The sequence below is a fragment of the Kiritimatiellia bacterium genome, assembly GCA_026417735.1.
Taxonomy (GTDB): Bacteria; Verrucomicrobiota; Kiritimatiellia; order PWTM01; family PWTM01; genus CAACVY01.
On the sequence record JAOACR010000012.1, the window covers coordinates 1 to 55,991 of the forward strand.

Consider the following 55,991-nt stretch of genomic DNA (forward strand, 5'->3'; position numbering starts at 1 on the left):
GTAGCCGTCGGGCAGGGTGTTTGGTTCATGGCTCATCGCTCAACCTCTCTACCAGATGCGCAATCTGGCTTTGCAGTAGCGGCACCTCCTGCGTGGCTGTGACCCAGACGATGCGCCAATCAACGGCGAAGTACTCATGCACTGCGATGTTGCGGAAAGCCACGATGTCTGGCCACGGGATTTCGGGGTGTCTCTCGGTGAACGCCCTGGGTAAGCGCGCGGCCGCTTCACCGATGACGATGAGTTTCTGCAACACAGCGCTTTGCCGTAGTTCGTCCTGCATAAACTGCGCTTCGCTTACGCCGTGCAAGAAGCGAGCAATGGCATCAGCGGCCTCGAGGATATCGTTCAGGTACAGGCGCTCAGGCCGCATAGATCACCTTCTCTTCCTTCAGCACGGCTTCCCGAATCGCGGGTTTGAGGCCGCTGCGCGGCACGAGGTCCACCGCTCGCCCCAAGAGGGCAGAGAGTTCGCGTGCCATCCGGGCAAGCGTCAGGAACCCCACGGTGACATCAGGCTCGAACTCCACCAAGACGTCTACGTCGCTCTGCAGATTGAAATCCTCCCGAAGCACGGAGCCGAACAGGGAGAGTTGCCGCACCCGATAGCGGCGGCAAAAGTCTTTCAATTCTGCCTCCGGGAGAGCAATGGCAGGCTTCATTCTGCCTCCTCCGTCTTAAGCCCGAGTTGAAATAACACTTCCCGTAACGCGCGTTCAGCTTCGGCGCGTTCTTCTTCCGCTTCCTCCAGTCGCACGAGTGCTTCCTCCAACGGCAGCACTTCTTCGCTGCCGTTGATGCTCACATAGCGGCTGGGCGAGAGGTTGTAGTCATTGCGCGCCGCCTCCTCGCGGGTGATGATGGCGTGTAGGGGCGAATTGCGATTCGCCCCCGCGGGATCGCCCCACGCATGGTAGATGCTGGCAATGGTCTCGATGTGCTCATCCGTCAGGTAGTTCTTGGGTCTACCCTTGGCGAAGAGCTGGCTGGCGTTGATGAGCAAGATTTGGCCTGGGTGGCGCTTGCGGCGGTTGACGACGATGATCACGCCCGGCGCGGTAGTGTTGTAGAAGAGGTTCTCCGGGAGCAAGATGACCGCCTCGATGAGATCGGCTTCCACGAACGCTTTACGGATGTCGCGCTCGCGGTTGGAGCCCTGGTTGCCGCTGCCGCGCGAAACGGCACCCGTGTCGAGCACAACCGCCATGCGCCCGCGCTCATTGAGCGAGGCAAGCATGTGCTGCAACCAGCCCCAATCGGCAGACGAGCTGGGTGGGGCGCCGTAGCGGAAGCGCTCGTAGGGGTCGTTTTCGTAGAGCTCCTGCGGGAACTTCTGGTTCCACATCGGATTCGCCACCACCAGGTCGAAGGTTTGCAGGGCCCCGGCGCGGTCCTTGAAAGCGGGCTGGCGCATGGTGTCGCCGATGCGGATGTCCGCCTCAATGTCGTGGATGACGGCGTTCATGCGCGCCATGGCGAAGGTGGCCGGGTTGATCTCCTGCCCAAAGACGCGCAACGGGGCAACCGCAGTCGGCAGCTTCAGCCGACCGTTTTCCTGTTTCCCGTATCGCTCAAGGAGACGCAGATGGCACTTGATGAGCAAGCCACCTGACCCGCAAGCAGGGTCGTAAACCGTCATGCCGGGCTCTGGCTCCAATAGCCTCGCCATCAGCACGCCAACCTCGCGCGGGGTGTAGAACTCACCAGCGGATTGCCCCTGACCCTCGGCGAATTTGCGCAGCAGGTACTCGTAGGCACGGCCAAGCACGTCGGGTTCCACGTCCTTCAGTCCTAAGCGATGCCGCGAGAGCACCTGGATCAGCGCGGCGAGGTGTTCATCCGAAAAAATGCACTGACCAGCCGCGGTGGCGTTGAAATCCACCTGTCAATCACGCCGGCAAGCCGCGGATTTTCGCGTGCGACCGAGCGCACGACCTCGGTCAGGTATTGACCAAGGCCTGTGGTCTGACGGCGAATCGCATCCCAGCGGGCGTTTTGCGGAACGTAGAACCGCACCAACTGCACCTGGCCACGTGCCCGCTCTTGGTCCAGCAGCGAGCGCACGGTCTTCTCGTTGCCGAATTGCGCTGAAAGGCGGGCGATTTCGTCGTCGAATACGTCCGAGAGGCGCTTAAGGAAGATCAGCGGCAGGATGTAGTCCTTGAACTTGGGCGCATCCACCGGCCCGCGAATGGCGCAGGCTGCATTTCAAAGCCAGGATTCAAGAGTCGCGAGATCCATCATCCCAGTCCTGCTCCCTTCGTCGTGAGTGTGATTCGCCACCGCATCCTTCGTCAATCCCGCCGCCTCGGCGCTTCGATGTGCGAGGCCGTTGGGGACCGTGCCCGGCCGCCGACCGCTTGGCGGGCTCCAAACGGGGAACCGACCACGTTGCGGAGTGCGCCCAACTGTCAAAATCGCAGCGAAACCAAACACGACCTCTCCCCCGGGTGGGCGACCAGCGCCGACCTCTGCCACTGGCACGCGCGGTTTTCTCCGCACCTGAGGCCTGGCACGGAAGACGCATTCCGGCTTCGTCGGAGCGTTGCCGCCGAACGAGCGGAGGAAGGCGTCGCGGAAAAACGGGCTCAGCCGGCCGCCCCCTCTCCGCGGCATGCCATCCCCCCCTCGGGGCATGGTCCGCAGTCCGGCGGCCAGGTCGGACTCCGCCTCGTCCGCAAGCGAGCAACGTCAGGCCGGTTCGAAGGCGACGATCTCGTGAATGTCCACGCGGGGCACCACCACCTCCCACGCACCCCGCTCGCGCCGCGCCTCGAGCGGCCGGTCCGCCACCACCAAGTGCGCCCTCACGCGCTCCAACGGCAGCGCGACCCGCACGCGCACATCTCGCAGCGGTGACGGCGAATCGTGAAACTCAGGATGTGGCGGCGCCTTGCGGTCGGGCGACCAGTTGACGATGTGGACCATCCATCGCTCATCTCGGCCGTCGGCTGGGGCCTGACGGGTGACGGTGAACTCCGTGGCCAGTGGCGCATCGGTTTGGAGCAGTCGCTCCGGCCGAACCCGGCCCAGTACGTGCTCGAACAGTGCGCGGTAAATCCAGTAGCCGGTCCGATAGTAGGCGGCGCCGATGGGGAAGCCGATCAGCCCCACCCGCCCGGACACCGCCGCAACGCTGAACTCGGTGACGCGCTCGAACGGCGTCTGGCGATGGCTCGTGTACTTCGCCGCGCTGCGCTGAAACAGCGGCACCCCGAGATCCGCCAGCGACTCGGCCGGTGCCTCGACCCGCCACCGTCCCGCACCCTCGTACAGCGCGTACTCATAGACGGGCAGATCGCCCGCGAACGCCACGCGCGGCACCATGTAGGACGGTTTGAACTCGCTGGCACCCTCGAATCGCAGCCCCAGCGGAGCCAGCCAAGACTCCTGGCCGCCGGCCAGAACGCCCGCCTCGCCACACACCACCAGCGCACCTCCCCCCTCGACGTAGCGGCGCAGCCGCTCCACCAGCGCGGCGTCGGGCCGGAACGCATCGGGCAGCACCACCAGACCATATCGCTCCCATTCCTGCACCGGCTCGACCACATCGAACTGGCGCCTCGATTCCAACAGCAGCTTGGTGACGCCATAGAGGTAGTCGTCCCGCAGGCGATCGAAGGGAATCGCCGGGATCATCATCGCCGCCTCGGTCACCGGCGCCGCCCCCTCCAGCCATGGCTCCAACTTGCGGATGCGGCCGAACGAACGCCCGATCACATGGTAGACGGCCGGGTCCAACCGGCCGTTCGGCGACATCTGGTCGCCCACGTCGCAGCGCGCCGCGTTCGCAACGATCGAGGCCAGCTCCACGTCCAGCTGCGGCACCGTCTTCAGCCCGCCGAAGTCCGCCCAGCTAGTGACGAACCGGCCCGTCATGCCGTACACCGGCACGCCGAAGTTGCGCTGGTAGCGAATCTGCATCGGCGCATAGAAATAGCCCCACCCCCCCGTCGGCAGCGCCTCGATGTCAATGTTGTCCAGCAGCTCCGCCCGTGCCGCGACGCACGCCAAACCAATGTCGTTGAAGTCCACCTGGCAACCCGGGCGGATCGAGCGCACGAGGTCGCGGGCGTGCCGATGCCAGTCGAGGAACAGTCGATGTTTGTGCTCGCGCTGGGCGACCGCGTTGTTCGGATCCCCTCCCCCCTCACGGATCTGCCGCTGGCACTCCGCGCAGAAGCACTCCGGCGCAATCGGCGCGGCCACGTCGAACCACACGCCGTCGAGCTCGTAGCGCCCGACAAACTCGCGAATGTGGCGGTCCATCCACTCCCGAAACTCCGCGTTCGCGAAGCACAGCGCCGTCCAGCCGGGCGTTTCGCCGCGCTTGGGCATGTAGTCCGTGCCGTCCCGCTTGATCATCCGCCAGGCGGGCCGCGTTTTCGCCAGGTGATGATCCCATCCGGTGCAGTAGTACGCGTACACCGCAATGCCGCGTTTCCGACAGGCGCGCACCTGCGCGCCGAGCAGGTCAAACTTCAAACCCGGATGCACGGGTCCGGTCTCGCTCGGCCAGTAGCAGTAGCCGTGCATGTCCTTCGCGAACACCACGATGGAGTCCACGTTCGCCGCGACGAGCTGCTCGCCCCACGCGTCCTCGTCGAAGTCCGCGCCGATCCGCGGCACGTGTTCGGAGTTGTGAAAATCGAGGTGAATCTTCCTCCACGGGCGGCGCGGCATCGTGTGGAACCGGCCGTCATGCCACAATCGCAACCCAGACGGTCCCGACGCCACCGAGGACACTGCGGATGTCTGCGCACCGCCGGTACGGACGCGGGCCAGCACCGCCAGCATCCCCGCCGAGCGCAGCCAATCACGACGGTTGAGCCGCATGGTCATCGCGTGGGTTCCTCCTGTTTGTTCGGGTTCCCAGCTGGATCGCGAGCGCCGGCCATCGCGCCCCGCGGCGACACCTTGCACGCTCGTGACCCGTACGTGTGCGACGGGCAACCGCCGACGCTCCACCGCGGTGCTCGGCCGGTTTCAGCGCCGCAGATCATGTCGAACTCCCAGCGCGCGCAGAGTCAGCAGGAGATCCACCGCGTATTCGAGCTGCCTATCGCCCGCCACGCGTCGCCGCAGTTTTATGTCCTCCTCCTCCTCTGATGACGAACGCCGGCGTGGGTTCAAATTCGCCGATGGCAGGACCGGCGTCGCGCCGGCTCTGACCGCGGCGCCCACCTCGATGTCGGGCTTCAACGGCGCGTCAACCTCCACGCCGTCCAACCGCAACCGCCGAACAGGCAGCCAGACGAAGAAATCGCGGGCGAGCGGCACCAGATCGTACCGGCAGAGCGAGCCGGCGGTCGGCGCACCGATCCGGATCACCGGCGCCCCCCCATCCGCCAGCGCCGCCGCAAGCGCCTCGGCGGCGTCGCGCGTGTCGGGGCCAACCAGCAGCGCCAGCGGCACCGGGTGCGAAACCGGAGATTCCGCAGAGCCGACCACCGTGCACGCGCCGGTGGGCCATTGCGCCTCCAGCCGGAAAAGCTGCGGGCGTCCGGGCCGCGCCGCCGCCGCGATGCGCGCCGCCTCCGAGAGGTCAAACCCGCCAGCGCGCCGTAGATCGAGCACCACGCCGGGTGCTCCGGCCGTGGACGCTAGGTTCCATGCTCCCAGCACCCGCGCCGCAACGCCCTCGCGAAGCTCCCCAACCTGCACCAGGCCCACTCCGCGCGGCAGCAGCTCCACTCTGACCGCCTCCGGCGCAACCCAGCCCGGTTTCACCGCGAACGTCATCGGCTCCCGCTGCGGCGGTCGCATCACCACCACCTCGATCCCGCCGGTCGCTCGCGCAATCCACCCCGCCCATTCCGCCGCTGCCACGCCCGTCACAAAACGACCGGCCACACGGTCCAGCACATCGCCCGGTCGCAGACGACCGTCCGCCGGCCCTCCCGGCACCACCGCGACGACCACATGCTGGCCGTTCGATACCTCCGTCCGGATGCCAAGCCCCCATTCGTGGCCGCGCCGCTTCAGCAGAAATGACTCGCGTTCCGCTTCCCGCACCACCTCGGCAGCGGGATCCACCGCACGCGCCGCCTCGCGCAGCGCCCGTTCGAGCACCGCATTGCTCTCCGCCACCCGGCCGATCGCCGCCGCCACCTGCAGCAGGCGGTCCAACGGGTGCGGCAGCGTCTCTGCGCACTCGGGGGGGAGCGACGGCGGCAAGGCGGACTCCGCGTGCGCCCCGGCGCCGAGCAACGCGGCCGCGCACACACCGGACCACCATGGCCAGCGCCTTCGTCTCATCGTGCGGGATCCCCGGCGCACCACATTCACCGGTTCAGAACCTCGCTGCGGAGCGCCGGAACACTAGCCGGAAACACGGGTCGGCTCAACTCCCCACCCCGGTGGAGCTTGTCGACGAAGGGAAGTGGCGCGATAGTGCCCAGAGAACACGGAGGTGTGTGATGAACCTGTGGACGCGCCGCGAGATTTTGGCAGCGGCCGCGACGGGGTTCGCGCTCGCACGGCAGCTGATCGCCGCTCAAACCGGCGGCACCGGCGGTGTGCCCCGACGCAAGTTCGGCCGCCACAACGAAACGATCCCCATCCTCGCGCTCGGCGGCTGGGACATCGGCCGCGCCGACGACGCCACCGCGATCGCCATCATGCATGCCGCGATCGACGAGGGACTCACCTTCTTCGACAACTGTTGGGAGTACCACAACGGCCGCTCCGAGGAACTGATGGGCCGCGCGCTGGAGGGTGGCCGACGCGACCGCGTCTTTCTGATGACGAAGGTCTGCGGCCGCACGTACGAGGACGCGCGCGCGAACCTCGAAGACAGCCTGCGGCGGCTCCGCACCGACCGGATCGATCTGTGGATGTTTCACGGTATCCGGTGGGACGAGGATCCCGATTTGATCTTCGACGCGGAGCGCGGCGCGGTGCGGGCCGCGATCGAGGCCCGAACGGCCGGGCGCGTGCGGTACATCGGCTTCACCGGCCACAAGGATCCGAAGTTCCATCTCGCGATGCTCGAGCGCACCGCACGCGCCGGCGCCCCCTTCGAGTGGGACGCGGTGCTGATGCCGCTCAACCTGGTGGATCCCCAGCATCTCAGCTTCCAGACGGCGGTGCTGCCGGTGGTTGTCCGGCGCGGCATCGCGGCGCTCGGGATGAAAGCGCTCGGCGCGCAGAACGGCCGCTTCGTGCGCGAGCTGGGCGTGACCGCAGCGGAATGCCGGCGCTACTCGCTCTCGCTGCCGATCGCCTCGCTGGTGTGCGGGATTCAGACGATGGACCAGCTTCGGCAGGACCTGGCGATCGCCCGCGAGTTTCGGCCAATGACGGTCGAAGAGACCCGCGCGCTGCTGGCGCGCGTGGACGGTCGCAACGCGGACGCCCGGCTCGAAGCCTATAAAACCGGCGACTACGGCTGCAGCATCCACCGGCGCCGACAGGCGGCCGCCCGGGGCGGCGGGGCGGCATGAGCGGCCCGCGCACCATTCATCACGCGCTGGTGCTGAACCTGCACCAGCCAGCCGGCAACCTCGCCTCGATGCTCGCCACCGACCCCTGGGAGGTGCGCCAGATTCTCTGCGCCTACGACCGCATCCCGCGCTCGCTGTGGCGCTACGAGGACATCGCGAAGGTGCACCTGTCGCTGTCGGGCACACTGCTGGAAACACTCTCGGACCCGTCGTTCCAGTCTGAGGTCTACGGCATCGTCCGGCTCGGCGATCTGCTGTGGTATCTGCAGAACACCCGCATCATCGACATCCTGGGCACCGGTTACTACCACCCCGTGCTGCCGCTCATCCCGCCGCCTGACCGCGAGGAGCAGGTGCGACGATGGCAGGGCATCGGCCGACACCTCTTCTGGCGCGAGACCTTCTCGGGATTCTGGCCGCCCGAGCTCGGATTCTCGATGGAACTAATCCCGGTGCTGGCAGCCGCCGGCTACCGGTACTGCATCGTGGATTCCGAACACGTCGTTGCGAAGACCCCGATGAGCTGGCCGGCGCTCCGCTACCGCCCCCACATCGCCCGCCACGGGGGACGACAGATCATCGTGGTCGTCCGCGACCGCGATCTCTCCATTGCGCAGGAGTCCGGCATGGAGCCCTCCTGGTTCCTGCGCGAGGTGCGCGAACGGACCCGCCACTGCGATTTCGAGCCGCTCGTCATCACCGCGACTGACGGCGAAAACGGCGGCTGGTTCCGAAATCTTACGCCGGGCGAGACCTTCTGGGACCGCTGTCACGCACCGCTGATGGAAGGCATCCGGTCAGGCCAGATCGAAGATCTGCGCCCCGCCTTTATTCACGAGTACATCGAGCGGTTCGGCGTATACGGCGAGGTCATCGTCCGCGCCGGCGCGTGGAACACCGGCGAGCACAGCGGCATCGGCTTCGTACAGTGGACCGGCTCCGAAGCGCAGCAGGCCGCATGGCGACGGGTGCACGAGGTGTCCGCCCGCATCCGTCGCGCCGAGGAACGGCTCTCACCCACCGACGCCGCGCGCAGCCGGATCGAAGAGGCACGTTGGCGCCTACTGCGCGCCGAGACCAGCTGCAACTTTTTCTGGGGCGATGCCTGGCTCGGACGCTGTCACGCCGACCTGGACGCGGCACTCGAGCGCCTCGCAGGCCTGGAGTAGAGCGCCGCCCGCCTCAGCGCCCGCAGCCCGCCGCAGGCGGCAGAGGGTCTTGTCCGACCGCCAGCTCGCAGCTCGCCCGCAGACGGCATTCGACCCCGCAGTACCACGCGCGAAACTGGCGGGCCACCCGCTCGAAATGGTGTTTGAGAAAATCTTCCTTCGCGGCCGCCATCCCGACGTCCCGCCCCGCGCGCTCGCTCAAGTACCACTTGTTTTCCGCCAGCGCCTCGTCGAGCCGCCGACGCTGCGCGAGCAGGTACTCTCGAAAATTCTTGCAACCAAACGCGTCCATCGCCGCGATCACCAAATCAAATCTACACCCCTGCTGAACGCAAATCAAAGCCGGCCCTCTCGACCTCGCTGGCGGCATTACACGCCGTGCCGCCGGGGAGCCGCGAGCGCTCTCCACCCGCCGCCCTCGCGCGGATGCCGGCCCCACGGTCTCCGGCATCACGACCTAGCTTGGGCCGCCGCACACGATGACCTCTGGTCTCAAGGCACGCTCGCAACACCGCCGGCCGGCGCGCCAGCGACGCGTCATTTCCACGTGCCCACAATATGTCGGGCCATCCCCCGTCGTATGGCTGGTCGCGGTTTGCGCCACCCTTCCGGCTGGCAGTCCCGGAGACCGAATCCGGTGCGGGTCGGTGCGGGTGACTGTCCCTTTTGCGGAGGACCTGACGATGCGGGATATCAGTTCGGCCCGAAGGGCGATCTGCGTCGTGCTGGCATGGCTCGCCGTCCAAACGGCGGGCGCATTGCAGCCACCGAACTTCGTGCTGATCATCGCCGACGATCTCGGCTACGCAGACGTCGGCTTCCACGGTTGTCGCGACATCCCCACCCCCCATCTCGACCGGCTTGCGGCCTCCGGGGTGCGCTGTTCACAGGGTTATGTCTCCCACTCGTTCTGCTCCCCCACCCGCGCCGCGCTGATGACCGGCCGCTACCAGCAGCGGTTCGGTCACGAGATGAATCCGGCCTACCTGCCCGACGATCCAACCGTCGGCCTGCCGACCAACGAGGTCACCATCGCAGACGTTCTGCGGCCGCGCGGCTACGTGTGTGGGCTCGTCGGCAAGTGGCACCTGGGCGCCGCGCCGCCGTTCCATCCCCTCGTGCGTGGGTTCGACGAGATGTTCGGCTTTCTCGGCGGAGGCCATCACTACCTGCCCGAGAAATGGGTCGGCGCCACGGAGTACGCCTCGCGACTCCTGCGCAACCAAGAACCGGTGAAGGAAACCGACTACCTCACCCGCGCGCTCGGCCGCGAGGCCACCGCCTTCATCGAGCGCCATGCGGCGCGACCGTTTTTTCTCTACCTCGCCTTCAACGCTCCCCACACGCCACTGGAGGCGCCCCCCGACGTCGAGGCACGGTTCGCCTCCATCGCGGACCCCAAACGCCGCACCTACGCCGCAATGGTGTCGGTGATGGATGAGCAAATCGGTCGGGTGCTGGATGCGCTGCGCCGCACCGGAACCGAGTCGAACACGCTGGTGATGTTCCTTTCCGACAACGGCGGCCCGCCCCACGCCAACGCCTCCTCGAATGGCATCCTGCGCGGCGCGAAAGGCACGGTCTACGAGGGCGGAATCCGCGTTCCGTTCGTGCTCTCGTTCCCGGGACGTTTGCCCGCCGGCGCCGTCTACGAGGAACCTGTGATCTGTCTTGACCTCCCCGTCACGATGGCGGTGCTGGCGGGCGCGGCCATGCCGGCGGATCGGCCGATCGACGGCGTGAACCTGATGCCCTACCTCCTCGGGGAGCGGAAAGGACCCCCTCACGAGGCGTTGCTCTGGCGCCAAGGGGGCAGCCAACCGTGGGCCATTCGCTCGGGGCCCCTGAAGCTCCTGCTGGGGCAAGGCAAAGCCGCAGTGCCGGAACTCTACGACTTGGCGAGCGACCCCGGCGAAACGCGGAATCTTGCGGCGGAGAGGCCTGCGGATGTGGCCGCGCTGCGTGGCCGGTGGGAACGCTGGAACGCTGAACTGGTACCACCGCGATGGCCATCTCCGAAGGAAGCGCTGCCTCAGCGGCCGCGGCGCCGCGCGCCACGCCCCGCCAACTGAACGCAGGCGCCCCCCTCTGCCTTTCCAAGGATTGGACGCCCCCTCACCCCTCCCGTCCAACCGTTGGAGCACGTCCCTCCGCGAATGCGCCGCACCTCGCTTGCCGCCGGCCATGCCGCACGCAGATGATGGGGGCGATGGAACGAACCGCCGTACCAGAGAGGTCCGAGCCATGAACTCACGATCGCTTGCGTGCTTGCTCATCGTCTTCAGCACCCTCTGGGTGGCCCGCGCCGCACCGCCGGCCGTCGCGTGGCGTCACCTGAGCAGCCGGCGCGGCGAGCTGCCGCTACCCAACGGCGGGCCCGAGCAGACCGCCTGTGTGACGGCCGACTTCAATGGGGACGGCGCCGCCGACATCGTCATCGCCGAACGAACTCGCGCACCGTCGGTCATCGGTATCCGCTGGAATGGCAGCGGCTGGGATCGCTTCGTCATCGATGACACCGCTCGCCCCGTCGAGGCCGGTGGCGCGGCGGCCGACCTCGACGGCGACGCCGATCTCGACCTCGTGCTCGGCGGCGACTGGCGCAGCGATGAGGTCGTCTGGTACGAAAACCCCGGTGCGGGCGCTCCGCCGCAGCAGCGATGGGCACGAAGAATCCTCAAACGCGGCGGCGCAAAGGGACACCATGACCAGGTCGCCGCGGATCTGCTCGGCGCGGGACGGCCACAGGTCATTTTTTGGAACCAGGGCAGCCGTCGCCTCTTCCTCGCCGAACCGCCGCCCGATCCCCGCACCGCGGGGCCGTGGCCCCTGCGGGAGCTATTCGACGCCTCCACCACGCCATTGACCGTCAAACCCGAAGGGCTGGCCACCGCCGACGTTGACGGCGACGGCCGAATCGACCTGCTGGGCGGCGTCTGGTGGTTTCATGCGGACGGCGCCGGCCGGCTGCGACCGGTGCGGATCGCCGATCAGCCGGGTCGCATCCGGGCAGGTCGGTTCCGGCCGGGGCCCATTGCGCAGATCGTCGCTGCGCCCGGCGATGGAGACGGACCGCTCCTCTTCATCGAGTGTGACGGCGACCCGCTCGACCCCGCCTCCTGGCGCCGGCGCGCGCTGCTCGACGGCCGCACGGTGATCCACGGCCACACACTCGACATCGCAGACATCAACGGGGACGGTCATCTCGACATCCTCTGCGCCGAAATGGCGAAGTGGAACATCCGGCGCTCCGAGCCCGACCATCCCAACGCCACCGCATGGATCCTGTACGGCGACGGGCAGGGCGGTTTTTTCACCACCGTGTTGAGCAGCGGCATCGGCTTTCACGAGGGCCGCATCGCGGACGTCAACGGCGACGGCCGCCCCGACATCGTGAACAAGCCCTTCAACTTCGACACGCCGCGCCTCGACATTTGGCTGAACCTCGGCTCGCCACCCTCGCAACCACCACGATAGCGCTGCCGAACACGCCGAAACCGGGCCGACACTGTAAGGGGAACGAAACGCCGTCGGGCTGGAATCGCAGCGGGGACCGGTGCCGTCGGATCAGTCGGCGGTAACGAAACAGCCCCCTCACCCCGGCACCAGGGGCCCGAACGCGTCAGTAACCGTCGCCGCCTACGGCGCCGGACGGCCGCTCGATCGGTTCGCCCACCGCTTCGCGTCGGCGAAACTCGTCGAGCATTGCGGCGGTCGCAGTTGCGCCGCAGCGCGTCGCCCCAAGTTGTCGAACACGAATCAGCCCGTCCAGATCGCGAACACCGCCCGCCGCCTTCACCTGAACACGTTCGGAACAGGCCGCGCGCATCAGCCGCAGATCGTGCTCTGTGGCTCCGCGATAGCTGTAGGAACCGTCGGATTGTTTCACAAAGCCGTACCCCGTCGAGGTTTTCACCCAATCCGCCCCCGCCCGTTCCGCGATCTCGCACAGCCGCCGCTTCAGCCCGTCGCCGTCCAGACCCGCGCCACCCCCGTGCAGAAAGTCGGTCTCGAGGATCACTTTCACCTTTGCGCCGTGGCGATGCGCCTCGTCACACACCGCGCGGACATCGGCCTCGACATAGGCCCAGTCGCCGCTGAGCGCCTTCCCGATGTTGATGACCATGTCCACTTCTTCCGCGCCGTCGCGACAAGCGATCTCGGTTTCGTAACGCTTCACCTCCGTCGTGGAGCTTCCGTGCGGAAATCCCACCACGCATCCCACACGCACGCCGGTCCCGCGCAGCAGTTCCACACAGCGGCGCACCGCGTAGGGTTTCACACAGACCGACGCGACGCGATATCGCGCGGCCACTCGGCAGCCCTCCTCGATTTCACGGTCCGTCAGCGTGGGATGCAGCAGAGAGTGATCGATCATTTTCGCCAGCTCGTCGTAGTGGATCGTCATCGCTGGGCCTCCCCCTGCATTCGCGCGCACAACCCGCGCGCGCCGCCGGCCATCGCCAACGCAACACCTCCAAGCATTCCGGCACGTCCGCCGAGACGGCTGAGCTCGATCTGCACCGTATCCACCGGAAACATGCGCACCCGCCGCCGCACCTCATCGCGCAACGGTTCGAGCAGTTGCGCGCCCATCCCGGCCACTCCACCGCCGAGCACGACCAAGTCGGGATGCAACGCGGTGACGATGTTGGCGACGCCGATGCCAAGCCACCGCGCGGCGCGCTCAATCGCCCGCGCGACCAGCTCGTCGCCCTCCCTGGCGGCAGCGGCCATCGTTTCCGGCGTGATCCGGCCCACGTCGCCCCCCGTGATCTCCGCCAGCCGCGGCGCCAGACCCGACGCGACCAGCCGCACCCCCTCCGCGCGAATCGCCGGGCCGCTGGCCACCGTCTCCAGACAACCCCGACTGCCACATCCACACGGTGGACCGTCGGGCACCACCGTTTGGTGACCGAGCTCTCCCGCCGCACCCAGCGGGCCGAGCCGCAACACACCCTCCACCACCACCCCACCCCCGATACCGGTCCCAATCGCAAACATCGCCATCGTCGGACGATCGCGCCCCCGCCCCCAGCCGAACACCAGTTCGCCCAGCGTCGCGATGCGAACGTCGTTGAGCAGATGCACTGGGCAGCCGAGCCGCTCCGCCAGCCACGCCGACACCGGCAAATCCCGCCACTGAGTCGGCAAATTCGGCAGGAAACGCGTCACTCCGGCGTTCACGTCCGCCAGCCCCGGCACGCCCAGACCGAGCGCGACGGGGCGCACGCCCGCCTCGCGTACCGTCTGCTCCAGCAGGTCCGCAATTCGTTCCACCACGCGGCGCGGCCCCTCGTACGCGCAGGTCGGTGCGCACCTCTCCGCAAGCACCTCGCCCTCGGCGGTTGCGACCGCGACGCCAATCGTCGTGCCGCCGAGGTCCGCGCCCGCCCACACCTCCCGCATCGCCGCCTCAGCGCTGGATGAAATTGCGAAGATGCCGCGCCGCGGTCCGCAACGCCCGCTGTCGTCCCTCCAGCGACTTCCCGAACGCGTCGTCTTCCACCTCGATGCACACCGGCCCCTCGTAGCCGACCGACATCAGCTCGCCGACGAACCGTCCCCAGTCAATCTCCCCCAATCCCGGAATGCACGGCTCGTGGTACTGCAGCGGCGTCGCCAGGATGCCGACCTCGTTCAGCCGGTCGCGCCGGATCCGAACGTCCTTCGCGTGAATGTGGAACAACCGCTCACGAAACTCGCGCAGCGGCGCCAGCCAGTCCATGTGCTGCCAGACCAAATGGGAAGGATCGTAGTTCAGCCCGAAATGACGTGACGGGATCTCCTCGAACATCCGCCGCCAGATCGCCGGCGCGTGCGCAAGGTTTTTGCCGCCGGGCCACTCGTCGCGCGTGAACAACATCGGACAGTTTTCGATGCCGATCCGCACGCCGTGGTCCTCCGCGAACTGCACCAGCGGCTTCCACGTCTTGCGGAACGCGGCCCAGTTCTCGTCCACGCTCTTCGTCCAGTCGCGACCGATAAACGTGTTCATCTGCCGCACGCCGAGCAGCTCCGCGGCGAGGATCACCTTGCGGATATGCGCGACCGCCGCTTTCGCGACCTCGGGGTCCGGATCCAACGGGTTCGGATAATAGCCAAGACCGCTGATCGCCACGCCGTGCGCCTGCAGTGCGCCGTGAATGTCCTCCGCGCGCGCCTGCGTCAGCGTCGTCACATCCACGTGGGTGACGCCCGCATACTTCCGTTCCGCCCGGCCCACCGGCCAGCACATCAGTTCGACGCAATCGAACCCCTCCGCCGCCGCAAACTTCGCAACCGACTCGAGGTCGAGGTCGGGCAGAATCGCACTGACGAATCCGAGCTGGATCATCACCGTCTCCTTTCCTTTCCTTTAGCTCCGCCGGCGTTCCACCGGGAATTCATGCCGCCGCACCGCGACCCAACGGCGGACCGCGGCGCTGCGCCGGATCGCCTCACACACCGCCACCTCCTCGTGCCCGTCCCGGACGGTCGCATACAGCGGCTCGGCGGGCGGGCCGTCAAGGATGGCGCTGTAAATTGCCCGGAAGTTCATCTTGAACGTGTCCGGAAAACCCTCCACGTGTCCCGGCGGATGGTCCATGTATCCCGCCGCGCCGCGGCCAAAGGCGGGCGTCGCCCGCACCGCACTCGCGTTCGGCTCGTCCCGCCGCCCCAGATGGAGCATCTCGGGGTCCTCCGAGCACCACCAGACGGACTGCTTCGAACCGTAGATCTCCACTCGAAGGCAGTTCTTGCGGCCGGCCGCGACCTGGGACACCGCCAGATTCCCGCGCGCGCCATTCTCGAATTCGAGCAGCACGGACCCGCAGTCCTCGGTCTTCACCTGGTACGGCGCCGTCCGCACCCGGCCGGCCGCGCGCGCGAACGTCTGCACCTCGCCCAGCGGCCGACGACGCACGGAGTGAAACGTCAGCAGATCCGCCATCACCGCCCTCACGCGAGCGCCGATCACAAACGAGACCAGATCCAGCCAGTGCGTGCCGATGTCCGCGACCGCACGCAACGCCCCGCCTTCCGCCGGCAGCAACCGCCAGTTGTAATCGGTTTCCTTGAACAGCCAGTCCTGAAAGTAGGAACCGTTCACGTGAATCACCCGGCCGAGTTCGCCCGATCGCACCAGCTCGCGCATCTGCAGCACCGCCGGATAGAAACGACAGTTGTAGTTCACCGCGAAAATCTGCCTCGGCCGCGCCTCCACTTCGCGAACGAGCCTCGCGGTCTGGCGGGTCGTCATCGCGAGCGGTTTTTCGCAAACGACGTGCCGGCCCGCCTCCAGCGCCGCAAGCGCCATTGCCTCGTGCCAGCGGTTGGGCGAGGCAATGTGTACGACGTCCACCTCCGGATCCGCCACCAGCTGCCGGTGGTCGCCGTAGGCCTTCGGAATGCCCAGTCGTGACGCCGCCGCGTTCACCACACCGGGCACGTCGCACAACGCGCTCACTCGCACGCCGAGGCGTCTCAGCGCCTCCACGTGCACCGGCCCGATGAAACCGGCCCCAATCACCCCCACCCGCACGTCGTGCAGCGATCGCTTCATTCCGCCTCCAGCGGCACCACCATGACAAACCCACACGGCCATCGTCGCGCCTCTCTCAACGCGGATCTGGCCGTTTCGATCGAACTGTGCCGACCGGACCGGTGCGCTCACATCATAGCACACGCCGGCGCCAACCAGTTGCAGAGTCCTTCGACGCCGCCACCGGAACGGCGATTGATCTCCGATTCGCGGGCCGAAGACGGGAAGGCGCGCGAACCCAAGTCCGCGGCTGATGGGCCGTGCGCATCACCACCGCGCTTTTCTTCCCCGTCCGGAGCCGGTACAACCGCAGCGATGCGCGCCACCGTGATCGAACGCTGCTCGAACAGCCCCGCAGAGACCGCCCAGGCCGCAGCGGAACTTGCCGGCCGTCTGCGGGCCGGTGTCACGGTCGCGCTCTTCGGCGAGCTCGGTGCGGGCAAGACCACCTTTGCGCGGGCGCTGTGCCGCGCGCTGGGGGTGACCGAGCCGGTCGCCAGTCCCGGCTTCACCCTCGTGCACGAGTACCGCGGGGCCGTGCCGGTGATTCACGCTGACCTGTATCGGCTGCGGCGCGATCCGCTCGAGATCGCCTCGCTCGGACTGGACGACGTGCCGGCGGAGGCGATTCGAATCATCGAATGGGCGGACCGCGCACCGGAGTTGTGCCCCGCGAACGCGGTCCGCGTGGAGATTCGGGTCGGCCCATCGCCGACGGAGCGCCGCATCCGCATGGAGCTGCCCGAATGAGCCCACCGCGCGCAGTGGTGGCGCTGGACCTGTCCGCTGCGGTCGGCTCGGCCGCATGGATGGAGCAGGACGACACCATCGCAGAGATCGAGTGGCCACAGCCGCCGCGCGACAACCGCGCCACATTCGAGCACCTCCGCGCGCTGCTCTTTTCGGAGGGTCGGCACCCCGCGCAGGTGGAACTGTGGGTGGTTGGCTGCGGGCCCGGCGCGTACAGCGGCCTGCGGATCGCGACGGCGGCGATCCACATGTTTGCGGCTCCGCTCGGTCGACCGGTGATCGGCATCGACAGCGGTCTGGCGACCGGCGACGAGTTGCTGAGGAGAGTGCCGGTCGACGATGCGATCATCGCCGGCGACGCGCGGAGGGGGCTGGCCTGGTTCGGGCGGATCCGCCGCGCCGACGACGGCAGCGCCGAGCTGGTGGCGCCCTGGAGCCTCTGCGCGCTCACAGAGCTCGAAGCGAAGGTGCCGCCGGCGGGCTGCGGCGGGTCCGCAGAATGGTCCCGCCTTGCGCACGCCGCCCGGCTGACCGCCGCGGAGGGGCGCTGGTGGCCGGAAGACCTGGTGCCGCGGGCACGCCATCTGGCGCGCCGCGCGATCGAGCTTTGGACGCGCGGCCAGCCGCTGCCACCGGCGCTGCCGATCTATCTGCAGCCGCCCGTCGCGACCGGATCGGGTCTCACCCCGTCGGGCGGGTCGGCGGTTTGAGGGCCGCCTCCAGCGCCGCAAGTCTGCGCCCGAGCGCCTCCACTTCGGCCCGCAGCTCGGGCAGCCGCATCGTATAGGCGTGGATCCGCTTGAACTTGTCCATCGCGATCGCCGGTGAGCCCAACACAATGGCGCCAGCGGGCACATCCTTCGAGACACCCGCCTGGGCACCAACGACCGCGCCGTCCCCCACTTCCAGATGACCGGCGACGCCGACCTGGCCGGCCAGAATCACTCGCGAGCCGATCACCGCACTGCCCGCGATTCCCACCTGCGCCACAATGACGGAGTGGTCCCCGATCACCACGTTGTGGGCAATCTGCACGAGGTTGTCCACCTTCACGCCGCGGCCGATCACCGTGCGGCCAAACCGCGCGCGGTCCACCGTCACGTTCGCGCCCAGCTCGACGTCGTCCCCGATTTCCACGATGCCGAGCTGCGGGATCTTCGTCCGCACGCCGTCCTCACCGGCCACATAGCCAAAACCGTCGCTGCCGATCACGGTCCCATTGTGCACGATCACCCGCGCGCCGAGCCGGCACCGCTCCCGGATCGAGACGTGCGGATAGATCCGGCAGTCCGGCCCGATCACCACCTCGTGCCCGACATAGACGTGGGCCATCAGCACGGTGCGGTCGCCGATCTCCGCTCCGGCCTCGACCACCGCATACGGACCAATCCGCACGTCCGCCCCCAACCGGGCGCTCGGCGCAACAACCGCCGTCGGATGAATGCCCTCCGGATCCGGGGGGGGCGGTGGCGCGAACATCGCACAGGCGGCCGCAAACGCCGCATCCGGGTTGTCCACCCGGATCAGTGCGGCGGACGATGGACGGTCCCAGGCGCGCGCCACGATCACCGCGGACGCCCGCGTCGAGGCGACATACCCTGCATACCTCATGTTGGCGACAAAGGTGACGTCGCCCGGACGCGCCTCGCGCAGCCCGGCCACGCCGCGCACCACTGCACTGCCGTCGCCCTCCAGCTCGCCGCCAAGTCGTGCGGCCAGCTCGGCCACCGTCAGCACGGGCGGGCTCATAAGCCGGCACTTACCGGTTCGACGCGGCGCGATTCGTCGTGCCGCTCTCCCGGCTCGGCGGGGGAGGCAGATCGGGGGGTGCGCCCTTGTTCAGCTCCCGCAGAATGGCCTCGGTAATGTCGCTGCGCGGGTCCACGTACAACACCGCTTCCACACCGTTGAAGGTGGTGCCGGAAGAATCGAGCACCGCGATCAGGCCCTGGTCACGTGCGTATTTCTGGATCACCTCTTTGATTTCGCCGACCAGACCGCGGCGCATGCGCCGGCTCTGCTCCTCCAGCTGCTTCGTACGCCGCTCGCGGAAGCTCTGCACCCTCCCCTCCTGCTCGCGGATCGCCAGCACCTTTTCCTCCGCCGCGGCGCGCTTCGCCGCCCGCACCTCGTCGCTGAGCGCGGTGTTCAGCGACTCTTCCCGCAGCGAGTTGAACTCTCCCTGCAGCCGTTCCAGCTCGCCCGCAATGTTCTTCAGCTCCTCCTCAAACTCCCGCGCCTGCGCCTTCAGCTGCGCGTCCGCCACGCGAGTCTTGTAGTACTCGTTGAAGCAGCGGTCGAGGTTCACAAACGCGACCGATGGCCTCCGATCCTGCGCGCCGACCGCCCCCGCCGCCAGCAGTCCCGCCACCACCCAGCCAAACACCCGCCGTCTCGTCGTCATCCCCGCACGCCCTTTCCCCGTCCATCAGAACGGATAGCCAAACGAAATGTTGAACCGCCCATTGTCGTCCCGATTGTACTCGTCGGAATCGATCTGCCACGCGTAGTCGATTCGCAGCGGCAACATCGGAATGTCCAGACGCAGTCCAAGACCGTAGCCGGAGTTCCAATCCAAATCAAACGTGTAGGGGTCGGCCCACACCATGCCACCGTCCACAAACACCGCCGCCCGGACCATCTTATAGATCGGCACCGTGTACTCCACCGACGCGAACGCGAGGCTGCGGCCGCCGATCGGCTCGCCGGTCTCGTCCGCCGGCCCGATATGCCGGTACCGAAACGCACGAACGGTGTACAGGCCGCCCAGAAAGTAGCGGTCGAACAACGGCACCCGCTCTTCCCCCCCAATCGCATCCATCACTCCCAGCTGGCCGCGCAGCAGCAGCACATGACCGCGCCAGATCGGAAAATACTGGTGCGAACGCAAGTCCAGCCGATACCACTGTGTGTCGCCGCCAAACGGACCGCCGGCGAGCTCGGCCGCCAGCCGCGTGTAGTTGCCGCGCGTGGTCAGCCGGATCCGGTCGCGCGTGTCGAACGCGAACGACAGCTCACCGCTGCTCTTCAGCCGCGCCCCCTCCTCGGCCTTGATCTCCTCGCTGGCACTCTCGCGCACGTCCGAAATCGCAATACGCTCGAGGTTGTAACCAACCCCGAGCGTCAGAAACGGCGTCAGCGGATGCTCCACCAGCACCTGCCCGCCGCGACGGCTGACGTCGTACAGCGCACTGAAGTAACTCGACTCCCGGCTGTACAGGTCCAGCGTCAGCCGCAGCCGCCGATCAAACAGATACGGCTCGACGAACTGCAGGTAGTAGTCTTGGCGCCGGGTGCCAAACATCGCACCGATGCGGGCCTTCTGACCCCCACCGAACGGCGGCCACGAGGTGATGTCCACGTTCCCATGGCCCAGCTCCACCCGGCCGACAATTCGATCCACCGACGAGAACGCCACCCCCGCCTCCGCCGTGCCCATCCGATCCTCCACCACCTCGACGACCAGGTCCTGCTGCGCAGGATCATCCGTCGGCTGGGGTGTCAGCGACACGTGCGAGAAGTACCCGAGATTCCGGATCCGGTTCTCGCTGGTCCGGATGCGGCCGCGGTGGAACGGCTCACCGGGCGCCACCACAAGCTCGCGGCGGATCACGTCCTCGCGCGTGACCACGTTGCCGCGAATCAGAATGTCCCGAATCCGCGCCGGTTCACCCTCCCGCACCGAAAGCCGAACGTGGGCGACGCCACTGGTCGGGTCCGCCTCGATGAGCGGCCGCACCTGCACGCCCACATGGCCGCGGTTACCGTAGTAGTCCGCAATCGCCTCCCGCGCCGCGTCCAGCGCGGACTGCGCCAGCGGTGCGCCCGGCGTCAGCTGCACCAACCGCGCGACGTCCTGCGTCGGAAATCGCGTCACCCCCTCGATCACCGCCGAGCCTAGCCGGTAACACGGCCCCTCCGCAACGACATATTTTAAGCGGACGCGATCCCGTCCCTCCGGCACGATTGCCGGCCCACGCACCACCACGTCGAGATAGCCGAGGTCGCGGAACGCCGCTTCAATCGCGGCGCGGTCGGCCCGAAGATCCTCGTCGTTCAGCCGCCCCGCCCCCGTCACCCAGTGGACCGGATTCCACCAGCGAAACGCCCGGGTCTTCAGCCTTGCCCGCAGCGTGCCGGGATCGATCGCCGTCGGACCGTAAAACTCAATCGCGCCCACCCGAGCGCGCGCTCCCTCGGTGACCGTGACCGCCACCCGCGACGCGCCGGGCTGGCGACCGGGTTCGATGCGCCACGCGACCCGCGCGTGAGGATAGAACCGTTTCGCGTATTCTTCCTGCACCCGCCGCGCGCCGGCCGCCAACAGCGCATCGTCCACCGGATCGCCCACCCCCAGTCCCAGCCACTCCCGAACGCGCCGGTTGCCCACCTCGTCCGCTCCCGTGATCTCGAGATGCTCAATCACCGGCCGAACCGCCACCTCCACCACCACGACCACCGCGTCCCGTCGCGAGCCGGGCTCCGCAAACACCCGCACCGAACTGAACCGCCCCGTGCGCTCCAGCGACCTCGCGTCCCGCATCGCGCGGGTCGGGTCATAGGGCTGCCCCTCCCGAGTCTCGATCGCCGACAGGACCGTCCCGGGATCCGCCGCGATGGCGCCGACGCTCTCCACGCGCACCCGCTCCACCAGCTGTGCGCCCGCCACAACCGGCAGCACCATCGCGCCAATCAGCAGCCAACGGATCCGCCGCGCCTCACTCACTCTTCCGCGCTCCCCTCGCTGGGGCGGATCGGCACGTCCGCCTCCCCCGCACCTTCCGGCTTCATATCGGAGAACAACGTGTGGTCGCGGTCGAAGTAGAGATCCACCTCGCCCGTCATCCCGTTGCGCTGCTTCGCGACATCGACCACCGTCAGACCCGGATTCGCCTGAGCGTCCTGGTGCCGCGGATCGCGCCGATACTGAATCGGGCGGCGCATCAGCAAGATCACGTCCGCATCCTGCTCGATCGACCCCGAGTCCCGCAGGTCCGCCATCTTCGGCACTCCACTGCGGTCGCTCCGCTCGGGCTCGCGATTGAGCTGACTGAGCACCAGCACCGGCACGCGCAGCTCCTTCGCCATCGCCTTCAGACCCGCGGAGACCTGCGCGATCTGCTCCTGCCGCGACGTCGGCAGCGGCTCCGGACACCGCAGCAGCTGCAAATAGTCCACCACGATCAACGCGATCCCGTGCAGCGCCGCCAGCCGGCGTGCACGCGCCCGCAGCTCGTTCACGTCCATCCCGCTGGTCTCGTCAATGAAAATGCTCAACGCGCCGACCTCTTTCGCAATCGAGGCGAGCCGTCGCTGTTCGGTCGCGTCGCACACCCCCTCCACGATCCGTCGCCACGACACGCGTGCGCGCGAGCAGATCAGCCTCCGCACGATCCCTTCCGCGGACATCTCCAGCGTGAACACCGCGACCGCGCGCGGTACGCGGCCGGTCGGAGGATAGCCGGTGTGCGGGTTGTACCCGGTGGCGACATTCTCGACGATGTTCATCGCCAGCGACGTCTTGCCGACCGAGGGACGCGCCGCCAGAACAATCATCTCCGAGGGCTGCAGCCCCAGCAGGATCTTGTCCAAGTTGCGAAATCCCGTGCTCAGCCCCGTCCGCCGGGCCCCCCGCGCCTGCAGCAGTCCGCCGATCTCCTCCGAAACCTTTTCCACCACCCGCGGCCATTCGGGCGCGGTGCCGACGCTCAGATCGCGAATGCCGAAAATCAGTTGTTCCGCACGGTTCAAGACGTCGGTGGCGTCCGCATCACCGGAAGCAACGCAGAGACTCTCCACCTCGCGAGCCCGCGCCAGCAGTTCGCGCAAAATACGCTTCTGAAGAAGCACCTCAATGTAGTAGTCCGCGTGCGCAGAAGTCGGCGTCGCGTCAACCAGACCCTGCAGAAACGTGTCGCCGCCGATCGCCTCCAGTCGCCCGAGATCGCGGAGTCGCGCACTGACGGTGAGCAGGTCGACCGGCCGTCCTTCGTCGTGCAGCGTGAGCGCGGTCTCAAAAACCTCGCGATGAAGCGGATTGTAGAAACAATCCGGCTTCACACGGCGCGACGCGCACGCGCCCAGCACCCGTTCGCCATCCACGAGAATACTGCCCAGCAGCCCCACTTCCGCCGCCTCGCTGTGCGGCGGCACCCCCACCGCCTCGGCGGCAGGCACCGGACGGCCGCGGCGGGTGGACGCGTGCAACGGACGTTATTCCTCCGCGACGACCCAGATCTTCAGCGTCGCCTCGACACCGGGCGCGGGACGAACCGTCGCCCGCCAGGTGCCGATTTCATGAATCGGATGCTCCAGCTCGATCAGATGACGATCCACCTCGATGCCCTGTAGTTTCAGCGCCTCTGCAATCTGCACGTTCGTCACCGCGCCAAACAGTTTGCCGCCCTCGCCCGCCCTGGCCGCAATCGTGACCGAGGTCGTCTCAATCCGCCGGGCGAGCTCGCGAGCCGCCTGTTCCCGCGCAGCCTGTTCTGCGGCGCGAGCCGCGCGGATCCGCTCCGCCCGCCGCCGGGCCGCCGGCGTCAGGACCTCCGCAAATCCTTTCGGAATCAAATAGTTGCGCGCGTATCCGTCCGCGACACGAACAACGTCGCCCTCGCCACCCAGACCTTCAACCGCTTTGATCAGAATCACATCCATCGTCACCTCTCCCGCAGCCGACTAGGGCAGCAGCCCCAGTACGCGAGCACGGCCGATCGCGCGCCGGATCGCCCGCTGCTGGCGCGCGGTCGTGCCGGACAACCGCCGCGGCATGATCTTGCCGCGTTCGGTCATGAACTTCTTCAGCAGCTCGCAGTCCTTGTAGTCGATCTGCGTGACCCCCTGCAGATAGCGCGTGCCCCGCCGCGGCTGCGCTTTTTTGTTCCGTTTCGCCATGGTCGTCTCCTCTACTCTCCGGGCAGGTCAACGAACGCCCGCCTCTCAGAACGGCAACTTGCTGTCCTCCTCAGAATCCTCGGGCTCTGCCCCACCGCGCCACGGTGTGGCCCGATCGCCACCACCCGTGTCGTGCGGCCGCTCCGCCTCCTCTGGCGGAACTGGCGACTTCGCCGCCACCGGCGGCTCCGCTCCCTCCGTCATCCCGCCACGATCCGCCGGCACGCTGTCGGCGGAGGCCCGCCCGCCACCAAGAAACTCAAAGTTCTCCGCCACCACGCTGATGCGGCTCTGACGCTTGCCCTCGCGGTCGGTCCATTCCTCCTGCCGCAGTCGTCCCTCGATCAGCACCGGCGAACCCATGCGCAGATACTTTCCGACCACCGCCGCCCGGTTGCCATACACCGCCACGTTGATGAAAAGGGTTTCCTCCCGATCCTTGCCGGACCGGTCGCGAAACCGCCGGTTCACCGCCAAGCGCATCTCCGCGACATCTTCCCCGCTGGGGAGTCGACGGACATCTGGATCCTTCGTCAGGTTCCCAATCAAAAACACCTTATTGAGCGACGCCATGCTCCGCCTCCTCCCCCGCGCTCACCGGCGCCTCCGCACGGAACACGCGAAACCGGAACACATCCGGCGACAGACGCCATCGCTCGCTGAGCGACTGAAGCTTCTCCGGTTCCAGATCGAACGTGATCACCACGTAGTGCCCCGCCGTCTCTCGTTTCAGCGTTCGCGCAAACGTCCGACGCCCCAAGCGCGTCGTCGCAGTCACCGAGCCGCCGGCCTTTTCGATCTCCGTCTTCACCGTCTCAATCGCGGCATCCAGCTGCTCGTCTTTCATCCGCTCAGGAAAGATAAACATTCCTTCGTACCGTCTCACGGCTGCTGTGTCTCCTTCGGTTCGGCGTTGAATTCGTTCATCGCCCGCTCAATACCCCGCGTCAACAGCGTCTCCACCGCCGCGGCCGCCCGTTCCATCGCCGCCTCCGCTACCGGCCGCTCCTCCTCCGAAAATCTTGACAGCACGTGCGCAACGGTGTCGCGATCGCCCCGACCACGGCCAATGCCGATGCGCACCCGCGCGATGCCGTCGTCGCCCATCTGCTCGATCACTGAGCCCATGCCGCGGTGTCCGCCCGAACTGCCGCGCGCGCGCACCCGCACCGTGCCGAGCGGCAGGTCCACATCGTCGTAGACCACCACCACCTCCGACGGGCGCAGACGATGCCAGCGGGCGAGCGCCGCCACTGCCTCACCGCTGGCGTTCATGTACGTCAGCGGCTTCACGAACAGCACCCGCCCCGCCTCCGGCAGCTCCGCGATCGCGCACTCGGCGGGCGCCTGCCGGCTCCGGCGCCACTCGGCCCCCACCCGCCGCGCCAGACGTTCCACCACCTCAAACCCCGCGTTGTGGCGCGTCCCCGCATATTCGCTGCCCGGATTGCCAAGTCCAACCACCATTTTCACGGCGCCGCCGCGCGCGCTCCGGCACCGATCAGCCCTTCGCGCCCTTCTCCTTTCCGCCCTTCGCGACCGCCTCCTTCGGCTCCTTCGCCTCCTTGCCCTCCTTCGCCGCGGCCGGCGCCGCCTTCGCAGCGCCCTTCTCCGTGGCCGCCTCGCCTTCCTCGCCCTTCTTCTCCGTAAGCACCTCCGGCTCCGCTGCCGCCGCCGCCTCCGTGGCGGCCGCCGGCGCCTCCTCCGCCTTCGGCATCGACACGGCCGCGATCGCAATGTCCGGGGCGGTGACGATCCGGTAGCGGGCTGGGTCCAACCGAATGTCGCCCACGCTCAGGTGCCGGCCCACCGCCAGTCCCGACACGTCCACTGGAATCTCCTCCGGGATGTCGCCGGGCAAGCACTCGACCTCCACCACTCGCAACAGATGGTCCAGGATGCCCCCCTGCTGCGTCACACCGATCGGATCCCCCACCAGCCGCAACGGCACCTCCACGCGGATGCGCCGCGTCATCGACACCTCGTAGAAGTCCACGTGCAGCACCGAGCTGTTCAGCGGATGATGCTGCACCTCTTTCAGCAACACCGGCCGCCGGGTCCCCTCCAGCTCGAGGCTCACCAGCATGTGCTCGCCGCGGTGATGCTGCAGCATCAGCCCAAAGTCGTGCGCGTTCAACCACACTGGCTCGCCCGGGCGCCCCTCGCAGTACACGATCGCCGGAATCTTGCCTGCCCGCCGCAACCGTCGCGCCGCCGCGCTGCCGCACGCCTCACGACGCTCCGCCCGCACCACGATCGTCTCGCTCATCCGTCCTGCTCCCGATCTCCGTCCGCCCTCAAACCTGAAACAGCGAGGTCACGGACTGGTTGTTATGAATCCTCAGAATCGCCTCGCCGAGCAGCTCCGCCACCGACTGCACACGGACCGGAAAGCCCTCCCAATCGCCAACCGGCACCGTGTCGGTGACGATGATCTCCTCAATCGGCGATGCCTTGAGCGCCGCAATGGCCTTCCGCGTCACCAGCGCATGGGTGACCACCGCACGCACGCTCCCGGCCCCCCGCTGCTTCAGCAGTTCCGCCGCGCCGCACAGCGTGCTGCCCGTCGTGATCAGATCGTCCACCAGCAGCACGTTCCGGCCCGCCACGTTGCCGACCATGTCAATCGTTTCCACCTCGACCGCGCTCTTCCGCTGCTTCGCCGCGATCGCAAAACCGGCGCCGATCATCTGCGCGAAGGCGTACGCCTGCTTCACGCCCCCTGTGTCCGGCGCGACGACGACCGCGTCCGTCAGATTCATCGCGCGCAGCGCCTTCACCAGCACCGGCGCCGCGGTCAGATGATCCACCGGAATGTCGAAAAACCCCTGGATCTGGTGCGAATGCAGATCCAGCGCCAACACCCGGTTGGCTCCGGCCGCCACCAGCAAATTCGCAACCAGCTTCGCGGTGATCGGCACGCGCGGCTGGTCCTTCCGGTCCTGCCGCGCATACCCGAAATACGGCAACACCGCGGTGATCCGCGACGCGGACGCGCGCCGGGCCGCGTCCATCATGATCAACAGCTCCATCAAATTCTCGTTCACCGGCGGGCACGTCGGCTGCACGATGTACACGTCGTGCCCGCGGATGTTGTCCATGATCTTGATGCGATGCTCACCGTCCGGAAACCGGCCGATCTCAACGCCAACCAGCGGCTCGCCAAGAAACGCGGCGATCCGCTCGGCCAGCTGCCTGTGCGCCGTTCCGGACAACAGTTTCATTCGCCCGCCGGGTCCCGCCTGGTTGCCCGACCAGGAGTCGAACCTGGACTCTGGCCTCCAAAGGGCCGTGTGCTGCCATTACACCATCGGGCAGTGGAAACTCTCCACGCCCCGCACCGCCCGGCAAGCCGCCGCCGGACGGCCCAACCCCGCCTGGTCGGCCGGATCGGGACGGAACCGATAGCCTACCGACCGCCCCGTGGCCGGTCAAACCGTCCCGCTTTCCTCCGCCCCACACAGCCGCCGCGCGAACCTCGGCAGCGCAGGATCCCGCGCCCCCATCACCAGCACCACCGCGCCCGGCCGCACCAGCGCCCGCACCCGTCCCTCTAGCTCATCCAGTGCGCCGACCGTTTCCACATGCACACCCACGTCAGCCAGCCGCCGAGCCAGCTCTTCCGAACTGGCGCGCCCTCCTGGCGTGCCTCCCGCATAAAACACCGGCAACAGCCACAACCGGTCCCCCTCCTGCACCACCTTCGACCACGCGGCGACAAGCTCGTCCATCATCCGTTCCAACGGCCCGAACCCGTGCGGCCGCCACACCCCGAGCACCGGCGACCCCATCTCGCGCGCCGCCGACCAGGCAGCCGCAATCTTCGCGGGGTTGTGCGCGTAGTCATCCAGCACCACCGCGCCGCCACACATCCCCACACGCTCCAAACGGCGCTCAATCCCACGAAACCGGCTCAGCGCCGCCGCGGACGTCGCCGGCGGCACACCCAGCTCCGCCGCCGCCGCCGCCGCCAACACCGCGTTCGCGGCGTTGTGCGCGCCCGGCAACTGCAGCTGAAACCTCGTCTGGCACCACTCAAATTCCAGCCATCCGCCTCGCGCGACCACACTCCCCGGCGGAGCCGCCTCGACCAGCCGCGCGGCAGGTTCTCCCAGCCGCCGACCCACACCCACCCCCGTCACAACGACCCGGCGTACACGCTGCACAAACTGGCGAAACAGGCGCTCCGCCTCCGCTTCGCTGAAGTGGTCATCACTGATGTTCGTGACAATCGCCAGCTCCGGCTCGAACTGCAGCAGCGACCGGTCACTCTCATCGGTTTCGATCACGCTCCATTCCCCGTCACCTCGCCGCACGCTCGCCACACGGTCCGGTGCCACCCAGTTCAGCAGGCCCCCGCCGTTCACCACCCACGGGTCCAGACCGGCCACCTCGAGAATCCAGCCGAGCATCCCGGTCACGGTAGTCTTGCCACTCGTCCCCGCCACCGCAGCGACCCGCCGCCCGCGCACCAGTTCCGCAAGCACCTCCGCCCGGTGCCGTACCTGCAGTCCCCCCCGCACCGCCGCGGCAAGGTCCGCATTGTCCGCCTCAATCGCGCTGCTGACGACAACGACGACGCCCGGCTCCACCCCGGAACCGTCCTGCCGCAGCAGCCGCACGCCCGCCCGTCGCAGCCGCTGCAAAATCGGCAGCCACTCGCCCCGATCCGCATGGCGGTCGGACCCGCTCACCTCCGCGCCCACATCGCGCAGCGCCTGGGCCAGCGCACTCATGCCGACCCCGGCCACCCCCACCAAGTGATAGCGACCCCACGGCACTTCCGATCTTTCCCGCACCGCGCCGACCGCCGTCGCCGCCTCACCCCGCGCGGGGGCGCCGTCCCGCCTCCACTGCCGCCAGCAGCGCCGCGCCGTCCTCCACGCACAGCGATGCACACTTCAACCGCCCCCGGAAAACGGCTCCTTCGCGCAAAATCACCCCCTCCTCCGCCTCCAATTCCGCCTCCATCACACCCGCCAGATCCACCGCGCGGCACCGCACAACCGCCGGAAACGTCAGCTCAATACCCCGCTCAACCGTCAGCGCACCGAACTCGACGCAGCCTGCCGCACACATCGCTCCCGCGCGCAGCACCAACCGGTGCTTCGCGCACACTCGGCCCCCAGCAATGCGCCCCTGGACCTCCACCTCCGCAGCGCTGATCTCTCCCCCCCGAACCACGCCATCGGGGCCCACCCGCACCCGACCACCCGTGACGATCCGCCCGTCAAACTCTACGTCCAACGTGTAGTCCACGATGTCGAACTTCTGGCGACACCTCGGGCAGACACCAAACGTTGGCCGCCCCGCCACTTCCGTCGCCCAGCCGCAGAGGGGGCAGGCGGTGACGCGACGGGGCGGCAGAGCCACCGTCCCACCTGACGCCGCCACGCTCCCCATTGGCGCGGGCGGCGCGGTCGAACTCTCCGAACGGCGGATCGAGCGGACAATGTCGAATCCGCTGACCACCTGCGCCTTTCGGCCCGAGCCCATCGCGTCCGGCTCCCGCCCGCGAGGCCGCTGTGGTCGGCGCACGCGGCCGGCAGGTCACACTCACCGCTTGAAGATGCCAGCCCGTGCCGGCTCCGCCGTCGCAGAGCCGGCCGTGGCCGACGGCGCGGCGGCCGGCGCTGCCGGCGCCGCTCCAGCGCCGCTCGGATTGACCTCCGAACGACCAATGAACGTCACACCATCCTCGACCACCAGCCGCTTCGCCTTGATGTCGCCCGTCAGCCGCGCGGTCGCCTTCAGCTCGATGCGGTCGCGCGCGACGATGTTGCCGTTCACCGTGCCCTCGACGATCACCGACGACGCATTCAGGTTGCCCTTCACCACCGCGGACTTTCCGACCCACGCGTCCTTCTCGCAGTGCAGCTCGCCCTCGAGCTTCCCGTCCACGCGAACCGTGCCCGCGCTCTTCACCGTGCCGGTGATTTCCACATCGCCCGCAATCACGGACGAGGCGCTTGTTGCATCCATGCTGGAACCTCCGTATCGCTGGTGGTTGAACGATCGTTCGCCCAAAGTTTGCCGCGCAGCCCCACCCGCCGCAAGCGTCGTACGCCGCGCTGCTTGCCCCGCGCCGCCGATCGCGTACGATGCGCCCGCCATGTCCGATCACGACGTGTTCGTGCGGTTGACCGCGGAGACCGTACTCTCACCGTTGAACACTTCGGCGCTGTTCCGGGGCGATGCGCGGCCGTTGGTGGTGGACCTTGGCTGCGGCAAAGGCCGGCTGCTGCTGGCGCATGCGCGGCGCCATCCCGACATGTGGCACCTGGGCGTGGACCGCATGCTCGGCCGGCTCCGCAAGGTGGCGCGCGGCGTCCAGCGGCTCGGGCTCGCCAACGTGCGGCTGCTGCGGATGGACGCGCTCTACGCCGCCTGTTACCTGTTGCCGCGGCGCGGCGTGCACGAGATGTTTGTCGCCTTTCCCGACCCCTGGCCCAAGCTGCGGCATCACCGTCACCGGCTGTTCGGCCCACTGTTTTTCGATGCGCTCGCCGCCACGCTGGTGCCCGGCGGCGCGGTGCACGTCGCCACCGATCACATGCCGTACTTCGAGGTGATCCATCGCGCCGTCGCCGCGGATCGACGGTTTGAAATTGCGCCGGTGCGCTTGCCGACCGAAGAGGAGCGGACCGATTTCGAGCTCGGCTTTCTCTACGAACGGCCGATCGGCCGCATCACGTTCCGGCTGCGGCCGAACGCCGCGGCGAGGAAGGAGCACGAACCATGACCACGGTCGCCGTTCTCGCACTGGTCGTGGTCGCCGCGCTGCTGGGCGGTCTGACCATGTGGCTGTGGATGCGATCGCGAATGCTGGCGGATCGTGCGTCGCTCGATGCGGCGCTGGCCGCGCGCAACGCGCACATCGAAGAAGCGTCGCGGCGGGAGGCGTCGCTGGCCGCGGAGCTGGCGGCCGCCACGCAGCGGGCCGCCGCCGCCGAGCGCCGCGCCGCCGCGCTCGAGGCCGAGCTCGCCGCGGAGCGCCGCGCCACCGCCGAGAAGCTTGCCGTGCTCGAGCAGGCCCGCGCCGCGCTTGAAGACAGCTTCAAGGCGATCTCCGCCGACGCACTGCGCGCGAACGCCCATAGCTTCCTCGAACTCGCGCAGCGGCTGTTCGACACCGCCCATGCCAAAGCCGCCGGCCAGCTCGACCAGCACCGCCAAGCGGTGGAAAACCTCGTCGCACCCGTGCGGGAAGACATCCGCCGTATCGAGGCAACCGTGCAGGCACTCGAGTCGAAACGTGAAGGGGCCTACGAGGGACTGCTCGCGCAGGTGCGGCAGCTCATGGAAACCCAGGAGCGGTTGCGCACCGAAACCGGCCAGCTGGTCCGCGCGCTCCGAACGCCACAAACCCGTGGCCGCTGGGGCGAAATCCAGCTGCGCCGAGTCGTCGAGATGGCCGGCATGCTGGAACACTGCGATTTCGAGGAACAGGCGGTCGCCGACGGCGTGGGACGTCCCAGCCGCCCGGACATGATCGTGCACCTGCCCGGCGGTCGGCTGCTCGTGGTGGACGCGAAAGCGCCGCTCGAAGCGTACCTCAACGCCATCGAAGCAACCGATGAGTCGGAGCGTCGCCAGCATCTGGTCCGACATGCCCGCCAGATTCGCGACCATATCGAGCAGCTCGGTTCGAAGTCGTACTGGGAACAGTTTTCGCCGACGCCCGACTTTGTCGTGCTGTTCATCCCGGGTGAGTCCTTTTTCAGCGCGGCGGTGCAGGAGGATCCGTCGCTGATCGAGTTTGGTACCAGCCGGAGGGTGATCCCCGCCTCGCCCACCACGCTGATCGTGCTGCTCAAGGCCGTCGCCTACGGATGGCGTCAGCAGGCGCTCGAGCAGAACGCGCAGCGCGTCGCGGAGGCAGGCCGCGAGCTCTACAAGCGACTGCTCACCTTCGTGGAGCACCTCATCGAGGCGGGCCATGGCCTGCGCAGAGCGGTGCAGGCCTACAACCGGTCCGTCGCCAGCTTCCAATCGCGGTTGATGCCTTGCGCGCAGCGATTCGAAGAGCTCGAGGTTCCCCACGCCGGCCAGCAGCTAGCGGCACCCCCGCCCGTCGACCTCGATCCGAGCCTCCCCGAGCCACCAGCCCCCGTCCGCAATCCCGCCCCGCCTCCCTCGAGCGCCGGCCGGTGACAACAGCGTCCCCTCCCACGAGACCGAAGATCATTCTGAGCGCGTCCGCCTTTGTGCAGATTCGGTTGCCACAATGCTCACCGAAGATGTCTAGCGCCCGTCCGCCGCGCATCGGAGCACAAGTTGCTCGCCGTCCGTTGATTGCGAACGGCGCGGCCTTCGCAGAGTCTGCCTCGACGTGCCACGTCATAAGTGATAAGCTAGCGGTTATGCAAGCAACGAACGCCAACGGCGCATGAGCGACAAGGGGGCGATCATGGCGGATCGTGCATGGGCGATCGTGTTGGGAGCCGGCCGCGAACAGAAACTGACCAGTGGGGCGGACACCGCGTTCCTCTCGCTGTCGAGCCGTCCTGCGATCGCACACCTGATGTGCGCAGTGGAAGCCTGCCGCGAGGTGGACGGGATGGTGGTCGTCGTCGCGCCAGACCGGGTGGAGATGCCCCAGGCGATGCGGCTGCGCTTCGGTATCACGAAGCTGCGCGCAGTACGGGCGGGCACCGACCGGCGCTCCTCCAATCTCGCGCAGGCCCTGGAAGCCTTCGAGGAAGACGTAAAGTGGGCGGTGATTCTCGAGACCGGACGCCCCACCGTCGGCTGTGCCGCGATCACTGAAACCCTGAAGGCCGCCTCGCGCGCGGGTGCGGCGTGCGTCGCTGAGCTGATCACCGATCCCGTACTGCTGGTCTCCGGCCGCACCACCCGTCGCTTGGACGTGAAGATCCAACCGTGGGTGATCCGCAGCCCTCGGGCCTACCGCACAGACTTGCTGCGCAAAGCTCTGGCGCTCGCTGCTCGAAAACGATGGGAGGGCCCCGACGAAAGTGTGTGGATCGAGGCGGCCGGTGGAACCCTGCGGACCGTCCCACCCACCCGACCCCCCGTCCACCTGCGCACTGCCGACGACCTCTCCATGGCGGCGCTGCTGCTAAGCCAGCCCTGATCGCACCGCGTCGATGGACCCCCATCCCCCCTCACGACCTCGCAGCGACGCCCCCGGCCCACGGCGCCCTCCGCGGCCGCAGGGACTGTACGCGATCCTGGGCGACATCCACAGCAACCTGCAGGCGTTGGAAGTGGTGCTCGCCGACGCGCGCGCCCGAGGCTGCACGCGGTACGTCTGCGTCGGCGACATTGTCGGTTACAACGCGAACCCGCGAGAGTGCGTGGACCTGATCCGCGAGGTCTGCGCAGTTGTCGTGCGCGGCAACCACGACCACTATTGCGCCAGCCAGACCGACCTCGAAGGGTTCCACCCGCTGGCCGCGGACGTCGCGAACTGGACCCGCCGGATGCTCACACCGGAGCAGCTGGAGTACCTGCGCATGCTGCCCTACACCCAGCGCGTGGAATCGTTCACGCTGGTCCACAGCACGCTCGATACGCCCGAAAAGTGGGGTTACGTGTTCGACCGCTTCGAGGCGGAGCAGAACTTCAACTACCAGAAAACCACCGTCTGCTTTTTCGGCCACACCCACGTCCCGCTCGCATTCGAAAAAACCGACGAGGTCCGCTTCGGCCTCTACAACCGGATCCGCATACAGCTGGGCCGCTACTACTTCATCAACGTCGGCAGCGTCGGACAGCCGCGGGACGGCGATCCGCGCGCCGCCTACGTCACCTACAACCTTGGCACCGGCGAGGTGGAGCTGCACCGCCTCGAATACGATATCGCCGGCGCGCAGAAGGCGATCCGCGAGGCCGGGCTGCCCGAGCGGCTCGCGCAGCGCCTGGAGCTGGGACGCTGATGCGGCCACGTCCGCGTTGGAGAATCCGGCCGATGAAACACCTCCGTGTGGCTCCGCTGGCCGCGCTCGGTGCGCTCGCGCTGGCCACCGCCGCCGGCGCCCAGGCCGAGCTGCGCCTGCGGCTGGCCCACTCGATCGTGCTGCACATGGAGTCCATCCTCGCCACCGTCACCATCGAGAACGGCACCCCAGACGAGTTCGCGGTGGGCGAAACCAACGGCAACTGCCGGCTTCGTTTCGACATCGAGGCCGCACCGGGCCGCCTCATCCCCCGCACCGACGTGCCGATGTTCCGCCGCATCGCGGTGATCCCCCCCTTCAAAGCCGCAACGCTCGAGTTCGATCTGCTCCGCCTCTATGAAATTCGCTCGCCCGGCGCCTACGCGGTCTCCGCCCGCCTGCACGGACCCGCGGGCATGCTCGTCAGTGGCCGTCAGTTTCTCGACGTGGTGCCGGGCCTGGAGCTGTTGCGCGTGTCGCAGACCGCGCCCGACCAGCGCCGGTTCACGTACCAGCTGCGGACGCTCGGCCGCAACCGGCAGGAACACCTGTTTCTGAGGGTCGACGAGGACGCCGCCGAGCTCTGCCACGGTGTGTTTGACCTGGGCCCCCACGTTCGACTGCTCCGACCGCTGCTGCGCTTCGATCGTCTCGGCCGCGTGCACGTGCTGCATCAGTCCGCACCCGGCCGCTTCACCCACAGCGTGTTCGAAGCCGACGGCACGCCCGTGCAAACCATGTTTTGGAGCTCGACGCCCGCCGAAATCGAATTGCGGCGAACCGAGGACGGCGACATCGTCGTCGCGGGCGCGCGCCCCTACGAGGGCGACCGCGTCGTCGCACCGCTGCGCGTGCAGGAGCCGCGGCCGGACAGCCTGCCCACTCCCGCAACCTCTCGACAGCCGTTCGAGCTGCCGGACGGATATGGGCCGGACGGCCGACGAGTCGAGCCGCGGATTGACAACCGCCGCTGAGCATACGATCATTCCGCTGCGATTCCACGGTGCACCCGTGGTGGAATTGGCAGACACGTAAGATTCAGGTTCTTATGCCCGCGAGGGCGTGGGGGTTCGACTCCCTCCGGGTGCACCATTCTCGCACGCACCATGCAGCGCGTCGCATCGTCCCGTCCGCAGTGATCCGCCGCCTTGCCATCCCCGTGGCCGCCACCGTCACCGTGCTCGCGCTGCGGCAGGCCGCCACTCCACCGCCGCGGCCGGCCTCCCCTTCCCCCCCACCCGCACCCGCGCCGGTTGTGTCCACACCGCCCGCGCCAGCCGCTGCGCCACGCCCCGCCGCCGCCGACACCGAACGCTGGAACGCCATCGCCGCGGAGAACGACGCGCTCCGCGCCGCCAACCGAGAAATGGCCGCCGATAACGAACGCCTTCGCCGCCAGCTCGACGACCTCTTGCGATGGATTCTCGAAAACTTCCAGGGCCGCTACCCCGTCCCCGAGCGCATGGTCGGCCGTCTGGACCTGCCCGCGGTGACGGATGACTTCCGCGTTCACGACGACCTGGCCGAGCTCTTGCGACTCACCCCTCAGGAGCGCGCCCGCCTCGATGATGCGTTCCGCAGCGCTCGCGCGATGGCGGAGGCCGCGGAACTGGCCGTGATGCGCCCCTCGATGCCCTCACCGCGCGAGCTGGTGATCGAAATTCCGCCGCACATCGAGCAGGGCCGCGAGATCCGGGAGCGACTCATCGCCGCGATCGAAGCCGCGCTCGGTCCACACCGCGCCAGCTGGGCCACCGCCGCCGCCGACCGCGACCTCGACCGCCGTTTCCACGGCTTCGGCGCGGACCACCGAACGATCCGACTCGAACTGGTCTACCGCGACGACCACGACCAACCGTGGATCCGGATTACTGACGAACGCGCCTCGGTGCTCGGAGAGGGCCAGGTGCAACGCCTGTCGCGGGAAATCACCGCGACCACGCTGCCGGCCGAGTACACGCCGTATCTGGAACGGCTGCCCGCCGACTGAACGAGGGAGACCGCGCCAATGGACGCGATCGAAGCTCTGCTCACCCGCCGCAGCATCCGCCGGTTCCACCCCGATCCGGTCCGCCCGCACGATGTGGAACGACTGCTGGAGGTGCTGTTCCGATCGCCCTCCGCCGGCGACGCGCGGCCGTGGCAGTTCGGGGTGGTGGACCGCCGCGATTTGCTGGACCGCCTCGCGGGCGCGATGCCGAAATGCGAGATGCTCTCGCAGGCGCCGCTCGCGGTGCTGATCTGCGCGGAGCCGGCGCGCGAGAAAATTCCGGGGTTTTGGCCGCAGGACTGCGCCGCCGCGACAGAGAATCTCCTGATCGCCGCACACGCGCTCGGCTACGGGGCGGTCTGGATCGGCCTACATCCGGTGGCCGATCGCGAGCGCGCGGTCCGGGAGATCCTCCGCATACCGGCCACTCTGGTGCCGTTCGCGCTGGTGCCCATCGGCCGCGCCGCGGAAACACCGCCGCCCGATGAACGACGTGATCCCAACCGGATCCACCGAAACGAATGGTGAGCCGCCCGCCTCGCCCGGCGCGGAACGAACGCAGCGCCGCGTGCGTGCGGCCGCGGACGCCCTTCGCGCACTGATCCGCGACTTGTACGACACCGAGCACGGTGTCGCCGCGCCCGCCGCCCCGCCGCTCGATCTGGCGGTCGTCGCGCGCGTGCACCCCGCCGAGGGCTGGCGCATCGAGTTCGAACCGCCGCTTGCAGAACAGCTCCGCGACCAGCTCGCCACCCTCGAGGGCCGCGTCGGCGTCTATCGCGAGGGCGCGGTCTACTGCTTTCGTTGTGAATCCGCCGCCTGCGCCCACGCGGAACCTCCATCGCCGCTGTCGGTGTTCGCCGGCTATGACGCCGTCGGCCTGCCGGAATGGCTCGAACTCTCCCGCTGGCTGCTGGCGCGCAACGATCCCCGCGCCGCCGACCTCTACAACCCGCCGGCACGACCGTTGGCCGCAACTGCCGCCGGGCGCGAACTCCGCCACCGCCAGCTCCCCGAGTTCGGCCGCTCCTCCCGCGCCTACTCCATCCTCGGCCAAGTCGCCGCTGGCTACTTCCGCCACACCGGGTCGGAAGACCCCGCCGACCGCTTCGCGCTCACCTTCCAGGTGGTCGAAACCCTCGGTCCCGGCGCACGCCGAGAACTGCGGCTGAACACGGTCGGCCGGCTGCCCAACAGCGCGCCGCTGGACGAGTGGCTCGTCGGCGAACGCGGCGTCGCGGTCGCCCGCGCCCGCGAAGCCGCCCGCCGCGCGCTGGCCCAGATCGCGCTCGAGGCCGCCGCCGCGCGCGCCGCCGGCCCCGCCGCGCTGCGCCGCGCGCTGGCCCGTATCCCCGCGCTCCTGCGCCGCCTCGCCGACTCAATCGAGCGCGGTGAACGCCAGCTCGACCGCCGCACCCGCCACGCGGAACGGCGCCGGCGCGAACACCACCGACCCGTCCACAAGGCCTTCGAGGACGCCGCCCAAGCCGGCCCCACTAGCTGGTACAGGGACGAGCGCGCCGGAACAGTCGTCGTGTGCGGTCCGCAGGGCCGCGCCCACGTGTTCGCAGACGACGGCCGCCACGTCACCAGCTTCGTGCTGCCGCCCGGCGGGGAGGATTTCCGCGTGCGCACCGCGCGGTGGTCCCCGCTGCCGGAAGAGGATATCGCCCGGCTCCGGGCCGCGATCCGCGGGAGCCAGGTGTGAGGCGCCCTCCCGCCGGTGTATGGATCCGCCGTCCGGGCGAACTGGTCACCTGGCGCGGCCGATCCGGCCTGCGGCTCGATGGCTTCTACGCCCCCGCACCGCCCGGCGCACCCGCCGAATTGCCGCTGGTCATCTTCGTGCACGGCATGTTCAGCAACTTCTACCGGTCGCCGCTCAAAGCCGCCTTCCTCGAGGAACTCCCCCGCGCCGGTTTGCCCATCCTCTCGATCAACAACCGCGGGGCCGACGCCGGCACCACGTCAGAAGTCTTCGAGGCCTGTGAACACGACCTTGACGCGGCCGCGAGCTTCGCACGCCGGATCGGACGCCGGCGCGTCGCGGTCATCGGCCACAGCACCGGCTGCCAAAAGGCATTGCACTGGGCCGACCGCCGCCGGGGCCGCGGACTCGCCGCGATCGTGCTGCTCGCCCCCTGCGACGACTACGCGATCGTCCGGCGCGACCTCGGTGCCCGATGGCAGGCAACACTCGCACGCGCACGCGCAATGGTCCGCGCGGGACGTGGGGACGAAGTGTTGATCGCCCGCGACCCCATGCGCTTCACCGCGCGACGCTTTCTGAGCCTCGCCGACCCCCGCCGGCGTGAAGCCGCACTGTTCCGTTACGATGGCCCGATGCGCGCGTTTCGACGGCTTCGCGTCCCGGTGTTCGCCGCATTCGGCGACCACGAGCCCTACGCAGTCAGTCCGGTGGCGGAAATGCTCGCGCGCCTCCGCGCGCTCCGCCCCGGCGATGTTCAAACCGCCCGGATCCCCGGCGCGGACCACAGCTTTGCGCCCCGTCAGCGGCAGGTCGCCCGACTCGTCGCACGGTGGCTGCTGCTCACGGCCGCGGCTCGCGCCCGGAACCGCCCGGCGTTATAAGAGAGGCGTCAACGACGGGGAGCAACCTGAAATGCCGAGACTTCGCTGGTCCATCGCACTGATCGCCGGTGCAACCGCCGTACACGCCGGAAGCGATCCCTACGCGTGGCGCTCAATGTTCAACGGTCGCGACCTCACCGGCTGGACCAATACCGGCTACGTCCGTCCCGGCCCGATTGTTGCTTACCCGGACCGCCCTCCTCCTCAGCTGCCGACCAACGCGCCCGCCGGCCCCGCGATCTTCCTTGGCGCGGGCGAGGACCTCACCGGCATCACCTGGACCGGCGAGCTGCCGCGCGTGAACTACGAGGTCCGACTCGAAGCGATGCGGGTGTCGGGCGGCGACTTCTTCTGCGGCCTCACCTTCCCGGTCGGCACCAATCACGCCACGCTCGTCGTCGGAGGCTGGGGCGGCACCGTTGTCGGCATCTCCAGCCTCGACGGCATGGACGCCTCCGAGAACGAAACCTCCTCGTTCATGGAGTTCCAGAACGGCCGTTGGTACGAAATCACGCTCTGCGTCTATGAGGACCGCCTCATCGCGGACATCGGCGACCGGCGTGTAGTGAATGTGGACATCCGCGGCCGGCGCGTCCACATGCGGGCCGGTGAGATCGAGGAAGGCATTCCCTTCAGCATCTCCACCTGGCGCACCGCCGGCGCGCTCCGCAACATCCGCATTCGGGCCCTCCCCCCGCCACCCCCCGCGCCATGAAGCGCTCGCAGATCCTGCTCTGCGTGGGGGGCTGCGCGCTCGCGATCCGGGCCACCGCCGACGATGCCCTCTCTGCCGGCACGCGGATTGTGGCGGAGCTCGCCCGTTGTGCCCGCGAGGGCGGCGGTCGGGTCGTCGTGCCGGCCGGCCTCCACCTCGTTCCGCCGCTCACGCTGCCTCCCAACACCACGCTGCACCTCGCCGACGGCGCGGTGCTCCGCGGCCTCGCACCCACCAACCCCGCAGCCCTGATCACCGCGCGCGGCGCGACAAACATCGCGATCACGGGGCAGGGCACGATCGAGGGACAGGCCACGCTCCCGATCCGCCAGGTTCGCCCGCTCGATCCCCACGCGTTCCGGCCCGTTGCCCATCTCTCGTACGACTGGGACCCCGCCGTCCCGCGCATTCGCCACCTCCTCCTCTTCGAGGCCTGCACCAACATCCACATCGAAGGCGTGACGCTGCGCAATGCCGGTTCCTGGACCGTCCGCCTCAACGGCTGCCGCGATGTCGTTGTTCGAGGTGTGACGATCCGCAATCCCCTCGAAGCCCCCTGCGTGGACGGCATCGACCCCTGTGACACTTCCGATGTGCTGATCGAACGTTGCGACATCGAAACTGCCGACGATGCGATCTGTTTCAAGAGCATGCGCCGCCGGCCGATGCGCAACCTCACCGTCCGCGACTGCCGCCTCGTCACCACCTGCAACGCGATCAAGGTCGGCACCGACAGCGTCGGCGAGGTCGAGGATCTCACCGTCGAGCGCTGCACCGTCGAGGCGATGCCGACCGCCAACGTCTACCGCTGCATCTCCGGCGTCGCGCTCGAAAGCGTAGACGGCGGCGCCGTACGCCGCATCCGGGTCCGCGGCATGAACATCCGCTATGCCCGCAATGCGCTGTTCATCCGGGTCGGCCTGCGCCGCCCACGACCCGACCACGAACCGCCCGCACCGCAGCAGCCGGGCGTCGTCGAGGATGTCGTCTTCGAGGAAATCCGCGCGGAGGGCATGCGCATCGGCTGCCCCTTCGTCGGCATGCCGGGCCAGCCCGTGCGCAACATCGTGGTGCGCGACGTGCAGCTCACCGTCGAAGGTGGACGGAGCTCGGACGCCAGCCCCTTGCGGCCACCGCTGCGCGCAGCCGATTATCCAGAAGCGCTCATGTGGGGCGAGCTGCCCGCCTGGGCCTTCTACCTTCGTCATGTCGATGGCCTACGCTTCGAGAACGTGCGCATCCACGCGCTCTGTGCGGACGGCCGCCCCCCGCTGGTCCTCGACGACGCCGTGAACGTCACACTCGACGGATTGCGCTGGGACGGCCAACCCGTCGAACCCCGCGTCGTCACCGACGCGGACGCATCGCCCCCGTCTCCGGAGACCCCCAAATGACCGCACCCCACGCAGAAGCCCGACCTACTCGAATCTCCCGACGCACACTGCTCGGCCAGCTGGGAGCACTGGCGGCAACCGCCCCCCTCGCCGCCCCCGCGCAGACGACCGCCGGAGGTCCACCCGGCCGTGACGAACTGGAACTCCGCAACGACCGGTTGCGTCTGATTCTCTCCCCTCGCGACGGCGCCGGCATCCTCGCCTGGGCGCTGCGCCGCGGCGAGAGCTGGATTGACCTTTACCCCGACGTGCGCGACCCGGTGCTCAAAATGCGCTTCGCAAGCTGGATGATGATTCCGTACTCCAACCGCATCGCGAACGGCCGCTTCATGTGGGCGGGCCGCGAATACCAGCTGCGCAACGGCGAGAACCACGCCATCCACGGCGACGCGCGCAACCATCCCTGGTCCGTCACCGACCGCGCGGAGGCCCTCGTGCGCCTCGCGCTCGACACCCGAACACGTCCCGCGTTCAACTGGCCCTGGCCGATGGAGCTGAGCGCGGAAATCCGTCTCGAGGGCACCGCGCTGGTGCAGCGGCTGCGCATCGTCAACCGCGGCGACTCGTCCATGCCCGCCGGCTTCGGCTGGCACCCCTACTACCGCCGCGCGCTGACCCGCCCGGGCGAACCGGTGCGCATCGCCTTCCGCGCCGCCGGCGTCTGGCCGGATCCGGACGGCGACTGTCTGCCCAACGCCCCCCTCGCCCCCCTGCCGCCGGATCTGGACTGCGCCGCCGGCTGCCCCGTCCCCACCGACCGCCGCTACGACACCTGCCTCGGAGGCTTCGACGGCCGCGCCTCGATCGAATGGCCGGACAGCGGCGTGCGCCTCCACTACGAGTGCTCGCCGAACGTCCGCCACCTCGTCTATTTCAACCCCATCGAGCGGCCGGTATTCGCACTCGAGCCGGCCGCCAACGCGAACAACGGCGTGAACTTGCTGGCGAAAGGGTGGGCAAATCACGGCGTGATTGAGCTGCCCGCCGGCGAAGCGCTCGATGCGGAATTCGTGACCCGCGTGGAGAGCGGTTCGTCCGCCTGACCCCTCTCGCCGGCGCGAGACGGAGAACCGCCCGATGAGGCTCGCCGACGACGGCGTCCACCATCTGGTTTACTGCCTCAACATCCATCCCGGGGAGCGCTGGGCAGACCAGCTGGCCGCCATTGAGTCGTGCTGCGCGCAGCTACGCCGGCGGCTCGCTCCCGGCCGGCCCTTCGGGCTGGGATTGCGCATCTCCGCGCAGGCCGCCCGCTGGCTCGAGCGGCCCGGCCGCTGCATTGCCGCCCTTCGCCGCCTCACTGAGCTGGGCATGTACGCGGTCACCATCAACGGCTTCCCCTACGGTCGTTTTCACGGCGGTCCGGTGAAGGAACGCGTCTACGCCCCGGACTGGCGGTCCGACGCACGCCTCGCCTACACGCTGCGCCTCGCCCGCATCCTCGCCGGGTGGCTGCCGCCCGACGTCCCCGGCAGCATCAGCACGGTGCCCGGCTCCTTCGGACCATGGGTGCGCCACCGTGCCGCGATCGGCGCCATCGTCCGCCGCTGGATCGCCGCGGTGCATGCGCTGGACGAACTGCGCCGAACCACCGGCCGCCACATCGCTCTCGCGATCGAGCCAGAGCCGGACTGCTGGATCGAAACCGCCACCGGCTTTGTCGAGACCTTTGACCGTACCGTGCTGCCCCTCGGCGCCCCGCAGCTCGCGCGCCTGGCCGGTACCACACTGCCGGAGGCGGAACGCGCGATCCGCCAGCACCTCGGCATCTGCCTCGATACCTGCCACCTCTGGGTAAACCGCGAGTCCCCCACCGACGCGCTGGCACGATTGCGGCGCGCCGGCATCACAGTCGCGAAGGTCCAGGTCAGCGCCGCGCCCGGCGCGCCGAACACTCCTGCCGGCCGTCGCGCGCTGCGACGCTTCGCCGACGACGTTTACCTTCACCAAACCCGCGCCGGCGACGGCCCGCTCGAACGCGCGCGATGGACCGACCTACCCCGGGCGTTGCGCGAACTACCCGCGCTGCCCGCCCGTTGGACGGTGCGCACCCACTGCCACATTCCCCTCGTCCACGCCCCCGTCGCACCGCTGCGCTCAAGCTCGGCCTCGCTCGACGCGGAGTTCTGGCGCGCGGCACTCGCGGCGACCGCTGTCTTCGAAATCGAAACGTACACCTTTTTCGCCCTCCCCCGGTCCGTCCGCCGCCACAGCCTCACCGATTCCATCGAAGCCGAATATCGCTGGTGCCTGCGGCGGCTCCGCCGCGCGCTGCGCGGGGCAACCTGAGCGCCGCGGCCTCCAATCCTTGGACTCCACCGCGCAGTCCGCTTCCAATCCTTGGACCGCGCGCGACCGCCGCCCGGCCTCAGCCCGCCTCGCTGCGCGCCCGCACCACAATCGCGCGTTCCGGCGACACGGGACACTCCGCCTCACAGGCGCCGCAGCCGGTGCAACGCGCCACCTCGACCACCACGCGGGATTGGAAACCGTCACCAGCCACGCGGATCGCCCCGTACGGGCACACCGTCTGACAGATCGAGCACTCCCGACCCTGCGAGAGCCAGCAAATCGCATGCCGTACCTCGGCAAGTCCGATCGGCCGCTCCAGTTTCATCGCGGGTTCCGCAAGCGGCTGCAACGCTCCGCTCGGACACACCTGGGAGCAGCGGACGCACTCCGGTCGGCAGAAGTCCGTCGAGAAGTCCAGCCGCGGCGTCAGCCACGATGTCCAGCCCGCACTGTCGCCGCCAGCATCGGGGCGGATGATCCGCGCGGGACAGACGCCGACACATTGACCGCACCGCAGGCACAGCGCCCGGAATTCCGCCTCCGGCACCGCACCCGGCGGCCGCACCGGCCTGCGACCCGAGCTTCCGTCGTGGCGTGCCAGCACACCACCAACGATCCCAACGCCAAACCCGCCCAGTCCGACCAATACTCGCCGGCGGGACAGCCCCGCCGTCGAACCCCGCAGCGGCGCAGCTGACGGCCGCACCAGATCCTGCAGCGCCCCGAGCGGACACACCGACGCACACCACGCGCCCGGCCGGATCAACGATATGAGCAACGGTAGTCCCAGACTCACCGCCGAAAGCGCCAGCGCTCCGCTACGCATCCAGATCAGCCGGCCTGCCGCACGCGAGATCACCAGCGGATCCAGCCATCCCCCCCACGCGAGGCCGGCCGCCGCCATCCCCATGCTGGCGACCAGTACCGTCAAGCCAACCACGGGTGACCACTGCCGCCCACGCGCGCCCGGCCGGCGAGACGCCAGGTCCAACAGCGGCCCGAGAGGACACGCCCACCGGCAGATCGCCCGCCGCCGCATCGTCGCCCACACGGCCAGCGGTACCGCCACCCAAAGTGACCCCAGAAGCCGGCGGCTCGCGAGCGCCGCGACCGCCCCCGCATACGGGCTGGCCGCCGACGCAACCCGCGCCGCCAGCTCCGGCAGACCGGGCCACGCCAGCAACACCCACACAGCCAGTACCGCCCACCGCACATCTCGCCGAGTGCGATGCGCCGCCGGGCTGCGCTGCCAATTCGCCGATTCGTTCATCACACGATCCGCGGCTCCGCTCCGCCGCGGGGCTCCCGCAGTGGTGGCGCCCAGCGGGTGCTGCCACACTGTCGAACATACGTCAGCGCCACACACCCCGCCAACGCGCGCGCTGTTCGCAGGACCCCCCGCATGAACGAAGGCCGCACACTCCGGAGCGACTGTCACCCACACCAGGGGGGGCTATATTGTTGCGCCGGCCCCGTCCACGGCCGAGCCGACGCGGAAGGAGATGACGATGCTTGCGGGCGCGCAGAGCGGCCGGCGGTGGGCCGTCGGTGCGGTGCTGGCGCTGGGCGCTTGCGGTGTGGCCGGCCAGGTGCTCTTGTGGCGCGAGCTGGTCGCACTGTACCAAGGCAACGAGCTCACCACCGGCATCATTCTTGCAAACTGGCTGCTCGCAGAGGCCATCGGCGCCGCGGTCGCTGGCCGGCGCGCCCCGCTCTCCTCGGATGCCAGCGGCCGTTTCGCACTGCTGAGCGCCGCCTACGCGCTGGGAGTGACCGCCTCGCTGGTCGGCGCCCGCCTGCTGCGACCGGCGGCGGGGCTGGCGCTCGCACAGCCGGTCGGAACCGCCTTCACAATGCTCACCTCGCTGGTGTTGCAGGCACCGCCCTCGCTGCTGCACGGCGCTCTGTTCCCGATGGCCGGCCGCCTCTGCGACGCGCACGGCGCGGCAACCGGCAGCGCGGTCGCAACGCTGTACGTCTGGGAAAGCCTCGGCACGCTGCTCGGCGCGATCGCGGTGAAAATCGCATTCAGCCTCGGCATCCACGCTGTCGTAATCGTCGCGGCGATCTGGGGCCTCACCGCCATCGTGCTGGCGACCAGCCCACCACCCTCGCCGCACGGCGCCCGCAGAAGGGCGGTCCGACCGCTGGCGGCCTCCACCTGCGCGGTGGCCGCAATGCTCGCGGCCGGCGCCGCGCCGCTTCACCGATGGCTGCTCGTCGCGCAGTTCCACCCCTATCCCGTGCTTGCGCACACCACCTCGCCGCTCGCGAACTGGACGGTGCTCGGCAGCAACGGCCAGTACATCTTCGCCGCCGATGGCCAGCCCGTGCTGCTCAGTCCTGAACCCGATCGGGTGGGTGCCCAAACGACCGCCCATCTCCCGCTCCTCTGGCATCCGGCTCCGCGCCGCGTCGCAGTCATCGGCGGCGGCCTCGGCGGTCTGTTGGAGGAAATCCTCAAGCACCACGTGGTGGAATCGGTGCACTGCGTTGAGGCCGATGCGGCGCTCGTGAGGCTCTACCGCCGGTTCTGCGCAGAAGCCGCCCGCAGCGAACTGGACGACCTGCGCGTTCGCATGATCACCGGCGACGGCCGGCGCCTGCTCAGGCGCCTGCCCGAAAGCCTCGACCTGATCTGGGTCGGCGTTGGTGAGCCGGTGACGCTCCAGCAGAACCGCTACTTCACCACCGAGTTCTTCGCGGAGGTCCGCCGCCGGCTGGCGCCGGACGGCATCATGGTACTGTCGTTGCCGGGGCGCATCGCGCTGGTCACCGAGGAGCAGCAACGGCTGCACGCCTGCATGTACGAATCGCTGCGGCGCACAATGCAAAACGTCCGCGTGCTGCCGGGCGAGGGCCACTTTCTGTATCTGGCCAGTCCGGAACGGGACCTCTCCGAGTTTTCCGAGCACGATTGGCGCCGCCGCCGCGACGAGCGCGGGCTGCAGAGCAACGTTCCACTGATCTGGCCGTTGGTGCAGCGGCTGCACCCTGGCTGGACGGAGTGGTTCGCCCGGGAATACCTCGCCCGGCCGGCGGCGCCCAACCGCGATCTGCATCCGCGCGCGCTGTTTCACGCGCTGGCCGATCGCCAGGCCGTCCACGAACCGCGCCTCGCCGCCCTGCTCGGCCTGCTGCACCGGCGGGCGGAGGCGGTGGCCACCGTCGGCACAGCGGTGGTCGTGTTGGCGGCAGTGGTCGCGACACTTCGGCGGCGCCGGCACGCTGCGGCGGCACCGCCGGCGGTGGCGGTCGCAACGACCGGCATGGCCGGCATGATGTGGGATCTGGTCGTGATTGTCGCGTTTCAGTCCGCGCTGGGACACGTTCAAACATGGATCGGCCTGCTGATGGCCGCCTACATGCTCGGCGCCGCCGGCGCGGCCGCGATCATGGGAGCCCGAGCGGCCAGGACGCGCCATCTGCGACGGGCACTGGGCTGGAGCGACGCCGCGCTCGCTGTCGCCTGCGCGATGCTGCCGTCGGGCCTGGCCGCAGCAACGCGACTGTCGACCGTCGCGCCGGGCGCCGCGATTGCGCTCTTCCTGGCGCTGAACCTCGCCGGCGGCGCGCTCTCGGGCGCGCTCTTTCCGCTCGCCGCCGCCTGGCGCAGCGCACACGGCGAAGAGACCGGCCGAACTGCCGGCGCCCTGCAGGCGGCCGACCTCGCGGGCGGATGGTCCGCGGGGCTGCTCGGCGCCGTGCTCGTGCTGCCGCTGGCCGGCGTCGGCGGTGCTTGCGTGATCACTGCTGCGCTGAAGCTCTTGAGCCTGTTCTGGACCGCGTGTACGTTGAGCGTGGAGCCCGTGCGCGCAGGGAGCGGCAATGAGTGCGGCTGAAGCCAGCGCGGAACGAGCGATGGGACGACGCCGCTTCGCACAGCTGCTTGGCGGCGGCCTGGCGGGGATAGGCCTGCGGGCCGCCCGTGCGGACCGGGACACGCCGGCAGCACTCGCGGATGCGGGCCAGACACCCGTACCCGACTGGCCTGCTTACCTTCGTCTCCACCGCACTGGCGAGCTCCGGCGGCGCGCGGACGAACTGTGGCAGGTGATGAGCCGCTGCCGGCTCTGCCCGCGACGCTGTGGCGCGCGACGCCTCGAGGGCGAACGCGGTTTCTGCCGTTCGCCGGGCGCCCGTCTAGTGATCGCGGCGCACCACCCGCACTTCGGTGAAGAGCAGCCGCTGGTGGGTCGCCACGGATCGGGCACAATTTTCTTCAGTCACTGCAACCTGCGTTGCGTGTTCTGCCAGAACTGGGAAATCAGTCATCTCGGGCGCGGCGCCGAGTGTTCGGTGGGGGACCTTGCCGCGATGATGCTCGATCTTCAGCGCCGGGGTTGCCACAACATCAACCTGGTCACACCCACCCACTACCTGCCGCACATCTTGAAGGCGCTGGACATCGCCGCCGCGCGGGGCCTGCAAATCCCGCTGGTCTACAACACCTGCGGCTGGGAACAAATGGAAACCGTCCGTCGGCTCGACGGCATCGTCGACATCTACTTGCCGGACATCAAATACGCGGAGAGCCGCACCGCGATCCGCTATTCCGCCGGCGCCGCCTCTTACCCCGAAATCACGCAGGCGGCGGTGCTCGAAATGCACCGGCAAGTCGGTATCGCGCGTGTGCCCGCCGATGGCGTGATGCGGCGAGGTTTGATGATCCGGCATCTCGTGATGCCGAACCACGTCCGCGAGTCTCTGCAGATCCTCGAGTGGATCGCCGCGAACCTACCGAAGGACACCTACGTGAACATCATGGCGCAGTACCATCCGTGCTACCGCGCGTTTCATCATCCCGAGATCGCGCGGCGCGTCACCCTGGAGGAGTACCGGCGGGTGGTCGAGCGCGCGGTCGAGCTGGGATTGACGAACCTCGACTCGCGTGTCGCGGCGCGCGTGTAGACCGCCGCCCTTTAGAGCAGCTCCCCGAAGCCCTCCGCCGCCAGCCGCTGATGCAGTCGCTTGATCTCTTCCGCCCGGTCCGCCGCGCAGACCAGCGTGGCACCGGGCGTATGCACGATCACCACGCGCTCCAGACCGATCGCGGCGACCAGATGCTGCGGATCCTCTGAGACCACCAGCGAGTCCCGCACGTCCAGCAGCAGCGTACGCGCGCCGATCTGCGCGTTGCGGTCTGCGTCTTTCGCCGCCACCGCCGCCAGTGCCGGCCATGACCCCACGTCCGTCCAGTCGGCGTCGAGCGGGCAGGCCGCCACCGTGAACGCGGAGTCCCGGGAGGCCGGCTCCATCACCGCGTAGTCGACGCTGATCGGCCGCAGTGCCGCGTATTCTCGCTCCAGCACCGCTGTACGGTCGGCAGACGTCCAGGCGGCGGCGATCCGGTCGAGCGCCGTTGCGCTCTCGGGGCGGTAGCGTGCGATCGCCTGCTGGATCACCGACGCGCGCCAGACGAACATTCCGCTGTTCCACAGAAACCGGTCCGGCCCAGCCGCTACGAACTCCCGCGCCAGCTCCGCGGGCGGTTTTTCCCGGAACCGCACCACGCGCCGCACCGCCCCGCCGATCGGTTCACCCAGCTCGAGGTAACCGTACGCGGTGCTCGGCCCTCGTGGCCGCACGCCGAGCGTCACCAGCGCCCGCGGCACGCTCTCCGCAGTTTCAAACGCCGTTTGCACCGCTGCGCGGAAACGCTCCTGGGGCTCGATCAGATGATCCGCGGTGAACACGCCCACCACCGCATCGGGATCCGCGAGCGCAATCACTTGCGCACCCAAACCGACCGCGTGCAGCGTGTCGCGCCCGCACGGCTCACCGAGATAGCGCTCTGCGCCCAGCGTGGGCAGCACGCGGCGCACCACCGCCTCGTGCTCGCGGGCCGCACAGACCCAGCGCCGCTCCGCCGGCACCAGACCCTCCAGCCGCTCAAAAGCTAGCTCCAGCAGGCTCCGGCCGCGAACCAGCGGCAGCAGCTGTTTCGGCCGGCCACGCCGGCTCATCGGCCACAACCTGGTGCCGGCGCCCCCGGCCATGATCATCGCGTGACGCATCGCCCCTGTCTCCTTCGCCGGGCCCCGGCTCCCCCCCGCTCATGCCGCCCGGCCCCGCCGGATCGCGATTCGCGCACCGCCGGGCACCGGCGAGGCCGACACCACCAGCAGATAGCCGCCACCACACCCCGAATACATCGCGCCCGGATAGCGCTGCTGATAGAAACCCAATAGCGTCTCCAGGTCCACGGTGAGCGCGGGATGCCGCACCGTGTGGGGCAACAGCGCCGCCCAGCAGCGCATGCACTCGTTCAGCGAGGCCCCCAACGCCTCCAAGTCGCGCCGCCGGATCGCCTCAAAACATGCCGCCCCGCTGCGGCCGAGCCGCAAAATCCACTCCGGATCCAGCCGGCGCTCGCCCAGCGGATGGTACCCCGCCGGCCGCGGTGCCACCGGCACCAGATACAGAACGCGTTCCAGCCAGTCCTCCACCTCGGGATCGTCCAGCCGCTCGACGCGGGCCGGAAACACCCCGCGATGCACCTGCACGTCGTAGTCCAGCCGGTTGATGCCCGGATACACCAGCCCGATCATGTCCTGCGACCCGGACGGATCGGCCCGCCCTCGGTTCTCCACTTCGTAGAGCGTGCGGACGAGCTGCTCCGGCGGCAGCGCCGGCACACCCTCCGGCCACAGCTGCATCGCCACGCGGCGCGTGCCGGTCGCCAGTCCCGACCGCTCCATGTAAGGGGCGACGGGCTCGATGCTGACCACCACCATCGAGCCGACGCGCGCGGGATTCAGCGCAGAAACGAAAGGCTGGTCAATCCACCCGCCCGCCAGCGCGACGCGATATGGCCAGCATCCCCACGGCGGCGGTTCAGCGCTCACGGCAAATCCCGCACCGTCGGCCGCCCGGCCCGCCGATCGCGCCACTGCTGCTCGATCCAGCGGAACGTCGGCACCAGCCCTTCGCGCAGCGGCGTCGAGGGTTCCCAGCCGAGCACCCGCCGAATGAACGTGTTGTCGCTGTTGCGGCCCGCCACCCCTCGGGGCGCGGTCAAATCGTACTGCCGCACAAGTTTCACGCCCGCAATCTCCTCGACCATGCTCACCAGGTCGTTGATCGACACCAGCTCGCTCGAGCCCAGATTGATCGGCGTCGCGATCAGCTCGTCGCAGTGCATGATCCGATCGATGCCGTACACACAGTCGTCAATGTACATGAAGCTGCGCGTTTGGCGGCCATCGCCCCAGATCGTGATCTGCCCGTCGCCACGTTCCCGCGCCTCGATCACCTTCCGACAAATCGCCGCCGGCGCCTTCTCGCGGCCCCCATCCCAGGTGCCCCAGGGACCGTACACATTGTGAAACCGCGCGATGAAGGTCTTCAGACCGCGCTCCGCAGTGTACTCCTGGCAGAGCATCTCCGAGTACAGCTTCTCCCACCCGTACCCGCGCTCCGCCATCGCCGGGTACGCGTCCGACTCTTTCAGCGCACGGACGTTCGGGTCCTGCTGCAGCTGCGTGTTGTACGCACAGGCGGAGGAGGAGAAAAAGTACCGCTCCACACCCGCGCGGTACGACGCCTCGAGCATGTGGACGGAGATCAAGACGCTCCGCATGCACTCGATCCGAAAGCGTTCAATGAACCCCATCCCGCCCATGTCCGCCGCTAGGTTGTAGACCTCGACTGCCCCTTCGCACACACGCCGACAGGCCTCGGGCTCGGTCAGGTCGAGGCACAACGATTCCACCTCCGGCACTCGCTGGTACCACAACGGCAATGGCTTGCGGTCCACCGCGCGGATCCGCCGAAACCCTTGCCGGTGGAAGTAGCGGGTCAGCGCCCCGCCAATGAAACCACCCGCGCCGGTGATCACGATGAGGTCCGTGTCGCGCCGGCGCATTGCGGCGGCCGTTCCCTTCGGGCTGTCCTCGTTCATCGTCAACCTCCCCGCGGCCGGCGCCCAGGCGCCCCTCACGGCCGCGTGCACGCCCATCGTAGCCAACCGCTCGCCACCGTGCGAGGCATGCGCGGTATGTGGCCACATCCACGGAGGAACCCCCGCGGTGTTGCGCAGCACTTGCAAATCCGAGTGAAGAGGCTTAGGGTGCAGATTGATGGCTCGCCCGGAGGTCATGGGGGCCTTCGGAGCAGCCCGGGAGGTAGTCCGATGAACAAGTGGATCGCAATTGCGCTGGCAACAGCGTTAGCTGCGCCCGCCATGGCGGGTGGAGGGTTCGCCGTGTATGGCACCTATGCGGACATGAAGGACTTCGACGATGCCGCCTATGGCGGTGGCCTGAAGCTTCAGGCGGATGTGGTCGAGCAGTGGCTCGGCGTCGAGTTGCGCGTGCAGGGACTGACCGGCTACGGCGGCGATGACCCCGCCACCGAGGATTCCCGGCTGGTCTCCGGAGAAGCCAACCTGAGACTGATGCTGCCGGTCGGCGATGTGCTCCGCCTCTACATCGGTGCGGGTGCCGGTTACTATGTGTTCCCCGAGTACGAAAGTAAGGCGGCGATCGGCGAAAGCCTCGAGCCGGACATTGACCCCGAGGACGTGTGGGGATATTTCGGCGTCGCGGGCGTCGAGTGGACGTTCTCGCCCAGCGTCGGCCTGTTCGCAGAGGCGAAATACCAGGTGGGTGAGGTCGAGAAGGTCAAGATCGACGATGTCGAGGTCGACGAAGGCGGCGACTTCAGCGGCCTGGGAGTGAATGCCGGCATCCTGTTCCGATTCTGAGACGAACGGCCGGAAGTGGAACGACCCCGGGCGCGCCCGGGGTCGTTCGTTTTCGGAAAGGTCGGTGGTGGGAAGACGCAGCCGATGAGTCGCCGCTCACTTGGGGCTTCGTTCCGCGATGCGATGCGCGGACTGATCGCGTGGGTCCGCCACGACGCGCACGGGCGGATCGTCGCGGTCTCCGCGCTCGCGGTGATCATCGCCGGTGCGCTGGTACGGCTGGACCCTCGCGAATGGGCACTGGCGCTCGGTGCCGTGGGGTTGGTGGGCGCGGCCGAAGCGTTGAACTCCGCGCTCGAGACGCTCGCGGACGCGCTGCATCCTGGCGAGCATGCCGGCATCGGCCGGGCGAAAGACGTCGCGGCGGGCGCGGTGCTGCTGGCGATACTGGTGGCCGCCGCGATCGGCGCACTGGTGTTTCTGCCCCGGTTGCTCGGCTGGTGGCGCGCCGGCGGCTGAGCGCGAAACTCAGCGCGGCGGTCCGCGGCGGCGATCGTCGTCGCCACCGCCCCGGCGCATGAAGAAACCGGGGCCGCCCTCGCCGCCGGCCATCGCGTCGAGCATACGCAACAGATTGAAGGGCTGATTGCGGTAGGCGGTGATCTGCTCCGGTGTGAGGACCTGCGCGAGCGCGGTCTCGTACTTCGTCTTCAACTCCTGAGCCGCCTGCCGGATCGCGGCGGGATCGGGCATCTGCCCACTTTCCCGCGCTTGGGCCATCATCGTCTCAATCTCCGACCGAATCGCCTGGTTCACCGCCCGCATTTGTTCCTTTTGAGCCTCGTTCAGCTTCAGTTCTTGCGCGGTGCGGTTCCAGCGCTCCTCCTCAAACTGTGCCCTCCGCTGCTCGCGTTCCAGACGTTCTCTCTCCCGACGCGCCTCCTCCTCCGCCCGGCGCTGCGCCTCAACGGCCGCCAGCGTTTCCATCACCGTCTCCCGAACCATCCGGTCCACCTGGGCCTTGTCGCCAAGTTTCGCTTCCACCCGCGCATACACGGTGGTCTGGATCATGGAGTCCAGTTCCACCCGCAACATGTCCTGCACGGTCGCTTTCAGCTCGGTGGTGCGCTCCGCCCGCATCGTCTCAATCTCGGCCTGCAACTCGCCGACACGGCGCTCCAGCTTCGCGACCAGCGCCCGCAGTTCCTCCCGCTCCGCGATCGCCTCCGGTGTCTCCCGCCCTGCACAACCCGCCAGCAGAGCCAACACGCCCACCCACCCCGCCCAATTTCGCCGAAGTGTCATCGCGACAACCTCCATGCGCAGCTCGTGGCGCGCCCTCGCCGCGCGACCGCGGCCACCGCTCATTTATATCGCCGGTCGCCGCCGGTGACCAGCGCAATCAACCGGCCGGTCGTCCGGCCGCCCAGCGGTCGCGGAGATCTCGCCCCGCAGCCACCGCCCGCACCAGAGCGGCCGCCGCCATCGCCGGATCAGGCGCGGCCATGATCGCGGAGACCACCGCGACACCATCCGCGCCCGCGCGGATCACCTCCGCCGCGTTCGACGGGTGGATGCCCCCGATCGCCACCAGCGGCAGCGACGTCGCCTCTCGAATCCGCTGCAGGCCCTCCAGCCCGACCGCCGGCGGCGTGTCGGTCTTCGTCGGCGTGTCGAATACCGGACTAACGCCAAGATAGTCCGCACCATCCCGCTCCGCCGCGATCGCCTCCTCGGGAGTGCTCACGGAGACGCCAATCAGAAACTCCGACCCCGCGATCCGACGCGCCTCCGCGCAGGGCAGATCGTCCTGCCCCAGGTGCACACCGGCCGCACCGCAGGCGAGCGCAATGTCGAGCCGGTCGTTCACAATCAGCGGCCGGCCCAGCGAGTCCAGCAGCCGTCGCAGCGAGCGCGCCGCATCGAGAAACGCACGGGCGCCGAGCGTCTTCTCGCGGATCTGGACCACGGAGACGCCGCCGCCGACCGCCGCGCGCACCACCGCTTCCAGTGGGCGCGCCCCCGCCATCGCGCGGTCGGTGACCAGATACACCGAATAGTCGGGCGTCCGCCTCATCCGACCCCCTGCACGCGCACCCGCGCGCGTTCCTGGACCTTCTCCGCGTCGACCGCGGCCAGCGCATCGAGCAGCCTCACCTGAAACGTGCCGGGACCGTTGCAGCCCGCCGCGGCCAGCTCGCCCGCAATGCCGAACACGATCAGCGCCGAAGCGGCAGCGCACAGCGCGTCCGGCTCGACCGCCAAAAACGCCCCGGTCACCGCCGTCGCGGCACAGCCGGAGCCGGTGATGCGGGCCATCCACGGGTCGCCATTGGCGATTCCGACCGCGTACCGGCCGTCGGTGACGTAATCCTCTGCACCGGTCACCGCCACCGTCGCACCAGACCGCCGGGCAAGCTCCGTCGCCGCAACGCGTGCATCGTCCACGCCGTGGGTCGCATCAACCCCCCGGCCACCCGTACCACCGCTCAGCGCCAGGATCTCCGACGCGTTCCCCCTCACCACCCGGGGCCGCGCCGCCGCCAACAACCGCAGCGCCGCCTCGGTGCGCAGCCGGGACGCTCCCGCGCCGACCGGATCCAGCACCACCGGCACCCCCCGAGCCACCGCGGCCGTCCCCGCCCGCTCCATCGCCTCGATCCACGGCGGCGAGAGCGTTCCGATGTTCAGCACCAGCGCGCCGGCTGCCGCCACCAGCTCGTCCACCTCTTCGCGCGCGTGCGCCATGATCGGCGAGGCGCCCAGTGCCAGCAGCGTGTTCGCGGTCGTGTTCATCACCACGTAGTTCGTGATGTTGTGCACCAGCGGCCGGTCCTTCCGGATCCGCTCCAGCGCGCGGACCGCGTGCTCGACGATGTCCGTTGCGGTCAAACGCGTCATCGCCGTGGCCTCCACGGCGCGCAGCGGCGCCGGCAGAATCGCAGCATCAGCCGCCGTTCGCCGTCGTAGCCTGCGCCGCCGCGCGGGCTTCGCCCACGCGATCGCGCAGCAGGTAGTGAAAGCCGTGACGCAACCGCACGAAAATCTGACGCCCCGCCCGGGTGCGGATCACGTACGGCGCATGGTCGAAGTCCGCCCGACCAAGAAACCACGCGTGCGGCCAGTACCAGCCGCGGCCCGGCACCAACGCCGACTTCAAATCGTCCACGCTGCGCTGCCGGATGTAGACGATGTGCTCGTAGCGCACCCACGCCACCGGCAGCAGCCGAAACAGCGCCAGGATCAGCCGGTGTCGGGTCAGTCCGTACGCGAACACGATCCCTTGCCACTCGACCTGGCGGCGCTCCGTTCGTGCCCTGGGTTTCACCGCGCGTGATCATGCCCAAGTCTCCGCCATCGCGAAAGTACTTCCGCGGTCCGCTTCGTCAACCGCAGCCGTCTGGCGGCGAGGTGTCGTCACCGGCCGACTCGGCCGTCATCACCCCATCGGCCGGGCGCGCGCGGATCACCGCGCCCGGTGGCACCTCCAGGAACCGATCTGAGGGCCACGGGCCAAACACCAGCTGCCGCAACCAGCCGGGATCGCCGTCACACACCTCCAACGCCCAGCCCCGCTCCGCCGCGCGCCGGCGGGCTTCGGCTTCGAACTGATCGTCGGGCCCGCAGCCGGTGCGGATGTACAGATAGCGGTGATAGGCGGCCACCCCTCCCGCCAGCGTCTCCACGATGTACCGCGCGTTCTCCTCGCCGAACTGCCGTACCAGTTCCTCAAACGACTGGTCCAGCCCCAGCCGGTGAAGCACCGTCTGCTGCCGCAGCTCCTCGCCCGGTTCGCCGCGCTCGATCCACCCCGGCGTCAAAAAGTAGGTCCCCGGCATCGCCTCAAACACCTCACGGTAGCGCTCCGGGCTGCCCAGAAACAGGCCGATACAATCGTGGGAGCGCGGCACAATCAGCGGCGTCGCGCGCGCCCGCACACCCGCCACCCCGTTGTTGCACAGGCCAAACCCCAGCAGAATCCGCTCGTAGCGGCCCGCCGGCACCGCGTCCACCGCCGCCTGCACCCGCGCGCGCATGTCCGCCGACGGCAGATCGTGCAGGCCCTTCGGCAGAAACTCGAGGTCCACCCGATGCGGCGCCGAGGCCACCAGTGCGCAGAGCTCGCGGAAGAAGATCTCGCATCCGATCAGTTTGAACATCGGTGCCATGTTGCACCACCTTCGCCCGCCCATCGCCGCCGCGCAAGCGCGCTCCCGCCGGTTCGCCCTCCTCGGCTCCCCCCCCGTCGCGTTTGACTTCTCTCCGTCTCTGGAGTACACATCCACGCCTTTTGAGCGACCCGGGAACCGCGGTCCCGAGGGAAACGAGGAGACAGGCATGGCCAGTAAGAAGAAGACGTCCCGGCGACCCGGAAAGGCGCAGAAGCGCAAGACAGTCGCGCGGCCCGCACGCGCATCGGGATCCCGCGCAACGCGCGCCGCAAAGGCTGCGCCCCGCAAGGCTCGTCCCGCACCGGCCCCCGCGAGATCGCACGCGCCTCGCGTGGCGACAAAGAGAACGCCGGCGGGCCCCAGCCGCTCCGCGCCCCGCCCGACGCCGCCGGCGACCGAGCCCGCCCCTGCCACGACGAAGCTCTCGCGCTCGCCACTGAGCCGCAAGGACCTCGAAATGTTCCGCCAGATGCTGCTGAACCTGCGCGACCGCATCGTGGA

The 55,991-nt window shown here is 68.7% G+C and carries 55 protein-coding genes, 2 tRNA genes and 2 pseudogenes (1 of these 59 running past the window's edge); 25 read left to right on the plus strand and 34 right to left on the minus strand.

Features of this window, described 5'->3' with window-relative positions:
- Positions 1-25: 25 nt before the first annotated feature.
- The 5 genes and pseudogenes from N2652_06680 to N2652_06700 all read right to left on the minus strand — a co-directional run bounded on the left by N2652_06680 (position 26) and on the right by N2652_06700 (position 6,258).
- On the minus strand, positions 26-373 hold the full coding sequence (locus N2652_06680) for a DUF86 domain-containing protein (GenBank protein MCX7818875.1): 348 nt from the start codon (positions 371-373) through the stop codon (positions 26-28).
- Positions 363-662 (minus strand): nucleotidyltransferase family protein, encoded by a 300-nt coding sequence (locus tag N2652_06685; protein MCX7818876.1) that lies wholly within the window; start codon positions 660-662, stop codon positions 363-365. Before N2652_06685 ends, N2652_06680 begins: the two co-directional genes overlap by 11 nt.
- A pseudogene (locus tag N2652_06690) lies at positions 659-2,193 on the minus strand (type I restriction-modification system subunit M). Before N2652_06690 ends, N2652_06685 begins: the two are co-directional and overlap by 4 nt.
- 498 nt (positions 2,194-2,691) lie before the next feature.
- Positions 2,692-4,842, minus strand: coding sequence for an alpha-L-fucosidase (locus tag N2652_06695; GenBank protein ID MCX7818877.1), 2,151 nt, complete (start codon positions 4,840-4,842; stop codon positions 2,692-2,694).
- A 144-nt stretch (positions 4,843-4,986) separates the two neighbouring features.
- Positions 4,987-6,258, minus strand: coding sequence for a S41 family peptidase (locus N2652_06700; protein MCX7818878.1), 1,272 nt, complete (start codon positions 6,256-6,258; stop codon positions 4,987-4,989).
- Positions 6,259-6,419: 161 nt separating this feature from the next.
- Between N2652_06700 and N2652_06705 the strand changes: the two genes are divergently transcribed.
- Positions 6,420-7,445 carry an aldo/keto reductase gene (locus N2652_06705; protein ID MCX7818879.1) on the plus strand — a complete coding sequence of 342 codons (1,026 nt, stop codon included), beginning with the start codon at positions 6,420-6,422 and terminating at the stop codon, positions 7,443-7,445.
- Complete coding sequence (locus tag N2652_06710) at positions 7,442-8,614, plus strand: glycoside hydrolase family 57 (protein MCX7818880.1); 1,173 nt, start codon at positions 7,442-7,444, stop codon at positions 8,612-8,614. The genes N2652_06705 and N2652_06710 overlap by 4 nt, the downstream gene beginning before the upstream one ends.
- 13 nt (positions 8,615-8,627) lie before the next feature.
- Here N2652_06710 and N2652_06715 read toward each other — a convergent pair whose 3' ends face one another.
- Complete coding sequence (locus N2652_06715) at positions 8,628-8,906, minus strand: DUF4032 domain-containing protein (GenBank protein ID MCX7818881.1); 279 nt, start codon at positions 8,904-8,906, stop codon at positions 8,628-8,630.
- 391 nt (positions 8,907-9,297) lie between these two features.
- Between N2652_06715 and N2652_06720 the strand changes: the two genes are divergently transcribed.
- Together N2652_06720 and N2652_06725 are read left to right on the plus strand one after the other, a co-directional pair.
- Complete coding sequence (locus N2652_06720) at positions 9,298-10,686, plus strand: sulfatase (GenBank protein MCX7818882.1); 1,389 nt, start codon at positions 9,298-9,300, stop codon at positions 10,684-10,686.
- A gap of 172 nt (positions 10,687-10,858) precedes the next feature.
- Positions 10,859-12,091 (plus strand): VCBS repeat-containing protein, encoded by a 1,233-nt coding sequence (locus N2652_06725; GenBank protein ID MCX7818883.1) that lies wholly within the window; start codon positions 10,859-10,861, stop codon positions 12,089-12,091.
- A gap of 145 nt (positions 12,092-12,236) precedes the next feature.
- On the opposite strand, the gene deoC is transcribed toward N2652_06725, so the two are convergent.
- From deoC to N2652_06745, 4 genes are read right to left on the minus strand one after another with little or no spacing between them, the layout of a single operon-like run.
- The gene (gene deoC, locus N2652_06730; protein ID MCX7818884.1) at positions 12,237-13,022 is read right to left on the minus strand and encodes a deoxyribose-phosphate aldolase; all 786 of its coding nucleotides are present in this window, start codon (positions 13,020-13,022) and stop codon (positions 12,237-12,239) included.
- Positions 13,019-14,023, minus strand: a complete 1,005-nt coding sequence (locus N2652_06735; GenBank protein MCX7818885.1) for an ROK family protein — start codon at positions 14,021-14,023, stop codon at positions 13,019-13,021. The genes deoC and N2652_06735 overlap by 4 nt, the downstream gene beginning before the upstream one ends.
- Before the next feature lie 7 nt (positions 14,024-14,030).
- Positions 14,031-14,948 carry a sugar phosphate isomerase/epimerase gene (locus N2652_06740; GenBank protein ID MCX7818886.1) on the minus strand — a complete coding sequence of 306 codons (918 nt, stop codon included), beginning with the start codon at positions 14,946-14,948 and terminating at the stop codon, positions 14,031-14,033.
- A gap of 24 nt (positions 14,949-14,972) precedes the next feature.
- Positions 14,973-16,160, minus strand: a complete 1,188-nt coding sequence (locus tag N2652_06745; GenBank protein ID MCX7818887.1) for a Gfo/Idh/MocA family oxidoreductase — start codon at positions 16,158-16,160, stop codon at positions 14,973-14,975.
- 294 nt (positions 16,161-16,454) lie between these two features.
- Between N2652_06745 and tsaE the strand changes: the two genes are divergently transcribed.
- Positions 16,455-16,889, plus strand: a complete 435-nt coding sequence (gene tsaE, locus N2652_06750) for a tRNA (adenosine(37)-N6)-threonylcarbamoyltransferase complex ATPase subunit type 1 TsaE (protein MCX7818888.1) — start codon at positions 16,455-16,457, stop codon at positions 16,887-16,889.
- Positions 16,886-17,599 (plus strand): tRNA (adenosine(37)-N6)-threonylcarbamoyltransferase complex dimerization subunit type 1 TsaB, encoded by a 714-nt coding sequence (gene tsaB / locus N2652_06755; protein ID MCX7818889.1) that lies wholly within the window; start codon positions 16,886-16,888, stop codon positions 17,597-17,599. Before tsaE ends, tsaB begins: the two co-directional genes overlap by 4 nt.
- Here the strand turns inward: tsaB and lpxD are convergent.
- The 15 genes and pseudogenes from lpxD to N2652_06830 form a co-directional block, all read right to left on the minus strand.
- A complete protein-coding gene (lpxD, locus tag N2652_06760) occupies positions 17,571-18,638 on the minus strand; it encodes a UDP-3-O-(3-hydroxymyristoyl)glucosamine N-acyltransferase (GenBank protein MCX7818890.1) in 1,068 nt (355 codons plus the stop codon). The two genes, tsaB and lpxD, sit on opposite strands and share 29 nt — an antisense overlap.
- Positions 18,639-18,648: 10 nt before the next feature.
- Positions 18,649-19,293 (minus strand): OmpH family outer membrane protein, encoded by a 645-nt coding sequence (locus tag N2652_06765; protein ID MCX7818891.1) that lies wholly within the window; start codon positions 19,291-19,293, stop codon positions 18,649-18,651.
- 24 nt (positions 19,294-19,317) lie between these two features.
- Positions 19,318-21,615 carry an outer membrane protein assembly factor BamA gene (bamA, locus tag N2652_06770; GenBank protein MCX7818892.1) on the minus strand — a complete coding sequence of 766 codons (2,298 nt, stop codon included), beginning with the start codon at positions 21,613-21,615 and terminating at the stop codon, positions 19,318-19,320.
- Positions 21,612-23,096, minus strand: a complete 1,485-nt coding sequence (gene dnaB, locus N2652_06775) for a replicative DNA helicase (protein MCX7818893.1) — start codon at positions 23,094-23,096, stop codon at positions 21,612-21,614. Before dnaB ends, bamA begins: the two co-directional genes overlap by 4 nt.
- 6 nt (positions 23,097-23,102) lie before the next feature.
- Positions 23,103-23,549, minus strand: coding sequence for a 50S ribosomal protein L9 (gene rplI, locus N2652_06780; GenBank protein MCX7818894.1), 447 nt, complete (start codon positions 23,547-23,549; stop codon positions 23,103-23,105).
- A 21-nt stretch (positions 23,550-23,570) separates the two neighbouring features.
- Positions 23,571-23,786, minus strand: coding sequence for a 30S ribosomal protein S18 (rpsR, locus tag N2652_06785; GenBank protein ID MCX7818895.1), 216 nt, complete (start codon positions 23,784-23,786; stop codon positions 23,571-23,573).
- 45 nt (positions 23,787-23,831) lie between these two features.
- Positions 23,832-24,359: a single-stranded DNA-binding protein gene (gene ssb, locus N2652_06790; GenBank protein MCX7818896.1), complete on the minus strand. Its 528-nt coding sequence runs from the start codon at positions 24,357-24,359 to the stop codon at positions 23,832-23,834.
- Positions 24,343-24,672 carry a 30S ribosomal protein S6 gene (rpsF, locus tag N2652_06795; GenBank protein ID MCX7818897.1) on the minus strand — a complete coding sequence of 110 codons (330 nt, stop codon included), beginning with the start codon at positions 24,670-24,672 and terminating at the stop codon, positions 24,343-24,345. Before rpsF ends, ssb begins: the two co-directional genes overlap by 17 nt.
- The gene (gene pth, locus N2652_06800; GenBank protein MCX7818898.1) at positions 24,669-25,253 is read right to left on the minus strand and encodes an aminoacyl-tRNA hydrolase; all 585 of its coding nucleotides are present in this window, start codon (positions 25,251-25,253) and stop codon (positions 24,669-24,671) included. The genes rpsF and pth overlap by 4 nt, the downstream gene beginning before the upstream one ends.
- A 301-nt stretch (positions 25,254-25,554) precedes the next feature.
- Positions 25,555-26,055 (minus strand): annotated as a pseudogene (locus N2652_06805) (50S ribosomal protein L25).
- A gap of 28 nt (positions 26,056-26,083) precedes the next feature.
- Entirely contained in the window at positions 26,084-27,010 is a 927-nt protein-coding gene (locus N2652_06810; GenBank protein MCX7818899.1) for a ribose-phosphate pyrophosphokinase, read from the minus strand.
- 19 nt (positions 27,011-27,029) lie between these two features.
- Positions 27,030-27,103, minus strand: a tRNA-Gln gene (locus N2652_06815).
- Positions 27,104-27,217: 114 nt separating this feature from the next.
- Positions 27,218-28,522, minus strand: a complete 1,305-nt coding sequence (locus tag N2652_06820) for a Mur ligase family protein (protein MCX7818900.1) — start codon at positions 28,520-28,522, stop codon at positions 27,218-27,220.
- 85 nt (positions 28,523-28,607) lie between these two features.
- Positions 28,608-29,282 carry a polymer-forming cytoskeletal protein gene (locus tag N2652_06825; GenBank protein ID MCX7818901.1) on the minus strand — a complete coding sequence of 225 codons (675 nt, stop codon included), beginning with the start codon at positions 29,280-29,282 and terminating at the stop codon, positions 28,608-28,610.
- Positions 29,283-29,342: 60 nt separating this feature from the next.
- On the minus strand, positions 29,343-29,768 hold the full coding sequence (locus tag N2652_06830) for a polymer-forming cytoskeletal protein (protein ID MCX7818902.1): 426 nt from the start codon (positions 29,766-29,768) through the stop codon (positions 29,343-29,345).
- A 130-nt stretch (positions 29,769-29,898) separates the two neighbouring features.
- Between N2652_06830 and N2652_06835 the strand changes: the two genes are divergently transcribed.
- From N2652_06835 to eboE, 14 genes are all read left to right on the plus strand, one after another.
- A complete protein-coding gene (locus tag N2652_06835) occupies positions 29,899-30,528 on the plus strand; it encodes a tRNA (guanosine(46)-N7)-methyltransferase TrmB (GenBank protein ID MCX7818903.1) in 630 nt (209 codons plus the stop codon).
- A complete protein-coding gene (locus tag N2652_06840; GenBank protein ID MCX7818904.1) occupies positions 30,525-31,940 on the plus strand; it encodes a DNA recombination protein RmuC in 1,416 nt (471 codons plus the stop codon). The genes N2652_06835 and N2652_06840 overlap by 4 nt, the downstream gene beginning before the upstream one ends.
- Before the next feature lie 256 nt (positions 31,941-32,196).
- Positions 32,197-32,883, plus strand: a complete 687-nt coding sequence (locus N2652_06845) for a 2-C-methyl-D-erythritol 4-phosphate cytidylyltransferase (GenBank protein MCX7818905.1) — start codon at positions 32,197-32,199, stop codon at positions 32,881-32,883.
- Between the two features lie 13 nt (positions 32,884-32,896).
- Positions 32,897-33,688 (plus strand): metallophosphatase family protein, encoded by a 792-nt coding sequence (locus tag N2652_06850; protein MCX7818906.1) that lies wholly within the window; start codon positions 32,897-32,899, stop codon positions 33,686-33,688.
- Between the two features lie 32 nt (positions 33,689-33,720).
- Positions 33,721-34,662 carry a hypothetical protein gene (locus N2652_06855; protein ID MCX7818907.1) on the plus strand — a complete coding sequence of 314 codons (942 nt, stop codon included), beginning with the start codon at positions 33,721-33,723 and terminating at the stop codon, positions 34,660-34,662.
- Positions 34,663-34,693: 31 nt separating this feature from the next.
- A tRNA-Leu gene (locus N2652_06860) sits at positions 34,694-34,780 on the plus strand.
- Positions 34,781-34,847: 67 nt separating this feature from the next.
- Entirely contained in the window at positions 34,848-35,678 is an 831-nt protein-coding gene (locus N2652_06865) for a hypothetical protein (protein ID MCX7818908.1), read from the plus strand.
- Positions 35,679-35,696: 18 nt separating this feature from the next.
- Positions 35,697-36,206: a nitroreductase family protein gene (locus N2652_06870; GenBank protein ID MCX7818909.1), complete on the plus strand. Its 510-nt coding sequence runs from the start codon at positions 35,697-35,699 to the stop codon at positions 36,204-36,206.
- Complete coding sequence (locus tag N2652_06875; GenBank protein ID MCX7818910.1) at positions 36,163-37,386, plus strand: hypothetical protein; 1,224 nt, start codon at positions 36,163-36,165, stop codon at positions 37,384-37,386. Before N2652_06870 ends, N2652_06875 begins: the two co-directional genes overlap by 44 nt.
- Complete coding sequence (locus N2652_06880) at positions 37,383-38,270, plus strand: alpha/beta fold hydrolase (GenBank protein ID MCX7818911.1); 888 nt, start codon at positions 37,383-37,385, stop codon at positions 38,268-38,270. The genes N2652_06875 and N2652_06880 overlap by 4 nt, the downstream gene beginning before the upstream one ends.
- Positions 38,271-38,301: 31 nt before the next feature.
- Positions 38,302-38,985 (plus strand): DUF1080 domain-containing protein, encoded by a 684-nt coding sequence (locus N2652_06885; protein MCX7818912.1) that lies wholly within the window; start codon positions 38,302-38,304, stop codon positions 38,983-38,985.
- Positions 38,982-40,379, plus strand: a complete 1,398-nt coding sequence (locus tag N2652_06890) for a glycosyl hydrolase family 28 protein (GenBank protein MCX7818913.1) — start codon at positions 38,982-38,984, stop codon at positions 40,377-40,379. The genes N2652_06885 and N2652_06890 overlap by 4 nt, the downstream gene beginning before the upstream one ends.
- Complete coding sequence (locus N2652_06895) at positions 40,376-41,422, plus strand: hypothetical protein (GenBank protein ID MCX7818914.1); 1,047 nt, start codon at positions 40,376-40,378, stop codon at positions 41,420-41,422. Before N2652_06890 ends, N2652_06895 begins: the two co-directional genes overlap by 4 nt.
- Positions 41,423-41,456: 34 nt before the next feature.
- A complete protein-coding gene (gene eboE / locus N2652_06900) occupies positions 41,457-42,668 on the plus strand; it encodes a metabolite traffic protein EboE (GenBank protein MCX7818915.1) in 1,212 nt (403 codons plus the stop codon).
- A 79-nt stretch (positions 42,669-42,747) separates the two neighbouring features.
- Here the strand turns inward: eboE and N2652_06905 are convergent, their stop codons facing one another.
- The gene (locus N2652_06905; GenBank protein ID MCX7818916.1) at positions 42,748-43,941 is read right to left on the minus strand and encodes a 4Fe-4S dicluster domain-containing protein; all 1,194 of its coding nucleotides are present in this window, start codon (positions 43,939-43,941) and stop codon (positions 42,748-42,750) included.
- A gap of 238 nt (positions 43,942-44,179) precedes the next feature.
- Here N2652_06905 and N2652_06910 point away from each other — a divergent pair, with 238 nt between their 5' ends.
- Together N2652_06910 and N2652_06915 are read left to right on the plus strand one after the other, a co-directional pair.
- The gene (locus N2652_06910; protein MCX7818917.1) at positions 44,180-46,513 is read left to right on the plus strand and encodes a hypothetical protein; all 2,334 of its coding nucleotides are present in this window, start codon (positions 44,180-44,182) and stop codon (positions 46,511-46,513) included.
- Positions 46,500-47,582: a radical SAM protein gene (locus tag N2652_06915; protein MCX7818918.1), complete on the plus strand. Its 1,083-nt coding sequence runs from the start codon at positions 46,500-46,502 to the stop codon at positions 47,580-47,582. Before N2652_06910 ends, N2652_06915 begins: the two co-directional genes overlap by 14 nt.
- Before the next feature lie 11 nt (positions 47,583-47,593).
- On the opposite strand, the gene N2652_06920 is transcribed toward N2652_06915, so the two are convergent.
- The 3 genes from N2652_06920 to N2652_06930 are packed head-to-tail and all read right to left on the minus strand — an operon-like array spanning position 47,594 to position 50,574.
- Positions 47,594-48,688: a mannose-1-phosphate guanylyltransferase gene (locus tag N2652_06920; GenBank protein ID MCX7818919.1), complete on the minus strand. Its 1,095-nt coding sequence runs from the start codon at positions 48,686-48,688 to the stop codon at positions 47,594-47,596.
- Positions 48,689-48,727: 39 nt separating this feature from the next.
- Entirely contained in the window at positions 48,728-49,519 is a 792-nt protein-coding gene (locus N2652_06925) for a hypothetical protein (protein ID MCX7818920.1), read from the minus strand.
- A complete protein-coding gene (locus tag N2652_06930; GenBank protein MCX7818921.1) occupies positions 49,516-50,574 on the minus strand; it encodes an NAD-dependent epimerase/dehydratase family protein in 1,059 nt (352 codons plus the stop codon). Before N2652_06930 ends, N2652_06925 begins: the two co-directional genes overlap by 4 nt.
- Positions 50,575-50,805: 231 nt before the next feature.
- Here N2652_06930 and N2652_06935 point away from each other — a divergent pair, with 231 nt between their 5' ends.
- Together N2652_06935 and N2652_06940 are read left to right on the plus strand one after the other, a co-directional pair.
- The gene (locus N2652_06935) at positions 50,806-51,378 is read left to right on the plus strand and encodes a porin family protein (GenBank protein MCX7818922.1); all 573 of its coding nucleotides are present in this window, start codon (positions 50,806-50,808) and stop codon (positions 51,376-51,378) included.
- An 84-nt stretch (positions 51,379-51,462) separates the two neighbouring features.
- Positions 51,463-51,837, plus strand: a complete 375-nt coding sequence (locus N2652_06940) for a diacylglycerol kinase family protein (protein MCX7818923.1) — start codon at positions 51,463-51,465, stop codon at positions 51,835-51,837.
- A 9-nt stretch (positions 51,838-51,846) separates the two neighbouring features.
- On the opposite strand, the gene N2652_06945 is transcribed toward N2652_06940, so the two are convergent.
- The 5 genes from N2652_06945 to N2652_06965 all read right to left on the minus strand — a co-directional run bounded on the left by N2652_06945 (position 51,847) and on the right by N2652_06965 (position 55,487).
- A complete protein-coding gene (locus tag N2652_06945) occupies positions 51,847-52,623 on the minus strand; it encodes a hypothetical protein (GenBank protein ID MCX7818924.1) in 777 nt (258 codons plus the stop codon).
- A gap of 97 nt (positions 52,624-52,720) precedes the next feature.
- Positions 52,721-53,395, minus strand: a complete 675-nt coding sequence (gene thiE / locus N2652_06950) for a thiamine phosphate synthase (GenBank protein MCX7818925.1) — start codon at positions 53,393-53,395, stop codon at positions 52,721-52,723.
- Positions 53,392-54,219 (minus strand): hydroxyethylthiazole kinase, encoded by an 828-nt coding sequence (gene thiM / locus N2652_06955; protein ID MCX7818926.1) that lies wholly within the window; start codon positions 54,217-54,219, stop codon positions 53,392-53,394. The genes thiE and thiM overlap by 4 nt, the downstream gene beginning before the upstream one ends.
- A 46-nt stretch (positions 54,220-54,265) precedes the next feature.
- Positions 54,266-54,646: a hypothetical protein gene (locus tag N2652_06960; GenBank protein ID MCX7818927.1), complete on the minus strand. Its 381-nt coding sequence runs from the start codon at positions 54,644-54,646 to the stop codon at positions 54,266-54,268.
- A gap of 58 nt (positions 54,647-54,704) precedes the next feature.
- Positions 54,705-55,487 carry a DUF1638 domain-containing protein gene (locus N2652_06965; protein ID MCX7818928.1) on the minus strand — a complete coding sequence of 261 codons (783 nt, stop codon included), beginning with the start codon at positions 55,485-55,487 and terminating at the stop codon, positions 54,705-54,707.
- A gap of 334 nt (positions 55,488-55,821) precedes the next feature.
- On the opposite strand from N2652_06965, the gene N2652_06970 reads away from it, so the two are divergent.
- Positions 55,822-55,991: the start of a TraR/DksA C4-type zinc finger protein gene (locus tag N2652_06970; protein MCX7818929.1), read on the plus strand. It continues 373 nt past the right edge of the window; 170 of the gene's 543 nt are visible here — the first part of the coding sequence; it begins with the start codon at positions 55,822-55,824; its stop codon lies off the right edge, out of view.

Coding starts and splice junctions, on each gene's coding strand:
- N2652_06905 (MCX7818916.1), bottom strand. CDS start 43,941: ATGAACGAATCGGCGAATTGGCAGCGCAGCCCGGCGGCGCATCGCACT.
- N2652_06700 (MCX7818878.1), bottom strand. CDS start 6,258: ATGAGACGAAGGCGCTGGCCATGGTGGTCCGGTGTGTGCGCGGCCGCG.
- N2652_06685 (MCX7818876.1), bottom strand. CDS start 662: ATGAAGCCTGCCATTGCTCTCCCGGAGGCAGAATTGAAAGACTTTTGC.
- N2652_06715 (MCX7818881.1), bottom strand. CDS start 8,906: ATGGACGCGTTTGGTTGCAAGAATTTTCGAGAGTACCTGCTCGCGCAG.
- N2652_06930 (MCX7818921.1), bottom strand. CDS start 50,574: ATGAACGAGGACAGCCCGAAGGGAACGGCCGCCGCAATGCGCCGGCGC.
- N2652_06945 (MCX7818924.1), bottom strand. CDS start 52,623: ATGACACTTCGGCGAAATTGGGCGGGGTGGGTGGGCGTGTTGGCTCTG.
- N2652_06910 (MCX7818917.1), top strand. CDS start 44,180: ATGCTTGCGGGCGCGCAGAGCGGCCGGCGGTGGGCCGTCGGTGCGGTG.
- pth (MCX7818898.1), bottom strand. CDS start 25,253: ATGGTGGTTGGACTTGGCAATCCGGGCAGCGAATATGCGGGGACGCGC.
- eboE (MCX7818915.1), top strand. CDS start 41,457: ATGAGGCTCGCCGACGACGGCGTCCACCATCTGGTTTACTGCCTCAAC.
- N2652_06935 (MCX7818922.1), top strand. CDS start 50,806: ATGAACAAGTGGATCGCAATTGCGCTGGCAACAGCGTTAGCTGCGCCC.
- N2652_06680 (MCX7818875.1), bottom strand. CDS start 373: ATGCGGCCTGAGCGCCTGTACCTGAACGATATCCTCGAGGCCGCTGAT.
- N2652_06705 (MCX7818879.1), top strand. CDS start 6,420: ATGAACCTGTGGACGCGCCGCGAGATTTTGGCAGCGGCCGCGACGGGG.
- N2652_06745 (MCX7818887.1), bottom strand. CDS start 16,160: ATGAAGCGATCGCTGCACGACGTGCGGGTGGGGGTGATTGGGGCCGGT.
- N2652_06840 (MCX7818904.1), top strand. CDS start 30,525: ATGACCACGGTCGCCGTTCTCGCACTGGTCGTGGTCGCCGCGCTGCTG.
- rpsR (MCX7818895.1), bottom strand. CDS start 23,786: ATGGCGAAACGGAACAAAAAAGCGCAGCCGCGGCGGGGCACGCGCTAT.
- N2652_06695 (MCX7818877.1), bottom strand. CDS start 4,842: ATGACCATGCGGCTCAACCGTCGTGATTGGCTGCGCTCGGCGGGGATG.
- rplI (MCX7818894.1), bottom strand. CDS start 23,549: ATGGATGTGATTCTGATCAAAGCGGTTGAAGGTCTGGGTGGCGAGGGC.
- N2652_06820 (MCX7818900.1), bottom strand. CDS start 28,522: ATGAGTGCGCTGGCCCAGGCGCTGCGCGATGTGGGCGCGGAGGTGAGC.
- N2652_06825 (MCX7818901.1), bottom strand. CDS start 29,282: ATGGGCTCGGGCCGAAAGGCGCAGGTGGTCAGCGGATTCGACATTGTC.
- N2652_06845 (MCX7818905.1), top strand. CDS start 32,197: ATGGCGGATCGTGCATGGGCGATCGTGTTGGGAGCCGGCCGCGAACAG.
- N2652_06725 (MCX7818883.1), top strand. CDS start 10,859: ATGAACTCACGATCGCTTGCGTGCTTGCTCATCGTCTTCAGCACCCTC.
- ssb (MCX7818896.1), bottom strand. CDS start 24,359: ATGGCGTCGCTCAATAAGGTGTTTTTGATTGGGAACCTGACGAAGGAT.
- N2652_06915 (MCX7818918.1), top strand. CDS start 46,500: ATGAGTGCGGCTGAAGCCAGCGCGGAACGAGCGATGGGACGACGCCGC.
- thiE (MCX7818925.1), bottom strand. CDS start 53,395: ATGAGGCGGACGCCCGACTATTCGGTGTATCTGGTCACCGACCGCGCG.
- N2652_06965 (MCX7818928.1), bottom strand. CDS start 55,487: ATGGCACCGATGTTCAAACTGATCGGATGCGAGATCTTCTTCCGCGAG.
- N2652_06870 (MCX7818909.1), top strand. CDS start 35,697: ATGGACGCGATCGAAGCTCTGCTCACCCGCCGCAGCATCCGCCGGTTC.
- N2652_06920 (MCX7818919.1), bottom strand. CDS start 48,688: ATGCGTCACGCGATGATCATGGCCGGGGGCGCCGGCACCAGGTTGTGG.
- N2652_06830 (MCX7818902.1), bottom strand. CDS start 29,768: ATGGATGCAACAAGCGCCTCGTCCGTGATTGCGGGCGATGTGGAAATC.
- tsaB (MCX7818889.1), top strand. CDS start 16,886: ATGAGCCCACCGCGCGCAGTGGTGGCGCTGGACCTGTCCGCTGCGGTC.
- N2652_06885 (MCX7818912.1), top strand. CDS start 38,302: ATGCCGAGACTTCGCTGGTCCATCGCACTGATCGCCGGTGCAACCGCC.
- N2652_06895 (MCX7818914.1), top strand. CDS start 40,376: ATGACCGCACCCCACGCAGAAGCCCGACCTACTCGAATCTCCCGACGC.
- N2652_06890 (MCX7818913.1), top strand. CDS start 38,982: ATGAAGCGCTCGCAGATCCTGCTCTGCGTGGGGGGCTGCGCGCTCGCG.
- N2652_06810 (MCX7818899.1), bottom strand. CDS start 27,010: ATGAAACTGTTGTCCGGAACGGCGCACAGGCAGCTGGCCGAGCGGATC.
- N2652_06710 (MCX7818880.1), top strand. CDS start 7,442: ATGAGCGGCCCGCGCACCATTCATCACGCGCTGGTGCTGAACCTGCAC.
- N2652_06850 (MCX7818906.1), top strand. CDS start 32,897: ATGGACCCCCATCCCCCCTCACGACCTCGCAGCGACGCCCCCGGCCCA.
- N2652_06875 (MCX7818910.1), top strand. CDS start 36,163: ATGAACGACGTGATCCCAACCGGATCCACCGAAACGAATGGTGAGCCG.
- N2652_06765 (MCX7818891.1), bottom strand. CDS start 19,293: ATGACGACGAGACGGCGGGTGTTTGGCTGGGTGGTGGCGGGACTGCTG.
- N2652_06940 (MCX7818923.1), top strand. CDS start 51,463: ATGAGTCGCCGCTCACTTGGGGCTTCGTTCCGCGATGCGATGCGCGGA.
- N2652_06855 (MCX7818907.1), top strand. CDS start 33,721: ATGAAACACCTCCGTGTGGCTCCGCTGGCCGCGCTCGGTGCGCTCGCG.
- tsaE (MCX7818888.1), top strand. CDS start 16,455: ATGCGCGCCACCGTGATCGAACGCTGCTCGAACAGCCCCGCAGAGACC.
- N2652_06720 (MCX7818882.1), top strand. CDS start 9,298: ATGCGGGATATCAGTTCGGCCCGAAGGGCGATCTGCGTCGTGCTGGCA.
- deoC (MCX7818884.1), bottom strand. CDS start 13,022: ATGACGATCCACTACGACGAGCTGGCGAAAATGATCGATCACTCTCTG.
- lpxD (MCX7818890.1), bottom strand. CDS start 18,638: ATGAGCCCGCCCGTGCTGACGGTGGCCGAGCTGGCCGCACGACTTGGC.
- N2652_06835 (MCX7818903.1), top strand. CDS start 29,899: ATGTCCGATCACGACGTGTTCGTGCGGTTGACCGCGGAGACCGTACTC.
- N2652_06735 (MCX7818885.1), bottom strand. CDS start 14,023: ATGCGGGAGGTGTGGGCGGGCGCGGACCTCGGCGGCACGACGATTGGC.
- thiM (MCX7818926.1), bottom strand. CDS start 54,219: ATGACGCGTTTGACCGCAACGGACATCGTCGAGCACGCGGTCCGCGCG.